This is a genomic window from Sphingobium sp. TomTYG75 (genome assembly GCF_054771635.1).
In genome coordinates, this window is sequence record NZ_BSRE01000001.1 from 2134389 (window position 1) to 2188803 (window position 54415).

At 63.5% G+C, this 54415-nt stretch carries 59 protein-coding genes (1 of these 59 running past the window's edge); 43 read left to right on the top strand and 16 right to left on the bottom strand.

The annotated features are described in order from the left end of the window. The first annotated feature begins 19 nt into the window (after positions 1-19). From ACYU81_RS10870 to gp17, 11 genes are all read left to right on the top strand, one after another. Positions 20-667 carry a glutathione S-transferase family protein gene (locus ACYU81_RS10870; RefSeq protein ID WP_460987629.1) on the top strand — a complete coding sequence of 216 codons (648 nt, stop codon included), beginning with the start codon at positions 20-22 and terminating at the stop codon, positions 665-667. Between the two features lie 152 nt (positions 668-819). Next, a complete protein-coding gene (locus ACYU81_RS10875) occupies positions 820-1395 on the top strand; it encodes a hypothetical protein (RefSeq protein WP_460987630.1) in 576 nt (191 codons plus the stop codon). Between the two features lie 161 nt (positions 1396-1556). Further along, entirely contained in the window at positions 1557-2912 is a 1356-nt protein-coding gene (locus ACYU81_RS10880) for a DNA-packaging protein (protein ID WP_460987631.1), read from the top strand. A gap of 61 nt (positions 2913-2973) precedes the next feature. Continuing rightward, positions 2974-3312, top strand: a complete 339-nt coding sequence (locus ACYU81_RS10885; protein ID WP_460987632.1) for a hypothetical protein — start codon at positions 2974-2976, stop codon at positions 3310-3312. A 110-nt stretch (positions 3313-3422) separates the two neighbouring features. Next, positions 3423-4550: a phage portal protein gene (locus ACYU81_RS10890; protein WP_460987633.1), complete on the top strand. Its 1128-nt coding sequence runs from the start codon at positions 3423-3425 to the stop codon at positions 4548-4550. A gap of 100 nt (positions 4551-4650) precedes the next feature. After that, positions 4651-4971, top strand: a complete 321-nt coding sequence (locus ACYU81_RS10895) for a DUF6127 family protein (protein WP_460987634.1) — start codon at positions 4651-4653, stop codon at positions 4969-4971. Between the two features lie 65 nt (positions 4972-5036). Further along, a complete protein-coding gene (locus tag ACYU81_RS10900) occupies positions 5037-5423 on the top strand; it encodes an HK97 family phage prohead protease (RefSeq protein ID WP_460987635.1) in 387 nt (128 codons plus the stop codon). A 127-nt stretch (positions 5424-5550) separates the two neighbouring features. After that, positions 5551-6666, top strand: coding sequence for a phage major capsid protein (locus ACYU81_RS10905; RefSeq protein ID WP_460987636.1), 1116 nt, complete (start codon positions 5551-5553; stop codon positions 6664-6666). 103 nt (positions 6667-6769) lie between these two features. Next, complete coding sequence (locus ACYU81_RS10910) at positions 6770-7306, top strand: head-tail connector protein (RefSeq protein WP_460987637.1); 537 nt, start codon at positions 6770-6772, stop codon at positions 7304-7306. Further along, positions 7273-7500: a hypothetical protein gene (locus ACYU81_RS10915; protein WP_460987638.1), complete on the top strand. Its 228-nt coding sequence runs from the start codon at positions 7273-7275 to the stop codon at positions 7498-7500. Before ACYU81_RS10910 ends, ACYU81_RS10915 begins: the two co-directional genes overlap by 34 nt. Continuing rightward, positions 7497-7895, top strand: coding sequence for a tail completion protein gp17 (gene gp17, locus ACYU81_RS10920; protein ID WP_460987639.1), 399 nt, complete (start codon positions 7497-7499; stop codon positions 7893-7895). The genes ACYU81_RS10915 and gp17 overlap by 4 nt, the downstream gene beginning before the upstream one ends. A 112-nt stretch (positions 7896-8007) precedes the next feature. Here the strand turns inward: gp17 and ACYU81_RS10925 are convergent, their stop codons facing one another. Beyond that, positions 8008-8337: a hypothetical protein gene (locus ACYU81_RS10925; protein ID WP_460987640.1), complete on the bottom strand. Its 330-nt coding sequence runs from the start codon at positions 8335-8337 to the stop codon at positions 8008-8010. Between the two features lie 54 nt (positions 8338-8391). On the opposite strand from ACYU81_RS10925, the gene ACYU81_RS10930 reads away from it, so the two are divergent. From ACYU81_RS10930 to ACYU81_RS10980, 11 genes are all read left to right on the top strand, one after another. Next, positions 8392-8799: a phage tail tube protein gene (locus ACYU81_RS10930; RefSeq protein WP_196225666.1), complete on the top strand. Its 408-nt coding sequence runs from the start codon at positions 8392-8394 to the stop codon at positions 8797-8799. After that, positions 8796-9119, top strand: a complete 324-nt coding sequence (locus ACYU81_RS10935; RefSeq protein ID WP_460987641.1) for a gene transfer agent family protein — start codon at positions 8796-8798, stop codon at positions 9117-9119. The genes ACYU81_RS10930 and ACYU81_RS10935 overlap by 4 nt, the downstream gene beginning before the upstream one ends. Continuing rightward, the gene (locus ACYU81_RS10940) at positions 9116-9310 is read left to right on the top strand and encodes a phage tail assembly chaperone (protein ID WP_460987642.1); all 195 of its coding nucleotides are present in this window, start codon (positions 9116-9118) and stop codon (positions 9308-9310) included. The genes ACYU81_RS10935 and ACYU81_RS10940 overlap by 4 nt, the downstream gene beginning before the upstream one ends. A gap of 77 nt (positions 9311-9387) precedes the next feature. Continuing rightward, positions 9388-9939 (top strand): tail tape measure protein, encoded by a 552-nt coding sequence (locus tag ACYU81_RS10945; RefSeq protein WP_460987643.1) that lies wholly within the window; start codon positions 9388-9390, stop codon positions 9937-9939. Next, the gene (locus ACYU81_RS10950) at positions 9936-12266 is read left to right on the top strand and encodes a DUF2460 domain-containing protein (protein ID WP_460987644.1); all 2331 of its coding nucleotides are present in this window, start codon (positions 9936-9938) and stop codon (positions 12264-12266) included. The genes ACYU81_RS10945 and ACYU81_RS10950 overlap by 4 nt, the downstream gene beginning before the upstream one ends. Next, the gene (locus tag ACYU81_RS10955; protein ID WP_460987645.1) at positions 12263-13078 is read left to right on the top strand and encodes a DUF2163 domain-containing protein; all 816 of its coding nucleotides are present in this window, start codon (positions 12263-12265) and stop codon (positions 13076-13078) included. Before ACYU81_RS10950 ends, ACYU81_RS10955 begins: the two co-directional genes overlap by 4 nt. Before the next feature lie 23 nt (positions 13079-13101). Continuing rightward, positions 13102-13476 (top strand): peptidoglycan endopeptidase, encoded by a 375-nt coding sequence (locus tag ACYU81_RS10960; protein WP_460988173.1) that lies wholly within the window; start codon positions 13102-13104, stop codon positions 13474-13476. A gap of 8 nt (positions 13477-13484) precedes the next feature. After that, positions 13485-15680 (top strand): phage tail protein, encoded by a 2196-nt coding sequence (locus ACYU81_RS10965; RefSeq protein ID WP_460987646.1) that lies wholly within the window; start codon positions 13485-13487, stop codon positions 15678-15680. A 31-nt stretch (positions 15681-15711) separates the two neighbouring features. Next, the gene (locus tag ACYU81_RS10970; protein WP_460987647.1) at positions 15712-16215 is read left to right on the top strand and encodes a DUF2793 domain-containing protein; all 504 of its coding nucleotides are present in this window, start codon (positions 15712-15714) and stop codon (positions 16213-16215) included. 178 nt (positions 16216-16393) lie between these two features. After that, positions 16394-17482 carry an OmpA family protein gene (locus ACYU81_RS10975; RefSeq protein WP_460987648.1) on the top strand — a complete coding sequence of 363 codons (1089 nt, stop codon included), beginning with the start codon at positions 16394-16396 and terminating at the stop codon, positions 17480-17482. 222 nt (positions 17483-17704) lie between these two features. Next, positions 17705-18253 carry a superoxide dismutase family protein gene (locus ACYU81_RS10980; protein ID WP_460987649.1) on the top strand — a complete coding sequence of 183 codons (549 nt, stop codon included), beginning with the start codon at positions 17705-17707 and terminating at the stop codon, positions 18251-18253. Positions 18254-18274: 21 nt separating this feature from the next. Here the strand turns inward: ACYU81_RS10980 and thpR are convergent, their stop codons facing one another. After that, complete coding sequence (gene thpR, locus ACYU81_RS10985; protein ID WP_460987650.1) at positions 18275-18820, bottom strand: RNA 2',3'-cyclic phosphodiesterase; 546 nt, start codon at positions 18818-18820, stop codon at positions 18275-18277. A 191-nt stretch (positions 18821-19011) separates the two neighbouring features. Between thpR and ACYU81_RS10990 the strand changes: the two genes are divergently transcribed. Beyond that, a complete protein-coding gene (locus ACYU81_RS10990; RefSeq protein WP_460987651.1) occupies positions 19012-19746 on the top strand; it encodes a Bax inhibitor-1/YccA family protein in 735 nt (244 codons plus the stop codon). Between the two features lie 63 nt (positions 19747-19809). On the opposite strand, the gene ACYU81_RS10995 is transcribed toward ACYU81_RS10990, so the two are convergent. The 3 genes from ACYU81_RS10995 to ACYU81_RS11005 all read right to left on the bottom strand — a co-directional run bounded on the left by ACYU81_RS10995 (position 19810) and on the right by ACYU81_RS11005 (position 23363). Then, positions 19810-20439 carry a glutathione S-transferase family protein gene (locus tag ACYU81_RS10995; RefSeq protein WP_460987652.1) on the bottom strand — a complete coding sequence of 210 codons (630 nt, stop codon included), beginning with the start codon at positions 20437-20439 and terminating at the stop codon, positions 19810-19812. A 251-nt stretch (positions 20440-20690) separates the two neighbouring features. Next, positions 20691-23009 (bottom strand): ATP-dependent Clp protease ATP-binding subunit ClpA, encoded by a 2319-nt coding sequence (clpA, locus tag ACYU81_RS11000; protein ID WP_449471478.1) that lies wholly within the window; start codon positions 23007-23009, stop codon positions 20691-20693. A gap of 156 nt (positions 23010-23165) precedes the next feature. Continuing rightward, positions 23166-23363, bottom strand: a complete 198-nt coding sequence (locus ACYU81_RS11005) for a DUF1192 domain-containing protein (protein WP_449471479.1) — start codon at positions 23361-23363, stop codon at positions 23166-23168. A gap of 101 nt (positions 23364-23464) precedes the next feature. Between ACYU81_RS11005 and ACYU81_RS11010 the strand changes: the two genes are divergently transcribed. From ACYU81_RS11010 to ACYU81_RS11040, 7 genes are all read left to right on the top strand, one after another. After that, entirely contained in the window at positions 23465-24469 is a 1005-nt protein-coding gene (locus tag ACYU81_RS11010) for an NAD(P)H-quinone oxidoreductase (RefSeq protein ID WP_460987653.1), read from the top strand. A gap of 319 nt (positions 24470-24788) precedes the next feature. After that, positions 24789-25649, top strand: a complete 861-nt coding sequence (locus tag ACYU81_RS11015; protein ID WP_460987654.1) for a UDP-2,3-diacylglucosamine diphosphatase — start codon at positions 24789-24791, stop codon at positions 25647-25649. Further along, complete coding sequence (locus tag ACYU81_RS11020; RefSeq protein WP_460987655.1) at positions 25649-26677, top strand: glycosyltransferase family 4 protein; 1029 nt, start codon at positions 25649-25651, stop codon at positions 26675-26677. The genes ACYU81_RS11015 and ACYU81_RS11020 overlap by 1 nt, the downstream gene beginning before the upstream one ends. 114 nt (positions 26678-26791) lie before the next feature. Next, positions 26792-27475 carry a DUF1013 domain-containing protein gene (locus ACYU81_RS11025; RefSeq protein ID WP_460988174.1) on the top strand — a complete coding sequence of 228 codons (684 nt, stop codon included), beginning with the start codon at positions 26792-26794 and terminating at the stop codon, positions 27473-27475. Between the two features lie 64 nt (positions 27476-27539). Next, positions 27540-29246 carry a long-chain-fatty-acid--CoA ligase gene (locus ACYU81_RS11030; protein ID WP_460987656.1) on the top strand — a complete coding sequence of 569 codons (1707 nt, stop codon included), beginning with the start codon at positions 27540-27542 and terminating at the stop codon, positions 29244-29246. Positions 29247-29288: 42 nt separating this feature from the next. Beyond that, positions 29289-29822: a peptide-methionine (S)-S-oxide reductase MsrA gene (msrA, locus tag ACYU81_RS11035; protein ID WP_460987657.1), complete on the top strand. Its 534-nt coding sequence runs from the start codon at positions 29289-29291 to the stop codon at positions 29820-29822. Positions 29823-30028: 206 nt separating this feature from the next. Beyond that, positions 30029-30295, top strand: coding sequence for a hypothetical protein (locus tag ACYU81_RS11040; RefSeq protein ID WP_460987658.1), 267 nt, complete (start codon positions 30029-30031; stop codon positions 30293-30295). A 285-nt stretch (positions 30296-30580) separates the two neighbouring features. On the opposite strand, the gene ACYU81_RS11045 is transcribed toward ACYU81_RS11040, so the two are convergent. Next, complete coding sequence (locus ACYU81_RS11045; RefSeq protein ID WP_460987659.1) at positions 30581-31537, bottom strand: L-threonylcarbamoyladenylate synthase; 957 nt, start codon at positions 31535-31537, stop codon at positions 30581-30583. Positions 31538-31645: 108 nt separating this feature from the next. Between ACYU81_RS11045 and ACYU81_RS11050 the strand changes: the two genes are divergently transcribed. Further along, complete coding sequence (locus tag ACYU81_RS11050; protein WP_460987660.1) at positions 31646-32464, top strand: ATP-binding protein; 819 nt, start codon at positions 31646-31648, stop codon at positions 32462-32464. 217 nt (positions 32465-32681) lie between these two features. On the opposite strand, the gene ACYU81_RS11055 is transcribed toward ACYU81_RS11050, so the two are convergent. Both ACYU81_RS11055 and ACYU81_RS11060 read right to left on the bottom strand, forming a co-directional pair. Continuing rightward, positions 32682-34010: a PQQ-dependent sugar dehydrogenase gene (locus tag ACYU81_RS11055; RefSeq protein WP_460987661.1), complete on the bottom strand. Its 1329-nt coding sequence runs from the start codon at positions 34008-34010 to the stop codon at positions 32682-32684. A gap of 44 nt (positions 34011-34054) precedes the next feature. Then, a complete protein-coding gene (locus ACYU81_RS11060) occupies positions 34055-34225 on the bottom strand; it encodes a hypothetical protein (protein ID WP_449471494.1) in 171 nt (56 codons plus the stop codon). Between the two features lie 241 nt (positions 34226-34466). Between ACYU81_RS11060 and ACYU81_RS11065 the strand changes: the two genes are divergently transcribed. Next, positions 34467-34676 carry a hypothetical protein gene (locus tag ACYU81_RS11065; protein WP_196225688.1) on the top strand — a complete coding sequence of 70 codons (210 nt, stop codon included), beginning with the start codon at positions 34467-34469 and terminating at the stop codon, positions 34674-34676. A gap of 173 nt (positions 34677-34849) precedes the next feature. Here ACYU81_RS11065 and argC read toward each other — a convergent pair whose 3' ends face one another. Genes argC through ACYU81_RS11085 form a run of 4 tightly spaced genes read right to left on the bottom strand, consistent with a single transcriptional unit; the run spans position 34850 to position 38524 of the window. Then, positions 34850-35794, bottom strand: coding sequence for an N-acetyl-gamma-glutamyl-phosphate reductase (gene argC, locus ACYU81_RS11070; protein ID WP_460987662.1), 945 nt, complete (start codon positions 35792-35794; stop codon positions 34850-34852). Further along, positions 35791-36699, bottom strand: a complete 909-nt coding sequence (locus ACYU81_RS11075) for a C40 family peptidase (RefSeq protein ID WP_460987663.1) — start codon at positions 36697-36699, stop codon at positions 35791-35793. The genes argC and ACYU81_RS11075 overlap by 4 nt, the downstream gene beginning before the upstream one ends. Then, positions 36659-37066 carry a MarR family winged helix-turn-helix transcriptional regulator gene (locus ACYU81_RS11080; protein WP_196225691.1) on the bottom strand — a complete coding sequence of 136 codons (408 nt, stop codon included), beginning with the start codon at positions 37064-37066 and terminating at the stop codon, positions 36659-36661. Before ACYU81_RS11080 ends, ACYU81_RS11075 begins: the two co-directional genes overlap by 41 nt. 54 nt (positions 37067-37120) lie before the next feature. Then, a complete protein-coding gene (locus ACYU81_RS11085) occupies positions 37121-38524 on the bottom strand; it encodes a leucyl aminopeptidase family protein (protein WP_460987664.1) in 1404 nt (467 codons plus the stop codon). A 141-nt stretch (positions 38525-38665) separates the two neighbouring features. Between ACYU81_RS11085 and ACYU81_RS11090 the strand changes: the two genes are divergently transcribed. Further along, positions 38666-38869, top strand: coding sequence for a hypothetical protein (locus ACYU81_RS11090; protein WP_460987665.1), 204 nt, complete (start codon positions 38666-38668; stop codon positions 38867-38869). Beyond that, entirely contained in the window at positions 38869-39717 is an 849-nt protein-coding gene (locus ACYU81_RS11095) for a DUF4163 domain-containing protein (RefSeq protein WP_460988175.1), read from the top strand. The genes ACYU81_RS11090 and ACYU81_RS11095 overlap by 1 nt, the downstream gene beginning before the upstream one ends. A gap of 172 nt (positions 39718-39889) precedes the next feature. Here ACYU81_RS11095 and rimO read toward each other — a convergent pair whose 3' ends face one another. The 3 genes from rimO to serS all read right to left on the bottom strand — a co-directional run bounded on the left by rimO (position 39890) and on the right by serS (position 43847). Further along, a complete protein-coding gene (gene rimO, locus ACYU81_RS11100) occupies positions 39890-41272 on the bottom strand; it encodes a 30S ribosomal protein S12 methylthiotransferase RimO (RefSeq protein ID WP_460987666.1) in 1383 nt (460 codons plus the stop codon). Between the two features lie 47 nt (positions 41273-41319). After that, positions 41320-42369 (bottom strand): potassium channel family protein, encoded by a 1050-nt coding sequence (locus ACYU81_RS11105; protein ID WP_460987667.1) that lies wholly within the window; start codon positions 42367-42369, stop codon positions 41320-41322. Positions 42370-42530: 161 nt separating this feature from the next. Then, a complete protein-coding gene (serS, locus tag ACYU81_RS11110; protein WP_460987668.1) occupies positions 42531-43847 on the bottom strand; it encodes a serine--tRNA ligase in 1317 nt (438 codons plus the stop codon). 90 nt (positions 43848-43937) lie between these two features. Here serS and ACYU81_RS11115 point away from each other — a divergent pair, with 90 nt between their 5' ends. From ACYU81_RS11115 to ACYU81_RS11130, 4 genes are all read left to right on the top strand, one after another. Next, a complete protein-coding gene (locus ACYU81_RS11115) occupies positions 43938-44375 on the top strand; it encodes a host attachment family protein (protein WP_460987669.1) in 438 nt (145 codons plus the stop codon). A 154-nt stretch (positions 44376-44529) separates the two neighbouring features. Further along, positions 44530-45162 carry a hypothetical protein gene (locus ACYU81_RS11120; protein WP_460987670.1) on the top strand — a complete coding sequence of 211 codons (633 nt, stop codon included), beginning with the start codon at positions 44530-44532 and terminating at the stop codon, positions 45160-45162. Positions 45163-45728: 566 nt separating this feature from the next. Next, entirely contained in the window at positions 45729-46193 is a 465-nt protein-coding gene (dksA, locus tag ACYU81_RS11125) for an RNA polymerase-binding protein DksA (RefSeq protein WP_449471508.1), read from the top strand. A gap of 68 nt (positions 46194-46261) precedes the next feature. Beyond that, a complete protein-coding gene (locus tag ACYU81_RS11130) occupies positions 46262-46624 on the top strand; it encodes a PilZ domain-containing protein (protein ID WP_449471509.1) in 363 nt (120 codons plus the stop codon). A 136-nt stretch (positions 46625-46760) separates the two neighbouring features. Here the strand turns inward: ACYU81_RS11130 and ACYU81_RS11135 are convergent, their stop codons facing one another. Continuing rightward, positions 46761-46916 carry a YdcH family protein gene (locus tag ACYU81_RS11135; protein ID WP_196225701.1) on the bottom strand — a complete coding sequence of 52 codons (156 nt, stop codon included), beginning with the start codon at positions 46914-46916 and terminating at the stop codon, positions 46761-46763. 189 nt (positions 46917-47105) lie between these two features. Between ACYU81_RS11135 and ACYU81_RS11140 the strand changes: the two genes are divergently transcribed. From ACYU81_RS11140 to ACYU81_RS11160, 5 genes are all read left to right on the top strand, one after another. Then, a complete protein-coding gene (locus ACYU81_RS11140) occupies positions 47106-47285 on the top strand; it encodes a YdcH family protein (RefSeq protein WP_449471510.1) in 180 nt (59 codons plus the stop codon). A gap of 112 nt (positions 47286-47397) precedes the next feature. Next, positions 47398-47877, top strand: coding sequence for a DUF1465 family protein (locus ACYU81_RS11145; protein ID WP_449471512.1), 480 nt, complete (start codon positions 47398-47400; stop codon positions 47875-47877). Positions 47878-48126: 249 nt separating this feature from the next. Next, positions 48127-50019, top strand: coding sequence for an autotransporter assembly complex protein TamA (locus ACYU81_RS11150; protein WP_460987671.1), 1893 nt, complete (start codon positions 48127-48129; stop codon positions 50017-50019). Beyond that, entirely contained in the window at positions 50019-54194 is a 4176-nt protein-coding gene (locus tag ACYU81_RS11155) for a translocation/assembly module TamB domain-containing protein (RefSeq protein ID WP_460987672.1), read from the top strand. Before ACYU81_RS11150 ends, ACYU81_RS11155 begins: the two co-directional genes overlap by 1 nt. A gap of 132 nt (positions 54195-54326) precedes the next feature. Next, positions 54327-54415 carry the 5' end (the start) of an outer membrane protein gene (locus tag ACYU81_RS11160; protein ID WP_460987673.1) on the top strand. Its footprint extends 565 nt past the window's final position, so 89 of the gene's 654 nt are visible here — the first part of the coding sequence; the start codon lies at positions 54327-54329; its stop codon lies off the right edge, out of view.

Consider the following 54415-nt stretch of genomic DNA (forward strand, 5'->3'; position numbering starts at 1 on the left):
GATTAGTAGGGAGACTCTCATGATCATTTATGGCGCGCGTCCATCGCCCTTTGTGCGCAAGGTTATCGTCTTTGCAGCCGAGAAGGGGCTGGCGGTGGAAGTGAGGCCCGGCGGCTTTGGCCAGGGCGGCGAGATTTTTGAGCGGGCATCGCCTTTCGGAAAGATGCCCGCGTTTCAGGATGGTGATTTCCTGATCAGCGACAGCAGCGCGATCATAACCTATATGGATGCCATCAAGCCCGATCCTGCGTTGATCCCGACAGAGCCGAAAGCGCGTGCGCGGACGATCTGGTATGAGGAGTTTGGCGATACCATCGTGCAATCCGCCGGGGCCGCGATCTTCTTCAATCGCATGGTTGCTCCGTTGCTGGGCATGCCGCAAGATCTGGCGGCGGCAGACCGGGCGGAGGCGGAGCAGCTTCCGAAGATTTACGATTATGTTGAGCGAATCCTTCCGGAAAGCGGCTTTCTGGTGGAGGATCGCTTTACCCTGGCCGATATTGCGGTTGCCTGTCCGCTGATCAACGTCGGCTATTGCAGTTCCAGCCTGAAGGACGGGCGCTGGCCCCGGCTGGAACAATGGTTAGAGAAAATCTGCGCGCGGCCGAGTTTTGCCGAGGCGCTGATGGCGGAAATGAGGGGCATTGAGGCTATGCGAGCATCCTAAACGAACCTATATGGAACATTATGCTTGACATCGTCACGATGTTCTGGCAGTTATGTCGATATTGGGAATTGTGAGTCGCCGGGACGGTGACGCGGCAAGGGCTGGTCCGGAAGGACTGGCCCTTTTTCGTTGAAAAGCGGAGGGGCGAGGAGATGGGGCAAGAGGGTGGCGCTAAGGCGATGCGGCGCTTTTCCGGCAAGGCCAGCGATGCGCCGGACAGGGAGTTGACCGTGCAGCGGAGCCAGCGCGGCGCGGCCGGTAGTGGGGCGCAGATGCGTGCGGTGCGCCGGGACGGCTGGACTGTCGAGCGGCGCAAGGTGTTCATGGAAACGCTGGCGGCGACTTGCAATGTCAGCGAGGCAGCGCGGGTGGCGGGGAAGAACCTGTCGAGCGCCTATTATCAGAAGCGGCGCGATCCCGGCTTTGCGCGGGAATGGGCGCAGGCGCTGGGCGTCGGCTATGCCGAACTGGAGGCGCTGCTGCTGCGGCAGGCGCTGTTCGGCACGGAAGAGGAAGAGGTGGTGCTGGACGGCGAAGGGATGGTGAAGAGCCGGAAGGTGAAGCGCGGGCATCCCAACGCGGTGGGGGTGCGATTGCTGGTGCAGCACCGGCGCGAGGCGGGGGAGAGGCTGGCGGCGGATGCGGTTGATAGGCCTGATGGGGAGGACGCGGTCGAGCGGTTGCGGGAGGCGTTGGAGAGGGTGCGAGAGAGGCGGGGGGATGGGTGATTTGGTTCATCTCCCCTCCGCCTGGCGGGTGGCGGGGGGGCTCGCGCCACATCTGATTTGTCTTGCAACGGCCAGATCAGAAGCTCGCTTTGCTCGCGCCCACCCCTAGCCCCTCCCGCCTGCGGGAGGGGAACGTGTTGGTTGGTGGGGCTGGTCCAAATATGACGCAAAAGGGGCAGCCGATGGGTGGCATGTCGGATTTCGAGAGGTTGGCGGCCCTGCCCGACGCGGCGCGGGAGCGGGTGCTGGCGGGGCTGAATGGCGCGGCGGCGCAGGCTTTGGAATATGATTGGGAATGGCTCGCCCGGCCGGAACAGCTGGCGCCGGTGGGAAACTGGCGTGTCTGGTTGATGATGGCCGGGCGCGGGTTCGGCAAGACGCGGGCCGGAGCGGAATGGGTGCGGCGGGTTGCGGAGAGTGACGGTCAGGCGCGGATTGCGCTGGTCGGCGCGACTTTGGGCGAGGCGCGGAGCGTGATGGTGGAGGGACCGTCCGGGCTGCTGTCGATTGCGCCCTGGTGGAACCGGCCGGTCTTTTCGCCTGCGCTGCGGCGGTTGGTGTGGCCCAATGGGGCGATGGCGCTGCTGTTTGGGGCGGCTGACCCGGAATCGCTGCGTGGGCCGCAGTTCAGCCATGGATGGGCCGACGAGATTGCGAAATGGCCGCAGGCGCAAGCGGCCTGGGACAATATGATGATGGGGATGCGGCTGGGGGGCGCGCCTCAAGTGATGGCGACGACGACGCCGCGCCCGGTTGCGCTGGTGCGCGGGCTGGTGGCGCGGGATGGCGCTGATGTCGCGGTGACGCGGGGGCGGACGGCGGACAATGTAGTGAACCTGGCCGATGGCTTCGTGGCGGCGATGGAGCAGAGCTATGGCGCGACGCGGCTGGGGCGGCAGGAATTGGACGGCGAGCTGATCGAGGAGGTTGAGGGCGCGCTGTGGAACCGGGCGCTGCTGGAGCGGTGCCGCGTGGCGCATGTGCCGGGCGGTGATGGCGGCGGGGCGCTGCTGTCGCGCGTGGTGATCGGGGTCGATCCTCCGGCGTCGGCGCATGGCGATGCCTGCGGGATCGTGGTGGCGGGGATCGGTAGTGATGGCCGGGCCTATGTCATTGCCGATGCGAGCGTGGAGAAAGCGAGCCCGGAAAGCTGGGCGCGGGCGGTTGCTGACGCGGCGGCGGTGCATGGCGCGGATCGGGTGATTGCCGAGGCGAATAATGGCGGGGCGATGGTGGAAAGCGTGCTGCGCGCGGCGGAAGCGGCGCTGCCGGTGCGGCTGGTGCATGCGAGCCGGGGGAAGGCTGCGCGGGCTGAGCCGGTTGCGGCTTTGTATGAAGCCGGGCGGGTGCGGCATCGTGGGGCATTCTGGGCGCTGGAGGATGAGATGTGCGGGCTGATCGCCGGGGGCGGCTATGTGGGGCCGGGGCGGTCGCCGGATCGGGCGGATGCGCTGGTCTGGGCTTTGACCGAGTTGATGCTGGGACGGCGGGGGGATGCGCGGGTGCGGGCGGTTTGAGGAACCGGCCGCCCAAGCGCGGCGTATTATCCTAAGTCAATTTTTAATGGGAGTGAGGCTGATGAAATTGGCCAGGATGATGATCGTAGCGGCTGGCGCGACCTTGGTTGCGACGCCGGTGATGGCGGCTTCGCTCAATGGCAAGGAGCGGGCGCGGGTGGCGCGGGCGGCTCCGCGTGATCGGGATGATGTGCGTTACTGCCTGTTGCAGGCGAAGAAGGGGCGTGATCGCGGGACGGTGATTGGCGCGGCTGGTGGTGCTGGCGTGGGTGCGCTGGCTGGCGGGAATTTGGGTGAGTCTCTGCTGGCGGGCGCGGCTGGGGCTGTGGCTGGGCGTGTTATTGGGAAGAGTGAGGGGACTAACGCGGAGTGCGATCGGGTTTTGCGGCGTAATCCTTGAGCTAGCGGGCGAGGGGGTTCCCCCTCTCCAGGTTACGGTAGGCGGCAGGCCGCCAACCTTCACCATCCTCTCCCCTGAAGGGGAGAGGATTTTTGTTTGTGGGGCTTTTCATGAAGTTTTTTGGGGCGAGGGCGGCGCGTGCGGGCGCGCGGCCGGTGTTGGCGCGTGCCTGGGGTTCGGGCGCGGTGGCTTTGGGTGAGTGGCCTGCTTCCTATGAGGCGCAGGTGCGCAGCGGCGTGATCGGCAATCCGGTGGCGCAGCGGGCCTTGCGGCTGGTGTCGGAGGGCGCGGGGGCTATGGCTTTGCTGGCGAGCGGGGTCGAGGAGGAGGAGCGTGGGCCGGTGCTGTCGCTGCTGACGCGCTGTTCGGGGGGGCAGGGGTTGGTCGAGACGCTGGCGAGCCATCTGCTGCTGCATGGCAATGGCTATGGGCAGGTGATGATGGGCGCGGATGGCAAGCCGGTCGAGCTATATGCGCTGCGGCCGGAGCGGGTCAGCGTGGAGGCGGATGCGCGGGGGTGGCCTGCGGCTTATCTCTATCGCGTGGGGGATAGCGTGACGCGGTTGCTGCCCGAGGATGCGGCGGGACGGGCTTCGATCCTGCATTTGAAGGCGCTGCATCCTTTGGATGATCATTATGGGCTGGGATGCGTGGGCGCGGCGGCGGGCGCGGTGGCGATCCACAATGCGGCGACGGTGTGGAACAAGGCGCTGCTGGACAATGCGGCGCGGCCTTCGGGGGCTATGGTTTATGATCCGGGCGACGGGTCGGTGATGAGCCCGGAGCAGTTCGAGCGGGTAAAGCGGGAGATGGAGGTCGCCTTTTCCGGTGCGGCCAACGCCGGGCGGCCGATGTTGCTGGAGGGCGGGCTTGACTGGAAGGCGATGAGCCTGACGCCTGCGGAGATGGACTTTGTGGGGCTGAAGGCGGCGGCGGCGCGGGAGATCTCGCTGGCTTTTGGGGTGCCGCCGATGCTGATGGGGCTGCCGGGGGACAATGCTTACGCCAATTATCGGGAGGCGAACAAGGCGCTGTGGCGGCAGACGATCCTGCCTCTGGTGGCGAAGATTTGCGGTGGGCTGGCGCAGGGGTTGCAGGGGTGGTGGCCGGGTTTGTCCTTGGCGGCGGATCTGGATGCGGTGCCTGCCTTGTCGGACGAGCGGGCGGCTTTGTGGGAGCGGGTGGCTGCGGCGGATTTTCTGACGGCGGATGAGAAGAGGGTGATGCTGGGGGTTTGAGGAGAGGGCAGTTCCCCTCTCCCGCTGCGACTAGGCGGCATCGCCGCCAAGTCTCGCTGCCCTCTCCCCTGAAGGGGAGAGGGAGAGGAGGGTAATTTTCATGAAATATGATGGCGAGATGCTGGCGCGGCTGGTGGCGCAGGCCGACGCGGTGCCGGGGCAGATGGACATGGTGATGATCCGCGCGCTGATCGAGGAGGCGAGTGAGCTGGGCGCGGGGCGGGCGCTGGAGCGGCTGGGGCTTAGTGATCGGAGCGCGGAAGGCGATGTGCGGGAGTTGCGCGAGCTGCTGTCCGCCTGGCGCGATGCGAAGAAGGCGGCGCGTGGGGCTGTGGTTAGCTGGGCGGTGCGGATCGTGATGGCGTTGGTGCTGCTGGGCGTGGCGGTGAAGGCTGGGCTAGTCGGCATGGTGCGGGGATGAGTGGGGCGGTGGTGCTTGACGCTTCTCGACTGCGCTCGAAGCGAACGGAGGTTGGAGAGTGCGACGTGCGGTTCGCTGGATACGCGGCGGTGTTCGATCGGGTGGATCACGGCGGCGACGTGGTGCGGCCGGGGGCCTTTGCGGGCGTGGCGGCGGGGGTGCCGCTGCTCTGGCAGCATCTGCCGGGCGAGGCGATCGGGACGGTCGAGCGGGTGGAGGAGGATGCGCGCGGGCTGCGGGTAATTGGGCGGGTGTCGGGTAGGACTTCTGCCGGGAGGGCAGCGGCGCGGGCGTTGAAGGACCGCGCGGTGGATGGGCTGTCCTTTGGTTATCGGGTGCGGGAGGCGCGGGGAGCTGGGCCGCGTGAGCTGCTGGCGCTGGAGCTGGTGGAGGTGAGCGTGGTGACGCACCCGATGCAGCCCTTGGCGCGGGTGATTGCGGTGGAGGGGTAGCGCTTCTCTCCCTTCATCCAACTTCGCCTAAGCGGCTCTGCCGCTAAGGCTTCGTATCCTTCTCCCCCGGGGGGAGAAGGTTTTGATGAGCGGTCCATCTGGGCCGCTTTTTTTGTGGGAGTGGTTGATGACGGATCAGTTGGAAGCGAGCTTTGATGCGGTGGTGCAGGGTGAGCGTATCGAGGCGCTGGAGGGTGAGGTTGCGGCGCTGAAAGGCGCGCTGGTGCAGCAGCAGCGGCCTGCGCTGGATGGGGTGAAGGGCGGGACGTTCGATCCCAAGCGGGCCGCTTTTGTCGAGCGCTATGTGCGGCAGGGGCTTGAAGCGGGTGTGGAGCTGAAGAGCTTTTCCGGGGCGAGTGGCGCTGCGGGCGGCTATGCGGTGCCGCGTGAGATCGACCAGATCATCGATGCGACGTTGAAGAGCATCTCGCCCATTCGTTCGATTGCGAATGTGGTGCGTACCGGCAGCGCTGGCTATCGCAAGCTGGTGACGTCGGGCGGCATCGTGTCGGGCTGGGCGAGTGAGACGGGTGCTCGAGCGGAGACGGCGACGCCTAGCTTCAACGAAATCGTGCCGCCTTATGGTGAGCTTTACGCCAATCCGGCGGCGTCTCAGGCGATGCTGGACGATGCGCAGTTCGATGTCGAAGGTTGGCTGGCGGGCGAGATTGCGCGCGAGTTTGCGGCGGCGGAGGGTGCGGCCTTCGTCAATGGCAATGGCACGAACAAGCCCAAGGGGTTCCTGACCTATACGACGACCAATGAGGCGGACAGCGTGCGTGCCTTTGGCTCGCTGCAATATGTGGCCTCCGGCGGCGCGGGTGCTTTTGCTGCGACCAACCCCGAGAACAAGCTGATCGATCTGGTGCAGAGCCTGCGGGCACCCTATCGGCAGGGTGCTTGCTTCGTGATGAATTCGGCGACGTTGGCCGTTATTCGCAAGATGAAGACGAGCGACGGGGCGTTTATCTGGCAGCCTTCGCTGAGCGCTGGGCAGCCTGCGACGCTGCTGGGTTATCCGGTGGTGGAGGCCGAGGATATGCCGGACATCGCGGCGGGTTCGCTGTCGATCGCCTTTGGTAATTTCCAGGCGGGCTATGTGATTTCAGAGCGTAGCGAGACGAGCATCCTGCGCGATCCGTTCAGCAACAAGCCGTTCGTGCATTTCTATGCGGTGAAGCGGATTGGCGGCGCGGTTTCCAATTCGGAGGCGATCAAGCTGATGAAGTTCGCGGCTTCGTAACAACCCCCCTCATCCAACTTCGCCTAGGCCCGTTCGGGCCAAGGCTTCGTATCCTTCTCCCCCCTCAGGGGGAGAAGGGTCTTTTTTTAGGGAGGGGCGGTTGGTGCTGGTGCGGGAAGAGGCTGGGTTGGCGGGGGCGTCGCTGGCGGAATTGAAGGATTATCTGCGGATTAGCGGCAGTGGCGAGGATGGGTTGCTGGAGGCGTTGCTTAGAAGTGCGACGGCGTTGTGCGAGCAGTTTGTCGGGCAATGGCTGATCATTGGCGAGGCGCAGGAGACGGTGCGGGCTGATGGGGGATGGCAGCGGCTGTCCGCTACACCCGTGGTGGCGATCCTGGGCGTCGATGCGGTGGGGCCTGACGGCGTGGGGCAAGCGTTGGCTATCGATGCCTATTCGGTGGATATTGATGCGGCGGGGGATGGTTGGGTGCGGGCGCGGCATTTGGCTGGCCAGCGGGTGCTGGCGGTGCATTATCGGGCGGGGGTGGCCGACGATGCGGATGGGCTGCCCGAGCCGATCCGGCAGGGGATCGTGCGGCTGGCAGCGGAGCATTTTTCCGCGCGTGGCGGTGATGTGGCGACGCCGCCTGCGGTGGTGAGCGCGCTGTGGCGGCCGTGGCGGCGGATGCGGCTGGCATGAAGGTGGCGGCGCTGGCGCGGTTGGTCGAGGCGCGGGCGGCGCGGCGGCGTGGGCAAGTGGCTGAGGCGATGCTGGCGGCGGGCGTGGAGGATGCGCGGGTCGAGGGGGAGGCGGTGCTGTTGTCGGGGCGGGGGTTGCTGCGGCGGTGGCTGGGCGACCTTGATCTGCGCGAGAGGGTGAGGGGCGGGCGATGAGTGCGGAAGTTACGGTGCGGGCGGCGGTGATCGCGGCTTTGGGCGGTGATGCGGCGTTGATGGGCGGGCTGAATGGCCTGTTCGATGGTCAACCTGTGCGAGCGAGCGTGCCCTATGCGGTGGTGGGTGAATGTATCGCCAGCGAGTGGGGCGCGAAGGATGTGGACGGGCGGGAGCTGCGGCTGACGATCGGGCTGCATGATGCGGGGGAGACGCCGGGGCGGCTTTCGGTGCTGTTGGAGCGGGTTGATGGCGTGATGGACGTTTTGGAGTTTGCCGAGGGGTGGCGGATCGTCGGGGTGCGGTTGATCCGGTCGCGCGTCGTGAAGGGGCGCGAGAAGGACGCTTGGCAGGCGGTGGTGGATTATCGGGTGCGGGTGGTTCGGGCTGAGTAGGGCGAAGAAGAAGGGAAGCCCTTCGACAAGCTCAGGGCGAACGGTGTTTTTTGGGTGGTGTCAACTCACCCATATGCGTTCGGCATCATAGCGCTAGTCGTGGTGCCACGCTTCAACCGCCCGGTTTGGAATAATCCTCGAACTCGCCGGTGATCTTGTCGACATATTCGGCGATCTGGTCGTCGGCGTCGGCTTGGGCGTCCTTGTCGGACATGCCGGTGGATTTGTCGTCGGCGACGATGGCGGCGCGGAAGGCGGCTTCCTTGGCGCTGCATTTTGATTTCAGCGTGGACTGGAAGTCGCCGAGCGACAGCTTTTTGTCGAGCGCGGGGCTGATCTCTTTCGACAGGCACTCGGAATAAGCCTTGCGGCCAGCGCCGACGGCATCGCCGTTTTGCGCCGAGGCGGCCAGCATCATCATGAGGGGAGCAGCGAACAGCATTCGAACCTCTCCAATCGCAATTCAGGCACGGTTTATCTTACAGGAGAATGCTCCATGGCAGTGGAAAAAGGAAGCGCGTTTCTATTGAAAGTGGGCGATGGCGGGTCGCCTGTGGCGTACGCGACGGTGGCGGGAATGCGGACGACGCAGCTGTCGGTGAACGGCGAGGGCGTCAACGTGACGTCCAAGGATTCCGGTGGTTGGCGCGAGTTGCTGTCGGGCGCGGGCGTGCGGTCTGTCAGCGTGTCGGCGGCTGGGATCTTTACCGGGTCGGCGGCGGAAGTGCGCATTCGCAATCATGCGCTGGCCGGGACGATCGAGCAGTTTGAGCTGAGCTTTGAAAGTGGCGAGCGGATGCGCGGGCGCTTCCTGGTCACGCGGCTCGATTACGCGGGCGATTATAATGGTGAGCGTAATTATGCGCTTAGCCTGGAAAGCTCCGGCCCGGTGGTGTCGGAATGAGCGCGGTGAATGAGGCGCCCAATAGCGCAAGGGGCGAGGCTGCATTGGAAGTGGCTGGCGAGGCTTTGCGGCTGCGGCCGAGCTTTGCGGCTCTGGTGGCGGCGGAGCAGGAGTTGGGGCCGCTGTTCGAGCTGGTCGATAGGGCGGCTGCGGGCAAGTTGTCGCTTGCTGATATGGCGGCGCTGTTTTGGCATTGCCTTGCTGATGCCCCCGAGGGGCTGACGCGCGAGAGGTTGGGCGAGGCGATCGTTGAGGCGGGGCTGGCGAAGCTGTCGCCGGTGCTGAGTGGAATCATCAGGCAGATTTTGGGGGGACGATGAGCTTCTTCAAAGCGGCGGCGCGGCTGGCTGGCGTCGCGGGATGGTTGCTGGGGTGGCGGCCGGATGAGTTTTGGCGCGCGACGCCGGTGGAGTTGGAGGCGGTGTTGCGGGCTGCGAGGGGTGAGGAGGAGCCGGAGGTTGGGGTGGATAAGGGGGAGTTGGAGCGGTTGCTGGGGGTGATGCCGGATTGACGCTTTGCGGTGGGGCACGCCCCCACCCCAACCCCTCCCCTGAAGGGGAGGGGCTTTTACATGTTTGGGAGCGGGGCATGGACGAGGACATCGAGACGCTGGTGGTGCGGGTTCGGGCGGATACGCAGGGGCTTTCGCGGGATGTGGAAGCGATGCGGGGGGCGTTGGAAGGGCCGTTGGCTTCGGGCGCGGAGCGGGCGGGGCGGCGGATTGAGCAGGGGTTGCTGCGCGCGGTGCGGAGCGGGCGCTTTGGGTTTGAGGAGCTGAAGCAGGTTGCGCTGTCGGTGTTGGAAGAGATTGCGGCGGGGGCGGTGCGATCTGGCGCGGCTAGTGTTGGGGGCGTGGGTGGTTCCTTGCTGACGTTGGCGGGGGCGGCGCTGGGCTTGCCGGGGCGGGCTACTGGCGGGCCGGTGTCGCCGGGGCGGGCCTATGTCGTGGGTGAGCGGGGGCCGGAACTGTTTGTGCCTACGGCTAGCGGACAGGTGATGGCGAATGGTGGCGCGGGTGGGCGCGATGTGCGGGTGAACATCGCCGTGCAGGGGCGTGGCGAAGGGTTCGACAATGCGCGGATGCTGGCGCGGAGCGCGCGGCAGGTGGCGCGGGCGGTCAGGGGAGCGCTGAACGGATGAGTAGGCTTGGCTATTGGCTGGCGGACGCGCGGCGGGGGCAGGAGGAGCGGTTTATCAAGCGTTTTGCGCCAACGCATTGGACGGTGAACTTTCCGCGGCCGATGATGGCGAGCGTCGTCACGACGGCGCCTGATGCTTTGCGGGTGGATGCGGTCTTTTATGGGTCCGGCGATCTGGCGGGGTTGATCTGGGAGGCGGAGGACAAATGGAGCCATCCGCTGCTTGCCTATGAGACGGCGCGGGATTTTCGGGATTGCGTGCTGCGGTTCCGCTGGAGGAGCGGCGGCCTCAAGCGGCTGGATGAGGTGCATGGGCCGACGCTGACGATCGAGGGGCGGGACGCGGGAGGCAGTCCGCGCTCCTGGTATGTGCGGTTGTGGAACTATGCGAGCGGATCGGCGGAAGATGCTGAGGTCGTTCTGAATTTTGCTGATCTGGATGGGGGCTTCCTGCTGCCGGGCGAGGCTGATCCCGTTTGGGCCGGTGATGTGGATCGGATGTTCATTTCCCTTGCGCCGCCGGGCTATGATGCTGGGGCTACGGCTTTCGCGGCGGGGGTTGAGGGCTGGGCCGAGCTGTCGGCCATGCGCTGCGATGGCGCGGGGTCGGTGCTGAGTGTTGGCGATGTGATGGTGCCGGAACATGGGCTGTCGATGGCGACAGGCTATGATGATTGTTTCAACCAGACGCCTGAGCGGATTGTCGAGGCGATCCATGCGCTGGGCTATCGCGGCGACATCAATCATTATGTGGGGATGAGCCATTATTTCCGGCTCGAACCGCTGGGTGGTGGCTTTTATGTGAGCCTGGCGGGAGGCGTGTTGAACGCGCCTTGCGCGGCTTGGCATGCTGACTTTGCGGGGCGGGCAAAGGCTCTGGGGCTAGGGGTGATCTGGTCGCTTTCCTACGAGTTGCTGGACGCGCATTGCTGGAATGACTGGAAGCAGCGGGCGGAGAATGGTGATCCGGCGCTGACGGGGTGGTCGCCGCCCTCGACTTTGCTGTCGCCCGCGCATGATGGGGCGATGAGCTATTTGCGGCTAGTGGCGGGAGCCTTTGTTTCCATTGGGTTGGCTGCTGGGATTCCGATCAAGTTTCAGGTGGGCGAGCCATGGTGGTGGGTGATGCCTGCCGATGGGCGGATCTGCATCTATGATACGGCGGCGCGGGCGGCCTTTGGTGGGAGCCCGGTTTCTATCAGCGATGTGCGGGGGACGTTGAGTGGGCCGCAAAAGGCTCTGCTGGATCAGGCGGGGGCGGTGCTGGCGGCCTCTACGGCGGCGCTGTGTGCCTGGGTTAAGGGGGTGGCGCCGGGGGCGGTGACGCATTTGCTCGCCTATCTGCCGACGGTGCTCGACCCGCTCGCGCCGGAGGCCAAGCGGGCGAACATGCCGGTGGGATGGGCTGCGCCTGCCTTCGATGTGTTGCAGCTGGAAGATTATGATTGGGTGACGGAGGGGCGGCCCACGCGCACGTCTCGGGGGGTCGAGGTGGCGACGGCTAGGCTCGGCTATCCGGTGGATGAGCAGCATTATTTTTCGGGCTTCGTGTTGCTTGGCGAACAGGCGGCGCAGTGGCGGCAGATAGCTGACGCGGCGGAGGCGGCGGTGCGGCGGGGGACGGCGGCGACCTTTGTCTGGGCGCTGCCGCAGGTGGCGCGCGATGGCTTCACCTGCTTCAGACTTCAGGGGGATGATGAGATGCAAGCCTTTGACGATGTGGCGTTTCCGATCGCCATTGGGCGGGACGCGAGCCTGTCGCCTGCTTTTTCGACACAGGTGGTGGAGAGCCCGTCCGGGCATGAGCGGCGAAGCAGCGACTGGGCGGATGCGCGGCTGTCCTTCGATGCGGGGCCGGGGTTGCGATCGGAGGCCGATATTGTCGAGCTGATCGCATTCTTCCGGGCGCGACGTGGGGCGGCGCGGGGGTTCCGTTTTACCGATCCTTATGATGATCGCAGCTGTGCGCCGGGGATGGCGCCGGGCACGCTGGACCAGCGTCTGGGGACGGGGGACGGCGTGCGGACGGAGTTTCCGTTGCAGCGCTATTATGGCGACGGTGAGGAGGCGCAGGTGCGGCGGATCACCCGGCCGGTGGCGGGCAGCATTCGCGTGGCGGTGGATGGCGTCGAGCTGAGCAGCGGGTGGAGCCATGCGGGACTGGGCGTCATCGCGTTCGACGAGGCTCCGGCGGTGGGCGCGTTGCTGACGGCGGGGTTCCGTTTCGACGTGCCGGTGCGCTTTGCCGAGGACAGGCTGGACGTTAACCGCGCGACCTTTGCAGCGGGCGAGGCGCCTTCGGTGCCGCTGGTGGAGATACGGGAATGAGCGGGTTGGAGGCTTTGGATAGGCCGCTGGCCACGCTCGCTTTTTGCTGGCGGCTGGAGCGGCGGGATGGGGTGACGATCGGGCTGACGAGCCATGACCGTGATCTGGAGATCGGGCATGTGCGCTATCGCGCCGCGCCGGGGATGACGCCTTCGGCCGTTCGCAGCGGGATCAGTGCGGAGGCGGGCGATACCGACTTGCAGGGCGCCTTGATTGCGGATGCGATCAATGAGGCGGATTTGATGGCGGGTCGCTGGGACGGCGCTGCGCTGGAGTTGCGGCTGACCGAGTGGGACGCGCCGGGCGAGATGTGGCTGATGCTCGCGAACGGCGAGATTGGGAGCGTGGCGCGAAAGGGCGGGGCTTTCACGGCGGAGCTGGTGGGGGCGATGGCGGCGCTGAAGGCTCCGGTCGCGCCCTCTACCTCGCCCGATTGCCGGGCTCGGTTGGGCGATCGGCAGTGCCGGGTCGATCTGGCGGGGCGGCGGAAGGTCATAGCGGTGTCGGCTGTTGATGATGTCGAGGTGAGTGCGGCAGCGTTGGCTGTGGGTGTCTATGCCTTTGGCACTTTGCGGTGGCTGACGGGCGCCAATGCGGGGGCGGTGCAGGCCGTCGTGGACAATGGGGCTAGTGGGGTGACACTGGCCGATCCGCCATGTTTTGCGGTGGCGGCGGGGACGCTGGCGCTGCTGACGGAAGGTTGTGACCGGCAGTTGGATACGTGCGGGACGCGCTTCGCCAATGTCGTGAACTTCAGGGGGGAGCCTTATTTGCCGGGGACGGACCTTCTGACGCGCTATCCGGGCGCGTGAGCGGCGCAATGGGGGACCGGATCGTGGCGGCGGCGCGCGATCTGGTGGGGGTGCCTTTCCGGCTGCAAGGGCGCAGCAGGACGAGCGGCATCGATTGCGTCGGGCTGGCGGCTTTGGCGCTGGCGGAGGCGGGGCACAAGGGTACACCGCCGCGAGGCTATGGGCTGCGGTCGGGCGATGCGGCTCTGGCGCGCGACTGGCTGGAGCGGGCGGGCTTGCGGGCGGTGGAGCAGGCTGAGGCAGGTGATCTGGCGCTGGTGCGGCCGGGGCCGTTGCAATTGCATCTGATGATTTTGGTCCCCGGCGGGCATGTGCATGCTCATGCGGGACTGGGGCGCGTGGTCGAGACGCCGGGGCCTTCGCCCTGGCCCGTCATCGGTCATTGGCGGGCGATATAGGAGCAGACATGGCGACTTTAGTGCTGACGGCGCTGGGCACGGCGATCGGTGGGCCGCTGGGCGGTGCGATCGGCGGATTGATCGGCAGCAGCCTGGATCAGGCGGTGCTGTTCAAGCCCAAGGGGCGCGAGGGCAGGCGGCTGACCGAATTGCAGTTGCAGACATCGAGCTATGGCGCGCAGCTCCCGAAGCTGTTCGGCACGATGCGTGCCGCCGGATCGGTGATCTGGGCGACCGACCTTAAGGAAAAGCGCAACAAGAGTGGCGGTGGCAAGGGGCGGCCGAGCGTCACCAGCTACAGCTATTCCGCGAGTTTCGCGGTTGCGTTGTCGGCGCGGCGGGTGCGGGCGGTGCGGCGCATATGGGCGGACGGCAATCTGCTGCGCGGGGCTGCGGGGGATTTCAAGTCGGGGTTGAGCGCGTTCCGCCTGCATTTGGGGGGCGAAGATCAGGCTGCCGATCCGCTCATCGCTTCTGCGGAGGGCGTTGATCGGACACCGGGGCACCGGGGCGTCGCCTATGCGGTGTTCGAGGATCTTCAGCTTGCCGATTTTGGCAACCGCATTCCGTCGCTGACCTTCGAGGTGGACGCGGATGAGGGGGTGGTAACCATCGCGACGGTGGCCGTGGACCTGAGTGGTGGCGCGCTTGCTGCTGCCGCAGACGGGGCCGTCGATGGCTTTGCGGCGGGCGGAGCTGATGTGATCGATGCGATTGGTCCGCTGGTGGAGGCATGGGACCTTGCCTTTGTTGCTGGTGAAGATGGACTACGGCTGACCGGCACAGAGGGCGATGAGACGGGGCATGAGATTGGCGCGGGCGCTTTGTGCAAGCGTATCAATGGGCGGGCCATCGATGCCGTCGAACAGTCGGGGGAAAGCGCCGATGCGGTGCCGCTGGCCCTGTCGCTGCGCCATTATGATGCGGCGCGTGACTATCAGGCGGGGGTGCAGCGCGTCAGTCGGCCGGGGGCGGGGCGGGTCGAGCGCGGGATCGATCTGCCGGTCACCATGTCGGGCGATGCCGCGCGCCGTCTGGCGGCCCGTCATCTTGGTCATGACTGGACGGGCCGATCCGCCATGACGCTGCGGTGCGGGTGGGATGCCCTGCGCCATGAGCCCGGTGATCTGGTGACGGTCGAGGCCATGCCGGGCCGCTGGCGGGTGGAGGAACGGGAATGGGAAGCCATGGCCGTTCGGTTGGCGCTGCGGCGGGTGCCGGGGGCGGGAGGCGTCTTGCCTGATGGAGCATCCTCCGGCGCGATCGTGCGGCAGGCGGATGCGCCGCATGGACCTACTATATTGATGCTGACCGACCTTCCGCCGCTGCGGGAGGCGGCGGCCACAGCGCCCTTGATCGCTGCGGCGGCCAGTGGCGGGGAAGGGTGGAGGAACGCGGCCCTGTTCGTGATGAGCGATACGGGGGAAGCCAATCCGGTCGGCCGCACTGCGCCGCGCGCCGTGATGGGGGAGGCTGACGACGCGTTGGGGCAGGGGAGTTGTGCGCTGATCGATCTGGTCAACAGCCTGCATGTGACGCTGCTGGCGGCGGACATGGAGCTTGGCGACGCGGATGAGGCGGCTTTGGCGCAGGGACGCAATCTTTGCATGGTTGGACGGGAGCTTCTGCAATTTTCCCGCGCGGTGCAGACGGGCGCGGCGAGCTTCCGGCTGGAAGGGCTGCGGCGGGGATTGTTCGGGACCGAATGGGCTATGGATGCGCATGTCGCTGGCGAGCCGTTTCTGCTGATCGAGGAGGAGCGGCTTGCCGAACCTTTTGCAGGCTTGGGCAATGGCGAGATCGGCAGCACGTTGCGGCTTTCGGCGGTGGGGATTGGCGATGCGGAGCCGGTGGAGGCAGAGCTGACCCTCAGCGGGGAAGCGGTGACGCCGGTGGCGCCCGTTCACCTTCGCGCCGTTGCCGACGGGGCGGGCGGATGGAATCTGAGCTGGGTCCGGCGGAGCAGGAATGGCTGGCGCTGGATCAGCGGGGCGGATGTGCCGCTGGGCGAGGAAAGTGAGCGTTACGAACTGCGCGTGCTGGCGGATGGCACCCTGATGCGCCGGATCGAAACCACATCGCCGTCATGGGCATATGACGCGGACGCATTCGACGCGGATGGCGGCGGCGCATTGACGATCGAGGTGCGGCAGATCGGCTCTTTCGCCCTGGGACGGGCAGCGCGGATCGTCTTGCCGCTTTGATAACCGACAATTGGAAAAAGGAAGTTCGATCATGACGAGCGATGCGACGCCCCGCTGGGCATTGCCCCAGCTTTTCGCCGGGCAGGCGCAGAAGGAAGTCTTTCACAACGAGGCGCTGGCGCGGATCGACATGCTGCTGCATGGCGCGGTGGAAAGCGCTGACGAGGATGTGCCGCCAACTTCGCCCGATGAGGGCCAGTGTTGGATCGTGGCGGAAGGCGCTTCAGGAAGCTGGTCGGGGCAGGATGGGTCGGTCGCCTGTTGGACTGGAGGCGGATGGCGGTTTGTCGGGCCGCGTGCGGGCTTGAGGCTGCGGGTCGTGGATCGGGGGCACTCGATGTATTTCGACGGCAGCGATTGGCAGGATGCAGCGGCTCGCAGCGACGGCTTCTATGTCGAGGGCGAGCGGATTGCGGGGGCGCGGCAACCGGCCATAGCCAACCCCGTGGGGGGGAGCTCCATCGACAGTGAGGCGAGAAGTTCCCTGGTCGCGATTTTAAATGCGATGCGCAGTCACGGACTGATCGAACCATGACTTGAGGGGTGTCCATCTTTTACAATAGAGGCGTGCGGAAATGCTTATGCTACGGGGCTTCTGGAGCCGTGTGATGTATTTGAGCAACAGTTTCACCAATTGTGGACTTGCCATGAAACTTTCTTGCCGATACATGGTTTCAGCAGTCCTTCGTGACACTTTTGAAAGGGGAATTCAAATGCGGAAGCTTGCCCTCGCGGCTGTGCTTGCCTCCTCCGCCCTGGCCACCCCGGCCCTGGCGCGTGATAACAGCTGGTATATCGGAATCGATTCCGGTGTTACCATTGTTGAAGATCAGGACATCACCTTCACGCCCGGTATCGATCCCACGACTGGTCTTGGCACTGCCAGCACCACGCTGGAAAATGTCGATTACCACAAGGGTTGGGACGGTGATGCGGTCATCGGTTACGACTTCGGCGGTTTCCGTCTTGAAGCCGAAGCTGGTTACAAGCGTGCCAAGGTTGACCTGGACAACAGCGGTTTCGGCGGTTCCGCGTCGGCCCTTTCGTTCATGCTGAACGGTCTGCTTGACTTCGGTTCGGACGACGGCCTGCAGGGCTTCGTCGGTGGCGGCGTTGGCGTTTCGCGCGCCAAGCTGGCCAATGATCTGGTCAACGACAGCGACACCGGCTTCGCCTGGCAGGCGATTGCGGGCGTTCGCTATCCGCTGACCAACAATGTTGACGTGTCGCTGAAGTATCGCTTCTTCAACCAGGACAACATTGATCTGGTTCCGGCCTACACCACTGCGGTGGGCGTTGCCGGTGGCGATGTCAGCACCAAGCTGCGCACGCACAGCCTTCTGCTGGGTCTGGCGTATAACTTCGGTGAGCCGGCTGCGCCTCCGCCGCCTCCGCCGCCCCCGCCTCCGCCGCCCCCGCCGCCTCCGCCGCCGCCTCCGCCGGTCGCTGAGTGCAGCCCTGGGCCGTACATCGTGTTCTTCGAATGGGACAAGTCGGACGTCACGCCTGACGCTGCGACCATTCTGGACAACGCGGTTTCGGCCTACAGCAACTGCGGCAGCGCCCAGGTCATGCTGGCAGGTTATGCGGATCGTTCGGGTTCGGCATCGTACAACGTCGGCCTGTCGCAGCGCCGTGCTGATGCAGTCAAGGCCTACATCTCGTCGAAGGGTATCCCTGACGGCGTGATCACGACCCAGGCGTTCGGTGAATCGAACCCCCGCGTCGAAACCGCCGACGGTGTTCGCGAACTGCAGAACCGTCGCGTGGAAATCACTTACGGTCCGGGTTCGGGTCAGTAAGCAAGATTTCCATCTTCGCGGATGGAACAAGGTTGAGGGGCTGGTCGAAAGACCGGCCCCTTTTCCTTTGCGGTGATCAGGCGCATCGACCAGCGAGTGGTTTCATAGCCACCGTCTGGCCGTCAGCGTTGGGGAGATCGCTTGGCATTGTGGACTATATGCGCAACAAATGGCGACTTGTTGCGTTCGCCAGCTATTGCTTCACCGGGAGTGCATTTGATCATGAAAAACGCCCTAATCGTCTTTGCGCCCCTCGCACTTTGCCTGACTGCCTGCGCGAGCGGGGATGGCGGGGCTTTGAATTCCGGGTCGGCCGGGATGCTAAATGCACGCGCTGTCTTGTTGGCTGCGGACGGGTCGGCTCGGGGCGAAGCCAAGGTGACGGAAGCGACGGACGGCCTGCATGTCGATGTGCGGGCAAGCGGGCTCACGCCTGGTGTTCATGCGGTCCATATCCACATGACCGGAACATGCACGCCGCCCGACTTCACCAGCGCGGGCGGCCATTGGAATCCAACCGCGCGCCAACATGGCCGGGATAACCCGGCGGGCATGCATATGGGAGACATGCCAAACCTGACCACTGGACCGGATGGGACTGGGCGAATGGAGTTCGTGGTCCCCGGCGCGACCTTGCGCAGTGGGGCCAATGCGGTCCTGGACGCAGATGGCGCCGCCATCGTGATCCATGCTCAGGCGGATGACAACAAGACCGATCCTGCGGGTAACGCAGGCGGGCGCATTGCCTGTGGTATATTGTCCGCCGGTTGAAGACGCCCGCGGGCACGTATTTTAGAGAGCGGACGGGTCGGCAGGATATACCGCCGCCATCTCATAATGCGCTCCATTCTGCGTGAGGTGGCTTTCGAAAAGGGCAAATTCGTCCACCAGAAAAGGAGGACTGGAAAGTCCGGCGTTATAGGCCAGGAACCCGTCGGTACTGCCTCCGTCGCGGCCGAAGCGGGCGAGAGTGATGTGGGGCAGATAGGCGCGTTGCTCAGCCGGAAAGCCCGCCGCAACACAGGAGCGGTCGATCTTCCGATGAAGCTGGTCGAGCGCATCGCGAGGTTGAACGGCTGCCCACAAGGTGTCGGTTCGCCCTTTGCGCTCAAACTGTCCGAGGCCGGACAGGGAGATTGCGAAAGGAGCGAAGCGCACGGCTGCCAGCGCCTCGGCCAGATCGTTGGCCTGGTGCCGGTCGGCGTTTCCTACAAAGCGTAAGGTCAGGTGCAGTTGATCCTCGCTCTGCCATCGCGCGCCAGCGATGCCGCTCATCAATGACAATAAGCGCGCCCGGATTGGCTCCGGCGGGCGAATGGCGACGAAGAGGCGGTGCATGAGGCTATTATAGCGAGCCTGGGGAATTGTGTCAGCGGAAGCGGAGGAAGGGTGGAGTGGGTGCGCTGGAAGAGAGCCAGGAAACCATCCTATGTCGTTAGAGCGTTCCAGTCGCTCTTCCCTTGAATTAGCGGCCAGATGTCGCGATAATAGCAATGTCGGCGGAGTGCGCCGGTGAAGGAGATTATCTCATGGCCAATTGGTCTGACCCCCGCTCGAACATTGCCGGTTTCGGCGGGACGACGGTTGCGCGCGGCGAGGCTTTCGACGCTGGCCTGCGCAGCTATATGCTGTCGGTTTACAATTATATGGCGAGCGGCGTGCTACTGACGGGCGTCGTTGCCATGCTGTTTGCGTCGAGCGGGCTGGCTTATCAGATTCTGGCTGGCCCCGGCATTCTCAAATATGTGATCATGCTCGCGCCGCTGGCGTTCGTGATGATCATGAGCTTTGGCATCAATCGTCTGTCGACGGTCGCGATGCAGGCGATGTTCTGGGCCTATGCCGCAATGATGGGGCTGTCGCTTTCCTCGGTCCTGCTGGTTTATACCGGCACGTCGGTGGCGCAGACCTTCTTCGCGACGGCAGCGGCTTTCGCGGGCCTTAGCCTGTGGGGTTACACGACGAAGAAGGATCTTTCGGGCTTTGGCACCTTCTTGATCATGGGCGTGGTCGGCTTGCTGGTCGCGTCGCTCATCAACCTGTTCTTGCGGTCGAGCGCGATGGACATGGTGGTCAGCTTTATCGGCGTGCTGCTGTTCGCGGGCCTGACCGCTTATGACACGCAGAAGATCAAGAGCATCTACGCCCACGTTGCTGGCACGGACATGATGGGCAAGTCGGTGGTGATGGGGGCGCTGAACCTCTATCTCGACTTCATCAACATGTTTCTGTTCCTGCTGCGCTTCATGGGCGATCGCCGCTGATCTTCCGGCGGCGGTACCGAACATGAAAAAGGCCCGATGGCATGCGCCACCGGGCCTTTTTTCTTATGCCGGCTTCTGCATCTGCGCGATGAGGGCGCCGTCGAGTGCCTTCTGCCGCTTGTAGGCTGGGCGCTCGCGCAGGCGGGCGGCGTAAGTTTCGAAAGCAGGACGAACCGGCATAGTGCCGAAACTCATCCCCCAATCGATCTGGGAGCCAACATAGACATCGGCTGCGGTGAACTGGTCGCCGCAGATCCATTGATCGCCCGACACGGCCTGTTCCAGCGTTGCGAGTGTCTGATCATAGTTGCCGTAGCCCATGGAGCGTTCGCGGTCTTCAGGAACGGAGAGGCCCATCGCCTTGTTGGAAACGGCGGCCTCCACCGGGCCTGCCGCGAAGAACAGCCAGCGATAATAATCTGCCCGCTGCTCTGACGGAGGCGCGAGGGCTGCGGCGGGGAAAGCGTCGGCCAGATACGCGCAGATCGCGGCGGCTTCGGTCACGACCTTCCCCTGATGGACGATGGCGGGAACCTTGCCCATCGGATTGATGGCGAGATAGTCAGCCGCCTTCATGGTGGTGCCATAGTCCAGGATGATCATGTCATAGGGCTGGCCAACTTCTTCCAGCATCCAGCGGGCGATCTGCCCGCGCGACATGGGGTTGGTGTAGAAGGTGATGTCTGTGGCCATGTGACTCTTCCCTCGTGAAGACGTGGTTGGAATTCGCGGGCGCCAGATTGGCAAATGCTGGTGGCGCCGACCAATGGAATTTTGACTGTAGGGTGGCCGTTTCAGATCGCCTTTGATGTTGCGCTTGCCCACCCCCTAACCCCTCCCGCTTACGGGAGGGGGGATGCGATCCTCCTGACGCTCGCAGGCTTTGCCCAAAAACAAAGGGCGGCTGTGGGAGCCGCCCTTTCATATCTCGTGCCTCGGCCTGCTTACTTGGCCGATTCCGCAGGCTTCGCCTTGCCACCCTTCTTGCCCTTTTTCGGAGCGGCCGGGGTGATTTCGAAAGCGAGTGCGTCGTCCTTCAGCCGGACATGCACCTCTCCGCCATGGACGAGTTTTCCGAACAGTAGTTCCTCGGCCAGCGGCTGCTTGATCTTTTCCTGCATCAGTCGGCCCATCGGGCGGGCACCGTAGAGCTTGTCGTAGCCCTTCTTGGTGAGCCAGCCCTTGGCATCGTCGTCCAGCGTGATGTGGACGTCGCGGTCGGCCAGTTGCAGTTCGAGCTGGAGCACGAACTTGTCGATGACCCGCGCCACGATCTCCGGCGGCAGATAGCCGAAGGGGACGATGGCATCGAGACGGTTACGGAATTCGGGGGTGAAGAGCTTCTTCACCGCATCCTCCTGCACATCGTCGCGCGTCAGTTCGCCAAAGCCGATGCTTTCCTTCGCCATGTCCGACGCACCGGCATTGGTGGTCATGATGAGGATGGTATTGCGGAAATCCACCGTCTTGCCGTGGTGATCGGTCAGGCGGCCATTATCCATGACCTGCAACAGGATGTTGAACAGGTCGGGATGCGCCTTCTCAATCTCGTCCAGCAGCAGGACGCTGTGCGGATTCTGATCGACCGCATCGGTCAACAGACCGCCCTGGTCATAGCCGACATAGCCCGGAGGCGCACCGATCAGGCGGCTGACCGAGTGCCGCTCCATATATTCCGACATGTCGAACCGCTGGAGCGGGATGCCGAGCAGGTTCGCCAACTGGCGCGCAACCTCCGTCTTGCCGACGCCCGTGGGGCCGGAGAAGAGATAGCTGCCGATCGGCTTTTCCGGATCGCGCAGGCCCGCCCGCGAAAGCTTGATCGCGGAGGACAATATCTCGATCGCCCGGTTCTGGCCGAAGACGACGCGCTTGAGATCGGTGTCGAGCGAACCCAGCACCGACTTGTCGTCGGCCGAGACGGTCTTGGGAGGAATGCGCGCCATGGTCGCGATGACCTGCTCGATCTCCTTGGGCGTGATCGTCTTCTTCCGCTTGCTGGGCACCACCAGCATCTGCATCGCGCCGACCTCATCGATCACGTCGATCGCCTTGTCCGGCAGCTTGCGGTCGTTGATGTAGCGCGCCGAAAGCTCCACCGCCGCCTTGATTGCGTCGGGAGTATATTTGACGTTGTGATGCTCCTCAAAGGCGCTGCGCAGCCCAGCGAGAATCTTGATCGTGTCTTCGATGGTGGGTTCGTTGACGTCGATCTTCTGGAACCGGCGCAGCAGGGCGCGGTCCTTCTCGAAATGGTTGCGGAACTCCTTGTAGGTGGTCGAACCGATGCAGCGGATCGTGCCGCCTGACAGAGCAGGCTTGAGCAGATTGGACGCATCCATCGCCCCGCCGCTGGTTGCGCCAGCGCCGATCACGGTGTGGATTTCGTCGATGAAGAGAACCGCATGCGGCATCTTCTCCAGCTCGGTGACGACCGCCTTCAGCCGTTCTTCGAAATCGCCGCGATAACGGGTGCCAGCCAGCAGCGCGCCCATGTCGAGCGAGTAGATCACCGCTTCCTTGAGTACGTCTGGAACATCGCCCTCGACGATCTTGCGCGCGAGGCCTTCCGCAATCGCGGTCTTGCCCACGCCCGGATCGCCCACATAGAGCGGGTTGTTCTTCGACCTGCGGCACAGGATCTGGATCGTCCGGTCGACTTCGGCGCTGCGGCCGATCAGCGGGTCAACCTTGCCCCGCATCGCCTTCTCATTGAGGTTGACCGTGAACTGCTCCAAGGCACTGTCCTTCTTGCCCTTGCTGTCCTGCGCCTTTTTTTCCTCTTCCGGAGCGCCCTTTGCGGCGCCTTGCTCCGGAACGGCAGTACCCTTGCCGACGCCGTGGCTGATGTAGCTTACGGCATCCAGTCGGCTCATATCCTGTTGCTGTAGGAAATAGACGGCGTAGCTCTCCCGCTCGGAAAAAAGCGCGACGAGCACATTGGCTCCCGTCACTTCATCCTTGCCGGAAGATTGCACGTGCAGGATGGCGCGTTGGACGACGCGCTGGAAGCCGCTGGTTGGCGAGGGGTCGCTGGACCCTTCCACCTTCAGGCTGTCGAGTTCACTGTCGAGATATTGGGTGACGGCGTCGCCCAGCTCGCCAAGCTCTACGCCGCACGCCTGCATCACCTTCGAAGCATGCTCGTCATCGATCAGCGCGAGGAGCAGATGCTCCAGCGTCGCATATTCATGGCGGCGTTCCGACGCATGGGTCAGCGCGTTGTGCAACGTGGTTTCAAGGGCGGGTGCGAAAGATGGCATTTCTATTCTACTCCTGAGCCCGCAATGGGGCTGACTTGAACCATATGTCGGCATTGCTCGACGGCGGATCAAGGAGGGGTCCCTGATCGCCGGAATTGCCAGACTGCCCGTACCCGGTGAAGCCCATGTCAGGGCCGCAGGGGGCGTGGCGCGGGTTCATCGCTTGAATAACGCCTCAGCACTTGATTTGTGGTTAACGGCGCTTTCAATCTTTGATCTGGTTCGGGCGATTTCACCCTCCAGCGCGCTGATGCGCTCTTCCAGATCGGCAAGGGATAAGGGACCCAAATCCTGTCGAAGCAGTTGGGCCAGCGGATCATCAATCTTGCGAGGCAGATCGTCGTCCATGTCCATGAATGCCAATGTTGACCGCCGGGGCGCCTCTGTCAATAAGGCCCTTAAGCCGCTTGTGATTTTCAGCTGCGGTGCCAGATTATTGCGGGGGGTTGGCCATCATGGGGTTTGAAGCGGCACTGCCTGATGAAATGATGGCGATTGCCATTCCATCGCCCGGCGGTCCCGAAGCTCTGGTGGCTGAGCGTCGTCCGGTTCCTGCCCCCGCAGCGGATGAAGTGTTGATCCGGGTCGCCGCCGCAGGCGTGAACCGGCCCGATGTGTTGCAGCGGCAGGGCAAATATCCGCCGCCCCCTGGAGCGTCCGACATTCCGGGGCTGGAGGTTTCCGGCACGATCGTCGCGGCTGGTGGCAGCGCGGAACAACTGATCGGGCAGCGCGTATGCGCCTTGCTCACCGGCGGCGGCTATGCCGAATATGCGGTTGCGCCAGCGGGGCAATGCCTTCCCGTGCCGGACAGCTATGACATTGTCGAGGCGGCGGCATTGCCCGAAACGCTCTTCACCGTCTGGACCAACCTGTTCGAGCGTGCCTATGTCGTCGGAGGCGACACGGTGCTGGTGCATGGTGGGACCAGCGGCATCGGTACTATGGCGATTTCGCTCTGTCGCCTCTTTGATATCACCATCATCGTCACCTGCGGCAGCGATGCGAAATGCGAGCAGGCGAAGGCTTGGGGCGCGCATCATGCCATCAATTATCGCAGCCAGGATTATGTCGAAGAGGTGAAGCGCATTACCACTGGCCAAGGCGTACAGGCGGTTCTGGATATGGTCGGCGGCGACTATGTGCCCCGAAACTTGCAGTGCCTTGCCGAAGATGGCCGCCATGTGTCGATCGCGGTACTGGGTGGCGCGAAGGCGGAAATCTTCTTGCCCACGGTGATGACACGGCGGCTGACGCTGACCGGATCGACGCTGCGGCCCCGCTCATCTGCTTTCAAGAGTCTGGTGGCCGACGAAATCATCCGTGAGGTCTGGAGCTTCGTGGAGGAAGGCAGGCTCCGTCCGGCGATGGACCAGCGCTTCCCCTTGGCAGAGGCGGCGCGAGCACATGCGCGCATGGATTCGGGGGAGCATTTCGGGAAGATCGTTCTGACGGTTTGAGGGCCTGTTGGGTGGGTTGCAGACATCCCAATCCTCCCTGCGCGAAGCGGGGGGAGGGGGACCAGCCGCAGGCTGGTGGAGGGGAAATGGGCGGAGGTCGCGCATTTTCCCCTCCGTCAGCGCTACGCGCTGCCACCTCCCCATCTGCCGATGGGGAGGATTAAAACCCCTCTCCTAGCTATAATACAGTCGCTCACCCTCATCCCGCGATGCCGTAAAACCCCGTAAACCGTAGCATTTCCGTCACATTCGCTGCGGGATTGTAACATTGCGCCGCTAAGGATTCGGTCCCGAGGACAATAGCTCCAGGGGTTGCATCATGAATGCCATCACACGCCTGCCTTTCCTGGCGGACATGAACGAAGGCGCTCAACATTTCGACACGCCGGAACAGGGCGGCAAGCGTCGCCGTTACCGCACGGTCTGGATTTCGGACATCCATCTCGGCACGCGCGGCTGCAATGCGAAGCTGCTGATCGATTTTCTCGACAGCGTCGATAGCGAGACCATGTATCTGGTCGGCGACATCATTGACGGCTGGCGGCTCAAAAGGCGCTTCTACTGGCCCGCCGCGCATAATGACGTGGTCTGGCGCATCATGAAGCGTGCCAAGCGCGGCACTCGCGTCGTCTATATCCCCGGCAATCATGACGAGATGTTCCGCCAGTTCACCGGTCTCAGCTTCGGCGGGGTCGAGATCAGGCGCAAGGCGATCCATGAGACTGCCGATGGCCGCAAACTGCTCGTCCTGCACGGCGATGAGTTCGACACGATCATGCTGGCCCATCGCTGGCTCGCCTTTGTGGGGGACGCCGCCTATGGCTTGCTGATGCGGCTCAATGTCGTGGTGAACGCGGTGCGCCAGCGCATGGGCCTGCCCTATTGGTCGCTCAGCAAAATGGCCAAGCACAAGGTCAAGAACGCCGTCGAGTTCATCTCCCGCTTTGAAGAAGTGGTTTCGCACGAGGCGGGCGCACGCGGCGTCGATGGCGTGGTCTGCGGGCACATCCACAATGCCGAAATGCGTGAGATCGGCGGCATCCAATATTATAATGACGGCGATTGGGTCGAGGGATGCACCGCGCTTGTCGAACATTTCGACGGCCGTATGGAGGTGCTGCATTGGGCTGATGAAGTCGCGGCACGCGCCGCCGCCGATCAGGTGAGGATCGCCGCCTGATGCGCATCGTGATCGTGACCGACGCCTGGTCCCCACAGGTCAACGGCGTCGTCCGAACGCTCCAGACCATCCAGGCGGAGCTGGAGGCGCGGGGGCACGCCGTCAAGGTCATCTCGCCCGATCTCTATGGCTCCTTCCCCTGTCCGACCTATCCCGAAATCCGCCTGGCCTTCGTGCGATCCGGCGTGGTGGGTGATGCGATCGCGGCCTTTGAGCCGGACGCCGTCCATCTCGCAACCGAAGGGCCGCTCTGTCTTGCCGCGCGCCGCTGGTGCCTGCGCGGAGGGGTGCCGTTCACCACCGCCTATCACACCCACTTCCCCGACTATGTGTCACGCCGAACCGGACTGCCTGCCCGCTGGTTCTGGTCCTACATTCGCTGGTTTCATGGCCCGGCGCGGGCCGTGCTGGTCTCCACCCGATCGGTGCGGCAGCAACTGCGCGCCCATGGATTGGCGCAGGTGCGGCCATGGGGCAGGGGAGTGGACCTCTCCGCCTTCACAGCCGAGGCAACGCCGCCAGCGATATTCGCCAATCTCCCGCGCCCGATCCAGCTCTATGTCGGCCGGGTCGCTATCGAGAAGAATCTCGAGGCATTCCTTGCCAATGATCACCCCGGCAGCAAGGTGGTCGTCGGCGATGGCCCGGCGCGGACCCAGTTGGAACGCGACTATCCCGACGCGCATTTCCTAGGCCCGCTTTTCGGTCAGGAACTGGCGGGTGCCTATGTCGGCGCCGATGTGTTTGTCTTCCCCAGTCGCACCGACACATTCGGCCTCGTCATGATCGAAGCACTGGCTTGCGGCACTCCTGTCGCGGCTTATCCGGTCAGCGGGCCGGTGGACATCGTGACGCCCGAAACCGGCGCCCTGTCCGAAAATCTGGAGGACGCCGTCGCCGCCGCCCTGCGCTGCGATCGCACCGCCTGCGCCGCCCATGGCCGCAGCTTCAGCTGGGAACGCAGCGCCGACGAATTCCTGACCGGCCTCCACTGCATCGATCCCGTCGTCAGAGACAGCGCGGCCTGACGCTTTTCCTTGCTCCACCGGGTTTCTTGCACTATCTCAGGACGGGCGTGGCCGCCCTGCTTGGGCGGCCCTTGTTGTTTTTAGTGCCGGAGAATCCTCGTGTCCCAGCCTCTCATGCCCCATGCAACCGCCAGCTGGCTGGTCGACAATACCGCGCTCAGCTTTGACCAGATCGCGGAATTTTGCGGGCTGCATATCCTGGAAGTGCAGGCGATCGCCGATGACACGGCGGGCACCAAATATACCGGCCGCGACCCCGTCCGCGCGCATGAAATCACGATGGAGGAAATCCACAAGGGTGAATCCAACCCCGACTATCGCCTGAAGATGCTGAAAGGCCCTGAACCCGTCCGCCGTACCAAAGGCCCGCGCTACACGCCGGTGTCCAAGCGTCAGGACAAGCCCGATGGCATCGCGTGGATCCTGCGCAATCACCCCGAAATTTCGGACGGCGCGATCGGCAAGCTGATCGGCACCACCCGCACCACCATCGCCGCCATCCGTGACCGCACGCACTGGAACATCTCCAACATCGTGCCCAAGGATCCGGTGACGCTGGGCCTCTGCTCGCAGCGGGAACTGGACGCGCTGGTGACGAAGGCTGCGAAGAAGCTCGGCATCGAAGCCCCGACGGACTCCCGCCTGGACGGCGATCGCGAAGCACTGATCGAGGAATTGCGCCGCGAGCGCGACGACGCTGCCCGCCGGGCCGAGCAAGCGTTGAAGAGCGAGGCGGAGCTGATCTCGGGCGTTGCCACGATCCTCGACCCGTTCAGCAACAATCAGGGCCAGGTCTGATTCTGCCCTGACGCGCCCTGCTTTACGCTTGCGTAAAGCAGGGGCCTGACATACATCTCCGTTAATGGAGAGCATCGAGACGGTCTGGAAAGACCATTATAATCATCCTTTCCCCTGGGATCAGTCCTTCCCTCCCATGTCGATGGTGGACATGGTCGTGGACAGCGCGACGGCCAATCCCGATGCCGTGATGATCGACTTCCTCGGCCGCAAGACGACCTATGGCGACATGCTCCATGTCATCCGCCGGGTCGCGAAGGGGCTGCAGGACCTGGGCGTGCGCAAGGGTGACCGGGTAGGCCTCTACCTCCCCAACGTCCCCCATTATGTCGCGGCCTATTATGGAGCGATGATGGCGGGTGCGACCGTCGTCAATTTCTCCCCCCTCTACACCGCCGCCGAACTGGAACATCAGGTCGAGGACAGCGGCACCAAAATCCTCTTCACCCTGTCGGCCAAAGCGTTGCTGCCCACCGCGCAGGAAGTGCTGGACAATAGCAGCCTCGAACGGCTGATCGTCGGCTGCGTCGCGGAGGTGCTGCCACCCGCGAAATCGCTGCTGTTCCGCCTCTTCAAGCGCAAGGAAACCGCGCCGATCCCCCATGATCCGCGCATCACAAACTATGCCGACCTGCTGCGCCACGGCGAGGACCCCGCGCCAGTTGCCATCGATCCGGTCAAAGATGTCGCCCTGCTGCAATATACCGGCGGCACCACCGGCCGACCCAAGGGCGCGATGCTCACCCACCAGAATCTGACCGCCAATGCGCGGCAGATCCGGCTCATCGACCCGCATCCCGAGGCGATCGACCGAATCCTCGCGGTCCTGCCTTTCTTCCATGTCTTCGCCAACACCTGCGTCCTCAACCGCACGGTGCTGAACGGCGGTGAGATGGTGATGCTGCCCCGGTTCGAAGCCGTGCAGGTGCTCGCCACTATTCAGCGGACCAGCCCCACGTCAATGCCCGGCGTCCCTACCATGTTTCAGGCGCTGCTCGATCATCCGGCGACGCCGAACATCGATTTCTCTTCACTACGCCTGTGCATTTCGGGCGGCGCGCCCCTGCCGCTGGAACTCAAGAAACGGTTCGAAGCCGCCACCGGCGCCAAGCTGTGCGAAGGCTATGGCCTGACCGAAAGCAGCCCGGTCGTCTGCTCCAATCCCTATGAGGGGTTGAACAAGCCTGGCACCGTGGGTCAACCCGTCCCGGGAACCCACGTAAAGCTCGTGGATCGGGAGGACCCGACGCGGCCTCCGCCACCCGGCGAACCGGGCGAGCTCGTCTTTGCCGGTCCGCAGATCATGAAGGGCTATTGGCAACGTCCCGATGCTGACAAGGAAGTCTTCGTCGACGGCTGGCTGCGCACCGGCGACGTGGGCCTGATTGACGCCGATGGCTATGTGAAGATCGTCGACCGGCTGAAGGACATGATCGCGGTCGGCGGCTTCAAAGTCTTCCCCAGCCAGGTGGAAGAGGTTCTCTACCATCACCCCGACGTGAAAGAGGCGCTCGTTATCGGCATCCCCGACCCCTATCGCGGCGAGTCCCCCAAAGCGTTCGTCACGCTTCAGGAAGGCGCGAAGACGGACGGCGAGTCGCTGAAGGCATGGCTTAATCCCCAACTCGGAAAGCATGAAAAAGTCTGTGAGGTCGAGGTTCGTTTGAACCTTCCCAAGACGCTGGTCGGCAAACTGTCGCGCAAGGAACTGGTCGCCGAAGAACGCGCCAAGGCGGAGGCAGCCGTGGGGCAGGCTGGAACGGCCGCCTGAACATAACTATCTTGTGCCCCACATAGGATAAGGAACAGGCGAATGGCCGAACAAATCGCGACGCTGGCAGGTGGCTGCTTCTGGTGCACCGAGGCGGTGTATCAAAATCTGAAAGGCGTTCGGTCGGTCGAAAGCGGCTATCTCGGCGGTCAGTTGCCCAATCCCAGCTATGAGCAGGTCTGCTCCGGCGCGACCGGCCATGCCGAGGCGATCCGCATCGCCTATGATCCGGAAGTCATTTCCTATGGCGCCCTGCTCGACATCTTCTTCGCGACGCATGATCCGACGACGCTCAACCGGCAGGGCAACGACATCGGCACCCAATATCGCTCCGCCGTCTTCCCCCATTCGCCGGAGCAGGAAGCGGAAGCCAAAGCCGCCATCGCCCGCGCGCAACTGGATCATGGCAACCCGATCGTCACCACGATCGAACCGGACGCCCCCTGGTATCCCGCCGAGGATTACCACCAGAAATATTGGGACCGCGTCGGCGACCGTAACCCCTATTGCATGGCGGTCATTCCGCCCAAGCTCGCCAAGCTGCGCAAGGGATTTGCGGAACGGATCGAGGGCTGATCTGGGCCTGACTCATGTCCATTCCCCAACTTCCTACCTCTCCCCGTTCGCCCTGAGCCTGTCGAAGGGCTTTCCTTCCCTTAGAAAGAGAGAGGCTTCGACAGGCTCAGCCCGAACGGGAATAAAGTGGATTCCCCGCAAAATCGCTTAGGCTAAGGTTAATCCCATCCATGCCAAGCACGGCCGCAGTTCACAGGGGAATATCAATGCGCCCATTCGCGACAATTGCCGCCGCCGGAATAATGCTGATCCTCCCGGGCTGCATCGCAAAGACGGCGCTGGACGTAGCCACCCTGCCGGTGCGCGCCGGGTCGCAGGCCGCAGATTGGGCCACCACCAGCCAGGAAGAATCCGACCGCAACTATGGCCGCCGCATGCGCAAGCAGGAGGCCAGGGAAGCGCGCGACCGCAAGAAAGCGGAAGAACAACGCCGCCGCGAATGCAAACGCGCTGGCTATCGGGATTGTAATTGAGGATGCGCGGTACTCCGCTGCCCTTGTATCAATACCCTAAGTTCCGTTCGCCCTGAGCTTGTCGAAGGGCTTCTCTTCTTTCTTTAAGAAGTAAGGGGCTTCGACAAGCTCAGCCCGAACGGGTTGAGTGATTCAGATTAAAGGCACTCGGCTCTAGATACTCAGCCATAATGATTTCGCGCAGAGGCGCACAATTCGCAGAGATTGGAGAACGGGCCAAATGGCCCCAGAAAAATCTCTGCGCTCTCTGCGCCTCTGCGCGAACCCAAATTCCAGCTTCGCGAACTAAGCCGCCGCCCGCCGCAACCGGTCGTTGATCGCCGCCCCAATCCCCACATCCGGAATAGGAGCCACCGCAATATGCGTCGCCGCGCTCGCATCGGCGACATGCAGCGCCGCAAACAGATTGGCTGCGGCCTCCTGCACATCGGCATCCGGACTCAAATTGATATTGCACGGCATCAGGCCAAAGCCGATCAGATATTCGTCCTTCTCCGCCCGCAGCGCGTTCAGTCGCACCGGCTTGGATGGCGCATAATGGCTTTCCAACTGACCCGGCGCCTCGATCTTCGCATCGGCCGCGCCCGTCACAACCGGAAGGCCCGTCGCCTGCTCCAGCATCGCCGCCGTTACCGGACCCGGTCGCAACAGTCGAATACGGCCATCCTCAGGCGCGACGATCGTTGACTCCAGCCCCTCGCTCGTCGGCCCCTCATCCAGGATCAGCCGCACCTTGCCATTCAGGCTGGCCAGCACATGCTCCGCCCGTGTAGGGCTGATCGCGCCGCTGCGATTGGCCGATGGCGCGGCGAGTGGTCGCCCGCTTTCCCGGATCAGTGCGCGCATCGCCGGGTGGGCGGGCAGGCGCAGGGCGACCGTGGGCAAGCCCGCCGTCACCAGTGATGACAGGCCGCTTCCCTCCCGTACCGGCAGCACCATGGTCAGCGCGCCCGGCCAAAATCGCGCCGCCAGCTTGTCCGCCACGGGCGAAAAGATCGCCAGCCGCTCCGCCATCTCCTTGTCCGAAACATGCACGATCAGCGGGTTGAAGCTCGGTCGTCCCTTGGCGCTGTAGATCGCCGCGACCGCGCTCTCGTCCGTCGCGTCGGCGGCCAGCCCATAGACCGTTTCTGTCGGCACCGCGACCGGCTCGCCCGCGCGGATCAGCAGCGCGGCCTCGCGCAGGGCTTCGGCGCCATAGCGGCTGATCCGGGTGGAATAGGCAGGATTTGGGATGGTCACGGCCCCGCGATATAAGCTCCAGCGCCGCAGAGTAAAAGTCCATTACGACAGAAGAATGACAGGGCCACGCGGCTTGCCGGGGCGGGGGAGGCGGATTAAGCCCGGCGCATGAACAAGGAAACTCTCAGCCGCATCGCGCAAGCGCTGGAACGGATCGCGCCGCCACCGGCCATTTCCGCCGACCTCGCCGCCGCGCCCGCCTATGTCTGGGACGGCACCGCGATTCAGGCGGTGGATGCCTTTATCCCTGTAGATTACGACCTTCTGACCGGCATCGACGCGCAAAAGGCGACGTTGCTCGAAAACACCCGCCGCCATGCCGCTGGCCACGCCGCACATGACGCGCTGCTCTGGGGCGCGCGGGGAACGGGCAAGTCCGCGGTCGTCGCCGCCGTCATCGACCGGCTCCAACGGGAGGGCGCTGACATCGCCTTGCTCCAATGCGCGATCGATGAACTGAACAGCTTGCCGCGTCTCTTCTCCCTCCTGCGCACCACGCAGCGCCCCTTCATCCTTTTCCTCGACGATCTCGGTTTCGACGAAAACGGCGTCGGTGACGCGCGCGCGCTGCGCTCATTGCTTCAGGGCGGCACGGCGGCCCGACCCGCCAACGTCCGCCTCTATGTCACCTCTAACCGCCGCCACATCGTCCCGCGCCATCTGTCGGAGCAGGATGACCCGGTCAATCCGCGCGACGTGATCGATGACAAGATGGCGCTGTCCGACCGCTTCGGCCTCAGCCTCGGCTTCCACGCCATCGACCAGCAGGCCTATGTCGACATCGTCACCGGCTATGCGGACAGCCTCGGCCTCAGCTTCGACCCGCTAGAGGCCATCCAGTGGGCAACCCAGCGCGGCAGCCGTTCAGGCCGCGTCGCCTGGCAATATGTGGTTGAACTGGCGGGCCGCAACGGCCGTTCGCTCTGATCCTTTGTTTGCCGCGATTTCGACCAGCACTCGGTTCCGAGCGCTTGGAAATCGCTCATGAGCATGATCATGTTAGAGTTGTCGTCACCCCGGACTTGATCCGGGGTCCCGCTTTTTATCTTACGCCGCCCAGCCAGCGGGACCCCGGGTCAAGCCCGGGGTGACGGAAAAGGAGCCTTGATGCGGATGCGCCCGCGTAATGCGATCACGCTCTCAATCACTTCGCGCCAGTCACCCGCCAGATCACGCCGCCGACATCGTCGCTGACCAGCAGCGCGCCCTTTGCGTCGCCCGCGACATCCACAGGCCGCCCCCGCGCATGGCCATCGGCATCCAGAAAGCCGGTCAGCACATCGACAGGCTTGGCCCTGCCCACCTCGCCATTCGCCTCGAAGGGCACGAACACCACCTTGTAACCGGCGGCAGGCTTGCGGTTCCAGCTGCCATGCAGTCCGACAAAGGCGCCGTTCGTAAACGCCCCGCCAATCTTCACCTTGTCCGCAAAGGCCAGCCCCAGCGGCGCGACATGATTGCCCAGCGCATAGTCCGGCCGCTTGGTATATTCGCGCACTTCGGGCCGTTGCGGCTGCACGCGGCGGTCCTCATAACCGCCCCAATAGTTCCACGGCCAGCCATAGAAGCCGCCAAACTCCACCCGCGTCAGATAATCAGGCACCAGATCGCTGCCCAGCATGTCGCGCTCATTCACCACGCCCCACAGCGCGCCGCTATTGGGCTCGAAAGCCAGCCCCACCGGATTGCGCAGCCCCGAAGCGTAAATGCGATAATCGCCGGTCCTGGGATTGACCTCCAGCACCGCCGCGCGGTTCGCCTCCCCATCCAGGCCGTCTTCGGCGATATTGCTGTTCGACCCGACACCCACATAGAGCAGCCCCGTGGGGCCAGCCACCAGGCTCTTGGTCCAGTGCATGTTGGGCGCGTTCGCGGGCAGGTTCAGGATCTTGCGCCCCTTGGCGGTGATCCGCGTCTCGCCCTCCTTATAGGGGAAAGCCATCAGCGCGTCGGTATTGGCGACGTAGAGCGTGCCATCGATCAGCGCCATGCCATAGGGCGAGTTAAGCCCGGTCAGGAATGCCGTCTTCACCTCCGCGCGCCCGTCGCCATCCGCATCGCGCAGCAAGGTGATGCGATTGGCCGAAGGCACCCCCGCGCCAGCCTTGTCCATCAAATAGGTCATCACCCGATCGACGATCCCACCGGAGGGGCGGGGCGGGCTGTTCGTCTCAGCCACCAATATGTCGCCATTGGGCAGAACCAGCATCGATCGCGGATGTGCCAGCCCCTCGGCAAAGCGCGCGACGGCAAGGCCCTTCGCCGCCACCGGCTTCTCGCCCGCCGTCCAGACCTTCACTTCGGCCACGTTGATGGTAGGGATCAGCTCGCTACGGGGCGCAGTGAAAACCGGCTCTTTCCCCACATCCTCACCCGCCGCCAACTGCGCCGTATTCCCTTGCGCCAGATAGAAAATGACGCCCCCGGCGATCAGCAGGAGGATAAGGGTGATGGCGATCAGATGCTTCTTCATGTCGCCTGTCTATGCTGCGAATTCTCGCGCGGCAAGGCGCCCCGTCAGCCCCGTTCGCGCAACCACAGCAGCAGCGCGATTATGCCCCCCAGCGCCGCGCCGGTCAGCAGGCCCGCGCTCGGCTGCCCCATCATGCCGCCGATGATCGCGCCGCCCAGGATTAGCAGCGCGATGATGGCGCCCGCGCCGGTCGGATTCTTCTTGCCATTGGTCATCGGCACCGCCCTTGCCACGGCCCGCCCGCCAAGGCCAGAGCCTTTGCGGATCGCCCCGTCGCGGGACGGCGCAGTCCCGTCGGGAGACAGCCCAGTCCCGTTGCAGGACGACTGTACCGCAACGGGACTTGCCTAACGCGCCATTCACCCTCGAAAGCCGCCGCTACCCGTGGAAGCGGGAAACTGGCACGGCAATTGAACCCTTGGTTTCCATCGCGGCGAGAAATTTTCGGGGGTTCACATGCAGTTGCCATATCTTTCCGACCGCAAAAGCTATGACGACGCGGCGGAGCTGATGGCGGCCTTCGGTGACAATGCGGGCTATGAAGCCGCCGCGCGCGCCGACCGCAGCCGCGACCTCGGCAACTATATCCATTTCTGCCACTGGCGTCAGATCGAGCGGCTGATCGTGCTGCTTACCTACGACGCGCCACTCGGCACGGTTCATTAGAGCCTGATCATCCTAGAATGATCGTCACCCCGGACTTGATCCGGGGTCCCGCTTCTTATCTGAAACCGCCCAGGCAGCGGGTCCCCCGGGTCAAGCCCGGGGTGACGGAAAAGGAGCCTAGATGCGGATGCTTGGGTGCAAGACGATGCGCTTAAACCATCAGCGAGCGCGCCCTAAAGCCGCAGCCCCGCCGTCTCGGGCAACCCGGCCAATATGTTGAGGTTCTGCACTGCGGCCCCGGCCGCGCCCTTGCCCAGATTGTCGAGCGCCGCCACCAGCCGCACCTGACCCGCATCCTCATTGCCGAACACGAACAGCGCCAGCCGATCCGTCGCGCCGACATGCTCGATCGCGACCTGACCCATCGCCGCGCTGTCCTCCAGCGAAGCAACGCTCACGATCGGCGATCCCGCATAGGCATCAGCCAGCGCCGCATGAATGTCCGCAACCTTGGGCGCATCCGCCATCGCGCGCAACTGCAACGGCACTTCGACGATCATGCCGCGATAGGCATTGGCCACCGCAGGCGCAAAGATCGGCGGATGCGACAGCCCCGAATAGCGCAGCATCTCCGGGATATGCTTGTGCGTCATGCTGAGCCCATAGGGCCGGAAAGCGCTCGGCGCGCCGCCTTCGCCCTCAAACTCGGCGATCATCGCCTTGCCGCCGCCGGAATAGCCCGACGCACCCGACACCGTCACCGGCCAGTCGGCAGGCAGCAACCCGCCCAGCACCAATGGCCGCACCAGCGCCAGGAAGCCGGTCGGCCAGCACCCCGGATTGGACACGAACCGCGCGTTCGCCAGCTTTTCCCGGTGCCCCGGTTCCAGCTCGGCAAAGCCATAGGTCCAACCGTCCGCAACCCGATGCGCGGTCGACGCATCGATCACGCGCGTCCGGTCATTGTCGATCAACGCCACCGCTTCCCGCGCGGCATCGTCGGGCAGGCACAGGATGACGATATCGGCGGCGTTCAACGCCTCCCGCCGCGCCGCCGCATCCTTCCGCTTGTCCTCGTCCAGCGTGATGAAGGACAGCTCGGGCCTTCCGGCCAACCGCTCGACAATCTCAAGCCCGGTGGTGCCGACGCCGCCGTCGATGAAAATCTTGTGGGTCACGCGCCGATCCTCCGCCGCGAAATTATCGGTTCCGCATGGTCCGCCGTCAGCCGGGCGACCACATCCGCCAATGGTTCAACAACCACGGCCATCCAATGCGCATTGGCATGCAGCAGATTTTCGCTGTCCGTCATGATGCCGACATGGCCGGGAAAAAAGACGAAGTCGCCGCGCTTCAACGGCTCGTCGGAGGGCAAGGGGTTGCCAATGCCTTCCCGCTGCAAATCCGTATCGCGCGGCGCCTTGATCCCGCACTGACCCAGCGCGACCTGCACAAGTCCCGAACAGTCGATACCGCGATGGCCCCGTCCGCCCCACACATAGGGCTGGCCAAGGTAGCGCAGCGCCACGGCGACCCAATCGCTTTCCAGCACATCGGCGCTGACGGCATGCCGCTCATGGACATATCCTTCGGCACAAGCGACGAATCCGTCCGCCGCCTGTCCGGTGAACAGCGCGCCGCCCGGCCAGTAATCGCGAATGGGCGACCTGATGTCGGCCGCGCTGAATAGTGGCGCGGTGCCAGCAAAAATCCGGTGGTTCGTCTCTTCATGCGTGTCCAGCGCCTCGCGCCGCACATAGCCGACATAGCCGTCATGCCCGCAAAAGCCCCAGGCCCAATCCGTGGTCATGTCCAGCGCATGGAAGCTTTCGCCGCGCAGCAATTCGCTGACGGCCGTAGATGTGACGGCGGGCGAGGACAGCAGCGGCGTGCCCGCCGCAACGCAGGTCAGTTCAATCGAGCGGGCATAATGCGCGGAAAACAGCACGCCTGCCAGCGACAGGTCAGCCAGGTCGCCGCGCGCGGCATGGATGCGGCTGTCCAGCTTGACGGAGCGGCCGTCTAGTTTGAACCGGATACGTTCAGGCGGTGCGTTCCGCGGAGTTGAAGTCGTGGCGTTCATCGCGGCCGGTTCCTGCGATGAAATGGTGAAACGCGTCAAGGAATTCCGCCCCTTTGGGGGTCCTGGTGATGAAAATATTACGCCGATCGGCCGCATCCCGCTCCCGGCGAAGATATCCGAGCGCCGAAAGCTTGTTCAGCGCGCGGGTAATAACCGGCTTTGACACATGCAGCGCCTCGGCGAGTCCCCGCACCGTATGCGGCCCCGCGCTGATGTAAACGGTCATCATCAACGCCATTTGCCGGTTGGTAAGGTCGGGCCTGCCAGATCGCACATAATCGACCAGCGTGCGCATCCATTGGGCAAGTTGTTTCAGACCTGGGCGGTTCAGCTCAGTAGTCTGTTCCTGTGCAGAAGCGGCATCCATGCCCCCGTAACGCACGATGCACGATCCGGTTGCGTAACGGCCCCGTACCAAAGGTCATTTCTGCCCTGATTTTTCATAACGTTGTTCCAGCATGCGGAAAACGGCGCGGAGGCCCAATGCCTCACCACCCTTCGGCCGCCCCGGCTTTGGCGACGGCCGCCAGGCGAAGGTGTCGAGATGCAGCCACTTCGCCTTGTCCGGCACGAACCGTTTCAGAAACAGCGCGGCGGTGATCGCGCCGGCAAAGCCGCCTTCGCCCGCGTTATTGATATCGGCGATGTCCGACTTCAGCATGTCGGCATAGCCATCCCATAATGGCAGGCGCCAACTCGGGTCGTCCACTTCGCTGCCCGCTAAGTCCATCTGAGCTGCCAATGCGTCATCATTGGTGAAGAGGGCAGGGAGGTCGGGGCCGACCGCCACTCGCGCCGCGCCGGTCAACGTCGCATAGTCGATGACGAGTTCGGGCTCATCCTCGCCCGCCAGCGCCAAGGCATCGGCCAGCACCAGCCGCCCTTCCGCATCGGTATTGCCAATCTCCACCGTCAGCCCCTTGCGGCTGCGCAATATGTCGCCGGGGCGGAAGGCATTGCCCCCCACCGCATTTTCCGCCGCCGGGATCAGCACATGCAACTGCACCGGCAGGCGCGCGCCCATGATCAACCGCGCTAGTGCGATCGCATGGGCCGCGCCGCCCATATCCTTCTTCATCAGGCGCATGGCCGACGATGGCTTGATGTCCAGCCCGCCGCTGTCGAAACAAATGCCCTTGCCGATGATGGCGACGCGCGGATGCTTGGCATCGCCCCACCGCAATTCGATCAGGCGCGGGGCAAAGTCCTTGCCCGCTGCCCGGCCCACGGCATGGATCATCGGGAAACCCTGCTCCAGCGGGTCGCCCTTCGTCACCGTGAAGCGCGCGCCAAAGGCTTCGGCGACCTTCGCCGCTTCCTCCTCCAACTGTTGAGGCCCCATGTCGCCAGCGGGAATGTTGACGAGGTCGCGCACTAGCGCCACCGCCTCCGCCAGCCTGACCGCCGGGTCGATTTGCGCAACCTCGCTGGTCAGCAGCACGCGCGGCCCTGCGCTATTTTCATCGCGGCGATAGCGGTCGAACCGATATTGCGCCGTCAGCCAGCCGAGCATGGCTGGCCCGGCCGTCCCCTCCGCCAGCCGATATTGACCCTCGGGCAATGTTTCGCCCAGCTTGGCGAGGCACCAGCTGCTGAACTTCGCTTTGTTCGCGACCCCCGCGACCACCGACCAGTCCGAAGGATCATCTCCCGGAATGATCGCATGCTCATATCCCTTGCCCGCGAACTTCTGCGCCGCGACGATCGTCCGGACGCGCTGCGGCTGCGCGGAAAGCCAGTTTTCGAAGCTTTCCGCGTCGACGATCTGGATCATATGAGCGGGCTGATTGTTGTCTGCTTTCAGCAGGTCGGAATAATCGGTCATGGGCAGGATTCTGGACAAGGATGATGGGGTTGGAAAGCCCCATTTTTGCGATGTCGCCCCCTCGACCCGGCCATCCCGCATTTGCCCCTGACCGGCAAAGGGTCTAGATTGATGTCAACGCAAACTGGCAAGGAGAGAGACATGGTAATGCATGGCGACAATGCGCGGCAGCAGGCGCTCCGCGCGCGTGCCTATCAACTCGCCGAAACCGGGCGGTTCGATGGCGCGCATCAGGTTGAACAAGCCCTGATCGCGGAAGGCTGGCCCAACGCCGCCGCCGTTCTTCAGAGCAGCTATGCCCGCAAGGCGATCAGCGAGCGTTGTCTGGCGGCCAAGCCGCACTGATGCAGCGCTTACCGATGCGAATGAAGGCAGGGCCGGTCGCAGGACTGGCCCTCTTTCTCTGTGCCTGTTCTCCCTCGGCTGGTGATCAGGCGACGGATAATGTCGCTGACACCGGCAATGATGTCGCCACGGCCAATTTCGTCAACCGGATGGCGGGCGCGGAACAGCCAAAGCCGCCGTCCCAGCCTTTCCAACAGGCTGAAAAGACCGACCTGCTGGAATTCCTCTACGCTTGGCCTGCGCAAGCCTCCGCCGTGCCGCAGATCGCCGAAAAATTGCGCAAGGACATGGAAAGCGGAAAGGCCGACGCGCTCAAGATGGCGGCGGACGACCGTAAATCGGCGCAGCAGTCCGGCTTCCCCTTCCACGCCCACAGTCTCGAAACCCGCTGGACCGTCGCCGCCGACACGCCGCGCTTCCTGTCGCTTCGCTCGAGCCGCTACACCTACACCGGCGGCGCGCATGGCATGACCGGCTATGACGTGCTGCTCTGGGACAAGCCGCGCAAGCGCGAAACCAGCGTCCAGGCGCTCATGACCTCCCCCGCCGCCTTCGCCGCCGCGATCCACGATTCCTTCTGCGATGGTCTGGACAAGGCCCGCGCGAAAAAGCGGGGCGGGCCGATCATGCGCGGCGACGATCCCTTCACCCAATGCATCGACCCGATGAAGGAAGTCCTCATCCCCACCTCACGCGGCGGCAAGCTGATCGACCGGATCGTCGTCGTCATCGGCCCGTACAGCGCGGGTCCCTATTCCGAAGGAACCTATGAAGTCCCGTTGCCCGTCGATGCCGCCATGCTGAAAACGATCAAGACCGAATATCAGGACGCGTTTGCGGGAGGCTGACCGGCCATAGGTAGTGCATAGAATACAAACCCTCCTTCGTTCGCCCTGAGCTTGTCGAAGGGTTCTACTTCCTCAAGAAGGGAAGGGCTTCGACAGGCTCAGCCCGAACGGGTCAGGAGATTTAGATTAGAGCATTCTCTTCCACGCGTAATGCTTCCTGGGCTGATTCACATTACGCCACCGGCGCGCCATAAAGATCATGCTCGTCGGCATCCTCGATCACCACGTCGAGGATGTCGCCAGCCTTCCGCCCTTCGCCCACGTCACGCAGGAACACATTCCCGTCGATCTCCGGCGCATCAGCCTGACTCCGCGCCGTGGCGCCGACCGATCCGTCCTCGTCGGGTTCGCCCACCTCATCGATGATCACCGGCAGCACGCGCCCGACTTTCGCCTGCAACTTGGCAGCGCTGATCGCGGCGGTCTTCTCCATGATCCGCTGGTAGCGTTCTTCCTTGACCTCTTCCGGCACTGCGTCCGGCAGCTCATTCGCCGCCGCGCCCTCGACCGGCTCGAACCGGAACGCCCCCACGCGATCGAGCTGCGCCTCGTCCAGCCAATCCAGCAGATATTGGAAGTCCGCCTCCGTCTCGCCGGGGAAGCCCACCACAAAGCTCGAGCGGATCGCGATGTCCGGGCAGATGCTCCGCCACTTGCGGATGCGGTCCAGCACCTTCGCTTCATTGGCGGGCCGCTTCATCGCCTTCAGCACAGTGGGCGAAGCATGCTGGAAAGGAATGTCGAGATAGGGCGTCAGCAGCCCCTCCGCCATCAGCGGAATGACATGATCGACATGCGGATAGGGATAGACATAGTGCAGCCGCACCCAGGGCGCCACGCCCTCGCTGGTCCGCAACTGCCCCAGCTCACGCGCAAGGTCAGTCATATGCGCCCGCACCTCGCGGCCCTTCCAGGCGCGCGGTTCATGCCGGGTATCGACGCCATAGGCCGACGTATCCTGGCTGATCACCAGCAGCTCCTTCGTCCCGGCATGGACGAGCTTTTCCGCCTCGCGCAGCACCGCGTCGATCCTGCGCGACACCAGATCGCCCCGGATCGACGGAATGATGCAGAAGGAGCAGCGATGGTTGCACCCTTCCGAAATCTTCAAATAGCTATAATGCCGCGGCGTCAGCTTGAGGCCACCCTCAGGCACCAGGTCAACGAACGCATTGGGCACCGGCGGCGAAGCATCATGCACCGCATTCACCACCTGCTCATATTGATGCGCACCCGTAACGGCCAGCACCTGCGGAAACTTGGCGCGGATCACGTCCGCCTCGTCGCCCATGCAGCCCGTAACGATGACCCGGCCATTTTCCGCGATCGCCTCGCCGATCGCCTCCAGCGATTCCTCCTTCGCCGAATCGAGGAAGCCGCAGGTATTCACCAGCACCACGTCCGCGCCAGCATAGTCGGCGGACATCAGATAGCCGTCGGAGCGCAGCTTGGTCAGGATGCGTTCGCTGTCGACCAGGTTCTTGGGACAGCCGAGCGACACCATGCCGACCTTCGGCGCTTCAGGAATTTTGGTTGCCATGATCGGCGCGCACATAGGGATTTTCGCGCCAAATGTCACGCCCGCGCGAAAGAACGGCCGGATTAGCGCGTCTCGCCCTCGCCATCCCCCTGAACAATCTCGATGATAAGGTCGCCCGGCTCTAGCTTCTGCGCGCCTTCTTCCCAAAAGCCGATGACCCGCTCGCCCCGATAGATGCGTACGCCAAGTCCCGTCCCGATCGCCGACAAAGGCCCGCCAATCTCTTCAGCCAGCGCCCGCCGCTCATGCAGCTTCACTCGCCCGCCCGAAGCGGCAAGGTCCGCCATATAATCGGCGATATGCCGCCCGCTCGTGCTCCCCGCCAGCAGCAGCCCGGCGAAGCTCACCGGATTGATCACCGTCGTCGCCCCCGCCTGCCGCGCGGGCAACTCATTATCCTCATTGCGCACAACAATGCTGATCGGCAGGCGAGGGGCCAGATGCCGCGCCGTCAGCGTTATCAAAATCGACGTATCGTCCCGCCCCGCCGACACGATCATCGCTCGCGCGCGGCTGATCGCGACATCCTTCAGCGTCTTGTCCCGCGTCGAATCGCCGCACATCACGTTGCAGCCCAGATCCTCCGCCGCCACCAGCGGCTTGTCCTGCGGATCGACCACCACGATCTCGCGCGGGTCGACACCCCGCGCCAGCAGCTCCCGCACAGCCTCGCCCCCGCTGGTGCCAAAGCCGGTCACGATGATATGATTGTGCAGATCGGCCTGAATGCGTGCCATGCGCCACCTGTAGAAGATGTTGCGGAAAAACAGATTATAGGCCGTCCCCAGAAAGATCAGCCATACGAACAGCCGGATCGGCGTCACCAGCAGCGCCTCGAACAGCCGCGCTTCCGGGCTGACCGGCACAATATCGCCATAGCCGACCGTCGTTACCGTGACGGTCGTGAAATACAGCACGTCGACGAAACTGATCTGGTCGTCCAGATTGTCCTTCAGCCCATCGCGCCCGACCCAGTGAATCAGCAGCACCAGCGCGATCAGCCCAAAAACCAGCCCCACCCGCCAGACCAGATCGGCCCAAATCGGCATGGACGATCGCCGCCGCAGAAATCCGGTTTGCGCCAGGGGAAGGCGGGCAGGATTGATCCTCATGGGGTGCGCGTTTAGCCCTCCAAATCCCAACCCATCACCGTCATCCCAGCGACCCGTAGGGCGGCGTCCGCCAACGCTGGGATCTCAGGAGATGTCGCACAACCTCGCCCGAGACCCCAGCGTTCGCTGGGGTGACGAGATACAAGGCTAGCGCTCGACAATCACCGAGGCTCCAACCGCGTCACCCCACCCATATAAGGCGCCAACGCCTCAGGCACGATCACGCTGCCATCCTCCTGCTGGTAATTTTCCAGCACCGCGACCAGCGTCCGTCCCACGGCCAGCCCCGACCCGTTCAGCGTATGCAGAAATTCAGTCTTAGACCCAATATGGCCCTGCCCTTGAAAGCCTTGACCATGATGGCTCGCAGCCCGCTTGAACCGCGCATTCATCCGCCGCGCCTGGAAATCGCCGCAGTTGGAAATGGAGCTGATCTCGCGATAGGTCTGCTGGCTCGGCAACCACACTTCCAGGTCGAATGTCTTCGCCGCCGCAAAGCCCATGTCGCCGGTACACAGCAGCACCTTGCGATAGGGCAGCCCCAGCGCCTGCAACACGCCCTCGGCCGCCGCGCACATGCGCTCATGCTCGGCCTCCGATTCTTCCGGCTTGCAGATCGCGATCAGCTCCACTTTCTCGAACTGATGCTGGCGAATGAAGCCGCGCGTGTCGCGCCCCGCCGATCCCGCTTCCGACCGGAAGCACGGAGTCAGCGCCGTCAACCGCATCGGCAGGCTCGCCACGTCGACAATCTGCTCGCGCACCAGATTGGTGAGGGAGACTTCGGCGGTGGGGATCAGCCAGCGCCCGTCCGTGGTTCGGAACAGGTCTTCGGCGAATTTCGGCAATTGCCCGGTCCCGAACAGCGCCTCGTCCCGCACCAGCAGCGGTGGGTTCACTTCCTCATAGCCATTTTCGCCCGACTGGCGATTCAGCATGAACTGCGCCAGTGCCCGGTGCAGCCGCGCCATCTGCCCACGCAGTGCCGTAAAGCGCGCGCCCGACAAAGCCGCGCCGCCCTCAAAATCCAGCCCCAGCGCCGGGCCGAAATCGGCATGATCCTGCGGCGCGAAGCCAAATTCGCGGGGCTCGCCCCACCGGCTCACCTCGACATTGTCCGCTTCGTCGGCACCCTCGGGCACATCGGCGGCGGGCAGGTTGGGAATGGCCGACAGCAGGACGTGCAGCTTCTCGCTCACCTCCCGGTCTTCCTCCTCCCGCGCGGGCATGCTTTCCTTGAGCGCCGCGACTTCGGCCTTCAGCGTCTCGGCCTTTTCCATGTCCTTGGCCGCCATGGCCGCGCCGATCGCCTTGCTCGCTTCATTGCGGCGGGCCTGACCCTGCTGCAACTCCGTCTTGATCGCCCGGCTTCGCTCATCCAGCGCCAATATGTCCGCGCTCGAGGACGCAAAGCCCCTGCGGGCAAGGCCAGCGTCGAAAGCTGCGGGATTTTCGCGGATAAAACGGATATCATGCATGGGTCCGCCCTATGCCGTTCCGCGACCAGCCGCGCAACCCTATGCGCCCCTGTCCGTTAGGGACTGCAAGTCACAGGAAAGGAGCCGGGAATGTGGATCGATCATGACGCGATGGTGCTGGTTGCCGACGGTCGCAAGATGCTGTTCTTCCGAAACAAGGGCGACCGCATGGCGCCCAATCTGGAAGCAGAAACGGTGAAGGTGCAGGAAAATCCCGCCGATCGGGATCAATCCACCGACCTATCGGGCCGTGCGCCCTATATAATGGGCGCGCAGGCCACCATGGGCAACACCGATTATCATGAACAGGAAGAGGCGCGCTTCGCCGTGGAGGCAGCCGACCTGCTCAGGCGGCGCGCCCTCGCCAACGACTTTGAAAAGCTGATCGTCGTCGCCCCGCCGACCGCTCTCGGCCACATGCGCAAACATTATCACAAGGAAGTGCAAAGCCGCCTGGTGGGCGAGATTGCCAAGGATCTCGCCAATCACCCCGTGCCGGAGATAGAGAAGATCATCGCGCAGGCCTGACGCGATCGACCGCAAAAAGGGGCGGCTCCCCCACGAGCCGCCCCTTCTCACGCCCCCGCGTGAAAGGCTGCATCGGCCCGTCGGTCTATCGGGCCACCTGATGCGCCATCATTCAGGCCGGGCCAAATCCCAGCCCTAAAGCCTTCAAGCCACCTTGGCCTTGCGCTCCGCAAAACGCCGCCGCGCCATCAGCGCCACCGCTCCCGCGCCGAACAGCAGGACCATCGGCGGCGCGGGCACATCATGGCCGCCACTGCTGGTGGAACCGCCCGAGCTGCTCGACGACGTCGACGAGGAAGTGCTCGATGACGTCGAACTGGACGAGGACGTGCTGGACGATGTGGAAGAGGAGGTTGAGCTGGACGTCGATGATGACGAGCTGCTCGTCACGTTGCCGCTCGACGTCGATACATTCCCGCTGGACGTGGACACGCCGCCCGTGGAGGTCGATACCCCGCCGGTCGAAGTCGAAACGCCGCCCGTCGTGGAGCTGGTCGAGCTGCTGATGCCCCCGGTTGAGCTGCTGGTCGATGAGATGACCACCGAGCCGCCGCTGCTGCCACCACCGCTGCCGCCGAAGAAGCCGCCGATGAACCCGCCGCCGCCAAAGCCGCCGCCGCCCGCCATCACCACAGGAACGCCGCCACCGCCCGACATGATCGGCATTTCAGCGGCAGCCAGCGGCGCGGGCAGGGGGATGGGCGCCGCATGCGTCGTCACCGACACGGTCTGCGGCGCGCAGGATACCGTCTTCACCACCTTGCGCTTGACCGGGCGAACGGCATAGCGCTTGGGGGCGGCCTTCACGCTCTTGTTGCTGTGGACCCCTGCCGGCCGGGCGGTCTCGGCGACATGGACGGCGCCTCCGCCGATGATCGCGCCACCGCATGTGCAGGCGCATAATTTGGCCAGTGCCATCCGTACCGACATAGCTATCCACTCTTGTTCGTCTTCAAGCTTCTGGCCGCGTCAGTTGCCTTCTGAGACCCGGAAGCTGTTTCCTGCCCTGTAACAAGACAAGATAACCGCTAAACTTCAACGCCATTAACCTTGAATATAGGCTATAAGTTGGTGACGGATATAGAACAGCGCCAATCTTCATGGTTAACGTCTCGTTTTGATACAAAGGGAGTTAACGGCGGGGCTTGAGTTATTCTTTGTGGTCGATGCCGTCGATCGCGCGCGCAAATCGTCGGGACGTGGCACTGTCAGCCGTTGCAAATTCTCGCCGCCCGGCTCGCTCTCTTGAATGCGCGCTTGTGTCGCCCCGCGCTGCTCGTTATTAGGCGCCGTCAATCATAAGTCACGGGCTACCGGACCTTTTGAACCGGAGCCCTCGAGTCGGAGAGCCAGATGGCATCGGTCCTGAATTCCGATAAAGACGGCCATAATCCGCCGAAATCGGCTGTTACACTTCCCCCCGACTATCGTCCTTCGCCCGACGAAGAGTTCATGAATCCCCTCCAGCTTGAATATTTCCGCCAGCGGCTCTGGGACTGGAAAAAGCAGATCCTGACGGAGGCGGAAGGCACGTTGGCCGTGCTGCAAAATGAACCCTTGCGCGAACCCGATCTCAACGACCGCGCGTCGAGCGAGACGGACTGGTCGATCGAACTGCGCACCCGCGACCGCCAGCGCAAGCTCATTTCCAAGATCGACGCCGCGCTCCGCCGCATCGACGATGGCGAATATGGCTATTGCGAAGTGACGGGCGAACCTATTTCGCTCGGCCGCCTCGAAGCCCGCCCGATCGCGACCATGACTGTCGAGGCGCAGGAGCGTCATGAGCGGCAGGAAAAGGTATCGCGAGACGATTGATTAACGCTTTATCCACTGGTCGCTGGCAATGTCCCGCCAAATAAACGGGTCATTGCAAGGGATTGGGCATGGATAGCGATCAGGAAATGGCGGAACGGGGACCTGCTCGGTCAGGCCCGCGGGACAGCCTGTTCCTGCTTACCAACCTGACTTGCATTGAAGGCACGCCCCTCGGCCGTGCCCGCGTGCGCAACCTGTCGGCTACCGGCCTCATGGCCGACTGCGAACGGCCGGTGCCTGCCGATGCCGCGATCGTCCTTGAACTGCGCGGAGTCGGGCGGGTCAGCGGCCGGGTCGTCTGGGCCAAGGATGGCAAGATCGGTATTGCATTCGATCATGAGATCGATCCCCAGCTCGCCCGCAAACCCATAGCCTCCGGAGCCGCTCACCGCGCCCCCTCCTATCTGCGCCTCCACCAGATAGGCCGCTGACCAAAACGCGTTCTTCTCGCCATTTCCTTCACGAAAAACGCGCCGCCTCCCAGCGCCGCGCCAATCCCGATCCTCCGGGAAGTAAGGGCGGAGCCGCGTTTCCCCGCGGCCCCGTGCCCTCAATCTCAATGCCGGATCAATTTCGCGACATTTCCTCTTTTACGCGCAACTTCTGCTTCTTGAGCGAGGCAACCAGGATCGCGTCGGGCATGGGCCGACTCGTCTCTGCCTTGATCCGTGCCTCAAGCCCGGCATGTTTGGCTGAAAGAGCTGAAACGTGGCTGTTTTCCATGACATTCTCCTGATGAGGGTGATGGACGAACGAGTAGATCATGATTCGCCCCGCCTGTCTTTCCGGAATCGGCGCTTTGCGATGGGGCGCGTGCAAATTTGCGATGGTCCGATAGTGTCCGGGGAGTTATCAGGAGCCTGTCCGCAACATGGCCGAGAAAGTGGGTAGTGGGTGAGCCGGGAAGACATCATGCGACGGCTGGAACTGCTGCGAATCGAACATCGTGATCTTGACGGCGCCATCGAGGCGCTCGTGGACGCGGGAGGGCGCGACCAGATGCAGATCGCCCGCCTCAAGAAACGCAAGCTCCGACTCCGCGACGAGATCGCGCTTTTGGAGGATGCGTTGGTGCCGGACATCATCGCCTGACCGCCCGTGCGTGGCGATTGTTGGTTAACAACGGCCCTGAATGGTACAATCTGCCCTCCGATGCCTGCATCGGGACTGACAAGCAGCCGCTTTTATGTCAGTGATTCGGCCTATGTCTCCTGCTGTCACTTTGGACCGTGGCTTGCATCGACGTCTTGTCGATGGCCTCTATCTTGAAGCCATGGTTATGGCCGATGAGGCGCGCGCCTATTTCGACCGCCGCGATATGACGGAAGCTGAGATCGAAGATCCCCTCCGGCGCGTCTCGTTCGCCTGCGAATCCCTCAAGGTGACGACCCGGCTCATGCACATCATCGCCTGGCTATTGAGCCAGCGGGCGTGGCAGCGGGGCGAGTTATCAGATGCCGATCTTATGGACGAGAAATACCGGCTGGGTCGCGCGACGGAAACTGACCCGGATATTGCCGCAGCCTTCCCCTTCGCGGCCCGCGCTTTGATCGAGGCCAGTCAGGAACTGTACGGGCGCGTCGCACGGCTGCAAGACAGGATGGATCATATGGCTCGTCCGCACGGCCGTGTGGACAGCAGCCCCGCTCGCGCCTTGATGGATCGCCTGAACACCGCCTTCTGACGTCGGCTTGCGAAAGGCGTTTCGTCGCCTCTTCCTGCGGAGGATCATCGTACGGGCTGGCGTTTCCTTTCCCAAATGGGCTAGACCGTTGATATGAACACGGGCTTGCGGACTTTTCGCCGCGTATCAGCCATGTCGCAAGCCTCCCGGCTTTTGATCCTGCCTCTGCTTTTGGCGGCTCCTGCCGTGCATGCACAAATCGTGGAACCGCCAGCGGATGTGGTTGACCAGGAGCTTCCCCTGGACCCCATGCCTGACCTGGGCGTGGCATGGCCTGACCTGGGGCAGCCCGACGCGGTTGCGTCACTGCCTCCCGATCCGGCCGATACCCCGGACCTTGCTGATGATGCCACAAGCCCCGCGCTTCAGGATCCCGATGTCGATTTGCCTGATGAAGCTGCAGCCTTCGCGGATTCGGGCGAGGAAAAGCGTTATTCCGTTCAGCTCAATGGTTTGGACGGGATAGCGGACACACAGTTCGACAGCCGCTTCAAACAATTATCCGTGTTGCGTGAAGGAGAAGGGAAGCCCGCAAATCTCGCGCAGATAAACCGACGGATCAAGGAAGATAGCGAGCTGCTCGACCGGCTGCTGCGTGCCAAGGGCTATTATGCGGCCCGCGTTCGTAGCGCCATTTCCGTTTCGCCTGAAAAGGAAGGCAGGCTGGCCGTGCGGTTCGAGATAGTGCCGGGGACGCGCTATCTGCTTTCCTCGGTCGATCTGCAAGGCTTGGCCGAAGCGGGCGAACAGCAGACGACGCTGCGTGAAGCTTTCCCTCTCCATGCGGGCGATCCCATCGATGCTGACGCGATTCTGGCGGGGCAGGCTTCTCTTTCGCTTGCCATGAGTGAAAATGGCTTCCCGTTCGCAAGGGTTGGCGAGCCGGAGGTGCGGATCGACCATGAAGAACGCAAGGGCGATCTGGATATCATCGTGACGCCGGGTGCCTACCGCACCTTTGGATCGGTCATCCTTAAGGACAACAAGCTGTTCAATGCGCGCCATGTTGAGAGCATCGCCCGCTTCGAGCGTGACGATCCTTACAAGGCGTCGGATGTCGAGGATCTACGAAGCGCGATCGTTGCCACCGGTCTGGTATCGTCGGTCACGCTGACGCCCAAGGATGCTGGTGACGGGAAGCATGTCGATCTGGCCGTCGATGTCCGGCCCGCGCCACTGCGGACCATTGCTGGCGAGCTGGGCTATGGCACTGGCGAAGGCTATCGCGCCGCCGTAAGCTGGCAGCATCGTAACCTGTTTCCGCCAGAAGGCGCCGTCACATTGCGCGGGGTGCTTGGGACGCAGGAACAGACCGCGTCCTTCACCTACCGGCGCAACAATTTCCGGGAGCGTGATCATGTGCTGACCGGGCTCGTGTCGATCAGCAATATCAAGCGGGATGCCTACGACGCGCGCACGATTACCCTGTCGGGAGCGCTGGAACGGCAAACCAATATCTTGTTTCAGAAGAAATGGGTCTGGCGCGTTGGGGCGGAACTGATCGCGTCGGATGAAAAAGATGCTTTCAGCGGCGGTAACAGGCGCACATTCCTGATTGGGGCCGTGCCGCTCACTCTCACCTATGATGGCAGCGACGATCTTTTGAACCCCAGCCGGGGTTTCCGTCTGGGCGGCCGGTTCAGCCCTGAACTGTCCTTCCAGAATGGGACCTTCGGCTATTCCCGCGTGCAGTTGGATGGCAGCGTTTATCAACCGGTGACCGACCGGATCGTGCTGGCGGCGCGCGCCCGCTTCGGCACGATCCTGGGGTCCACGGTCGATCAGATCGCGCCGTCGCGGCGCTTCTATGCCGGTGGCGGCGCTTCGGTCAGGGGCTATGGCTATCAGGATATTGGTCCGCGCGACGCGAACAATGATCCGATCGGCGGCAAAAGCCTTGCTGAATTCTCACTGGAAAGCCGCGTTCGTTTCGGGAATTTCGGCATCGTGCCATTTGTGGATGCGGGCAATATCTCCACCAGCTTCCTGCCACGTTTTAAAGACATGCGCATCGGCGCGGGCATGGGGCTGCGCTACTATAGCAGCTTCGGCCCGATCCGGATCGACGTTGGCACGCCACTGAACCCGCAGAAGGGTGATCCGCGGGTTGCCGTATATGTCTCCCTCGGACAGGCCTTCTGATGGCCGAGGATGAGGTACAGCGGCCGCAGCGGCGTCATCGGGCCTGGGATGGGCGATGGCAGCGGTGGATAGTGGGCATGCTTGCCCTTCTCCTGGTTGCGGCGGCGGCGGCGCTGGTGTGGCTCGACACTTCGGCCGGGCACCGCTTCCTGGTTGCGCGTGTTGAAAAGATCAGCCCCCCCTCTGGCCTGCGTATTCATGTCGACCGGATCGAAGGCAGCATTTACCGCCGCGCCATCCTTCATGGCGTGACGCTGTCCGATCCCAAGGGCGCCTTTCTAACGGCTCCGCGCATAGAACTGGACTGGTGGCCGCTGGCCTGGCTTTCAAACCGTCTGGACATCGACCGGCTGAACATTCCCGTGGCGACGCTGCACAAGCTGCCACGCCTTAACCCCGGCAAGCAGAAGGGGCCGATTCTTCCCGGCTTTGACATCCGCTTGATGCAGTTTTCGGTAGGCCGACTGGTCATAGCCAAAAATATCAGCGGACGTGTGCAGCAGGCGACGATTTCCGGTGACGCCGACATACGTGACCGAAGAGCAGTCATCGACCTTTCCGCACGGGTTCTGGGGCAGGAGGATGCAATCAACCTCGCGCTCGACAGTCGCCCGGATGACGATCAGTTCGACCTGGATGTAACCGTCAATGCGCCCGCTGGCGGCGTCCTGGCGACCATGGTGGGGTTGCGGCAGGACGGCAACCTGCGGATTCGGGGGGAGGGCAGCTGGACACGCTGGGACGGCAGGCTGGCTGGTACGCTGGACAGTGATCCTGCGATCGACTTGGCGCTTGCAGCCCGCAGTGGCACCTATTCCGCGACCGGATCGGTCGAAGCATCGGCCATAGCAGGAAAAGGGCTGGTACAGCGTCTAGCTTCGCCGCGCCTTTCGCTGGAAGCGCACGGAGAGCTGAAGGACCGCGTGCTGGACGGCAAACTGTCCCTGCGTTCGGAAGCCATCGCGCTGAGTGCTGATGGCGCCCTCGATCTGCGTAACTCCGCATTTGATAATCTGCTGATCGATGTGAAGCTTGCGCGGCCGCAAGCCTTGCTCAAGTCGATGCGAGGACGCGACGTCACCGCGCGGGTGCGGCTGGATGGTGCCTTTTCCAGCGTCGGCTACGAATATTTGCTGAGAGCCAGGCAGCTTGCGTTCGACCGTACCGTGATCAGCGATGTGCGCGCAGAGGGTAAAGGACGCAAGGTCGGTAATGGGCCGTTGCTGATCCCCCTGCGCCTGCGTGCGCGGCGGTTGGATGGGCAGGGCGACCTTGTCGAGGGCATCATCCGCAATTTCGTGCTGGATGGCGTGTTGCAGATCAAGGGACAGCAGCTCCTTACCAATCCCATGCCGATCCGGTCGGACAAGCTCAGCGGCAAGCTGGTCATGCTCGCCGATCTCAGGACCGGTCGTTATGATTTCGGTCTGGATGGACAGATACGCGGCCTTGCCATTCCTGGTCTCGGCATCGTGGATCTGACGTCCAAGTTGCGGGCAGTGCCGGGAAAAAGCGGCGCGTTCAGCCTCAGCGGCACGGCAATGGCGCGCATGCGCCGGTTGGATAATAGTTTCCTGCGGGGGTTGGGCGGTGGCCTGCCGGTGGTGAAGAGCAATCTTTCGCTTGGCGCCGACAAACGCCTCATGCTCACGGGCCTGCGCCTTGAAGCGCCGCTGCTCAGTCTTTCCGCTGATGGGTATCGTCGGCCCGACCGAAGTTTCCATTTTGAAGGCAGCGGCACGCATAAGCGATATGGACCGGTACGCCTGACGCTTGACGGCAAGATTGAACAGCCGACGATTGACCTGTTGCTTCAGCGACCCCTTGACGCATTGGGCGTCGCCGACATGCGTGTGCATCTGGTCCCGGACGACGCCGGGTATCAATTCACAGCTCTAGGCGGATCGACGCTGGGCGCCTTCAATGGCGAGGGCCAAATCCTGTTGCCGCGCGGCGCTCAGGCGGTGGTGAGGGTGGCGAAGCTCGCCGTGTCAGGAATAACCGCCAGCGGTGATCTGCGTCCTGTGATCGGCGGCCTTGAAGGGCAGCTGGATGTCGCTGGCCCCGTCAATGGAAGCATCGTCTTTGTCCCCGTGAATGACATTCAGCAACTGCTCCTGAAGCTCGACGCTACAGACGCCAGCTTCGATGGCCCCACGGCAATCGCGGTGCGTCGCGGCAAGCTGGATGCGACGGTTCTGCTCGATCCCGCCGGGACGTCGATCAATGCCGTGACGCAGGCCAGAGGCTTGCGGGTAGGGGGCATCCTGATCGGCAGACTGGCGGCCAATGCTGATCTGACGGGCGGTCGCGGAACGGTGAAGGCCAGTCTTTCGGGCCAGCGCGGTCGTCTTTTCGACTTGCAAGGTGAGGCGCAAGTCGAACCCGATCGCATCCGCGTCGCAGCGCGAGGTACGCTGGACAAGCGAGCGATCCGGCTGACGCGGCCTGCGCTTTTCACCCGCAGTGCTGACGGTTGGCGACTGTCCCCGGCGACCATCAGCTATGCTGGCGGCTCCCTGCAATTGGGTGGAGAGCTAAGCGGCCAGACGACGCGAATCGAAGGTCGTGTGCAGAAGCTGCCGCTTTCCCTTCTGGATATCGCTTATGATAATCTGGGCCTGGGCGGCACCGCCACAGGATCGCTCAGCTACGTGCATAGTCGGGGCGGCATGCCCACCGGGAAGGCGGAACTACGCGTGCGCGGCCTGTCGCGTTCGGGATTATCGCTTAGTTCCCGGCCCGTCGATGCCGGGGTGAACGCGGTTCTCACCAATGACCGGCTTGCTTCGCGCATGCTATTCGCCGCCGATGGCCAGACTATTGGGCGGGCGCAGGTCTTGCTGACGCCGCTTGGCACGCAAGGGAGCCTGATCGAGCGGCTGAACCGGGCGCCTCTATTCGGTCAGCTGCGATTCCGAGGGACTGCGGATACGCTCTGGCGCCTGACCGGGGTGGAGATAATCGACATTTCCGGCCCCGTGAGTGTCTCCGCTGACGCGCGCGGTACGCTTGGTAATCCCGTGATTTCCGGCGCGCTCGCGACTGACACGGCCGTGATCAACAGTGCGGTGACCGGTATGCGGCTACATAATGTGAAGGCGCGTGGACGGTTTTCCGGCGCACAATTGGTCATGTCGAGTTTCACCGCCAATGCAAAGAATGGCGGAACGGTCAGCGGGACGGGCAGCTTCACCTTCGCCGGAATTGCCGGGGTGGGCATAGACTTGCGTTTGCAGGCAGATGACGCTGCCCTGCTGGACCGCGACGACATAGCCGCTACGGTCACCGGCCCGATCACCTTGCTTTCGGACGGCGTCAACGGAACCATTGGTGGCGACCTGCTGCTCAATCGCAGCCGTTTCACCTTGGGTCGTGCAGCCGCAATCGCCCAGATTCCGGAGCTTCGCGTCACAGAGGTCAACCGTAACGGCGAAGAGATCGAACGGCCCCGCACAAATAGGCCGTGGGCTCTCGCTATCAAGACGCGGGCGCGTAATCGCCTGACGGTCACAGGTTTGGGCCTTGATAGTGAGTGGCGTGCCAATCTGGATATCGCTGGCACCGTGACCAGTCCTGCAATCTCCGGAACGGCAGAGCTCGTTCGTGGAGGCTACACCTTCGCCGGGCGCCGTTTCGAACTGCGTGAGGGCAAGATTCAGTTTGATGGCCGAACTCCTGTAAATCCCACGCTCGACATCGATGCGGAAGCCAACGTCAACGACCTCACCGCGATGATCCATGTGGGTGGTACAGGTCTCAGGCCCGACATCAGCTTCACCAGCGTGCCCGCCCTGCCGCAGGACGAACTGCTTTCCCGCATATTGTTCGGCACATCGATAACCAATCTTTCCGCGCCCGAGGCGTTGCAACTCGCCTCGGCCGTCGGATCGCTCCAGGGTGGCGGAGGGCTTGATCCGATCAACGCCGTGCGCAAGGCTGCCGGACTTGACCGGCTGCGCATTATCGCTGCCGATCCTACGCAGGGGCAGGGAACCTCAGTTGCGGCCGGAAAATATCTGACGCGCAAGACCTATGTTGAACTCATAACCGATGGCCAAGGCTATTCCGCGACGCGCATGGAATATCAGATCACCCGTTGGCTTTCTCTGCTGGCGTCGATTTCCACTCTCGGTCGGGAAAGCGCAAACGTCCGCATATCCAAAGATTACTGACCTTGCCTGCGTTCCTGTTCGTTGCCGAAATACCACAATTTCAGCTGTTTATCTCAGGTTCATGAAACCATTGCCTGCCGTGGGACTTCCACCACTTCCTCCTCAAGGAGGTGAGTGACAATGGAGTATCCTATGCGGAAAATAATGGTCGCAACCCTGCTGGCTGGATCGGCCGTCGCCTCTCCCGCACTGGCACAGGATGCCGGCGCCACTTTCACCGG

What these genes read in the sequence shown, in the direction of transcription:
- ACYU81_RS10870 (WP_460987629.1), top strand. Translation starts at nt 20, where the DNA reads ATGATCATTTATGGCGCGCGTCCATCGCCCTTTGTGCGCAAGGTTATC.
- ACYU81_RS10875 (WP_460987630.1), top strand. Translation starts at nt 820, where the DNA reads ATGGGGCAAGAGGGTGGCGCTAAGGCGATGCGGCGCTTTTCCGGCAAG.
- ACYU81_RS10880 (WP_460987631.1), top strand. Translation starts at nt 1,557, where the DNA reads ATGACGCAAAAGGGGCAGCCGATGGGTGGCATGTCGGATTTCGAGAGG.
- ACYU81_RS10885 (WP_460987632.1), top strand. Translation starts at nt 2,974, where the DNA reads ATGAAATTGGCCAGGATGATGATCGTAGCGGCTGGCGCGACCTTGGTT.
- ACYU81_RS10890 (WP_460987633.1), top strand. Translation starts at nt 3,423, where the DNA reads ATGAAGTTTTTTGGGGCGAGGGCGGCGCGTGCGGGCGCGCGGCCGGTG.
- ACYU81_RS10895 (WP_460987634.1), top strand. Translation starts at nt 4,651, where the DNA reads ATGAAATATGATGGCGAGATGCTGGCGCGGCTGGTGGCGCAGGCCGAC.
- ACYU81_RS10905 (WP_460987636.1), top strand. Translation starts at nt 5,551, where the DNA reads ATGACGGATCAGTTGGAAGCGAGCTTTGATGCGGTGGTGCAGGGTGAG.
- gp17 (WP_460987639.1), top strand. Translation starts at nt 7,497, where the DNA reads ATGAGTGCGGAAGTTACGGTGCGGGCGGCGGTGATCGCGGCTTTGGGC.
- ACYU81_RS10925 (WP_460987640.1), bottom strand. Translation starts at nt 8,337, where the DNA reads ATGCTGTTCGCTGCTCCCCTCATGATGATGCTGGCCGCCTCGGCGCAA.
- ACYU81_RS10930 (WP_196225666.1), top strand. Translation starts at nt 8,392, where the DNA reads ATGGCAGTGGAAAAAGGAAGCGCGTTTCTATTGAAAGTGGGCGATGGC.
- ACYU81_RS10935 (WP_460987641.1), top strand. Translation starts at nt 8,796, where the DNA reads ATGAGCGCGGTGAATGAGGCGCCCAATAGCGCAAGGGGCGAGGCTGCA.
- ACYU81_RS10940 (WP_460987642.1), top strand. Translation starts at nt 9,116, where the DNA reads ATGAGCTTCTTCAAAGCGGCGGCGCGGCTGGCTGGCGTCGCGGGATGG.
- ACYU81_RS10945 (WP_460987643.1), top strand. Translation starts at nt 9,388, where the DNA reads ATGGACGAGGACATCGAGACGCTGGTGGTGCGGGTTCGGGCGGATACG.
- ACYU81_RS10950 (WP_460987644.1), top strand. Translation starts at nt 9,936, where the DNA reads ATGAGTAGGCTTGGCTATTGGCTGGCGGACGCGCGGCGGGGGCAGGAG.
- ACYU81_RS10955 (WP_460987645.1), top strand. Translation starts at nt 12,263, where the DNA reads ATGAGCGGGTTGGAGGCTTTGGATAGGCCGCTGGCCACGCTCGCTTTT.
- ACYU81_RS10965 (WP_460987646.1), top strand. Translation starts at nt 13,485, where the DNA reads ATGGCGACTTTAGTGCTGACGGCGCTGGGCACGGCGATCGGTGGGCCG.
- ACYU81_RS10970 (WP_460987647.1), top strand. Translation starts at nt 15,712, where the DNA reads ATGACGAGCGATGCGACGCCCCGCTGGGCATTGCCCCAGCTTTTCGCC.
- ACYU81_RS10975 (WP_460987648.1), top strand. Translation starts at nt 16,394, where the DNA reads ATGCGGAAGCTTGCCCTCGCGGCTGTGCTTGCCTCCTCCGCCCTGGCC.
- ACYU81_RS10980 (WP_460987649.1), top strand. Translation starts at nt 17,705, where the DNA reads ATGAAAAACGCCCTAATCGTCTTTGCGCCCCTCGCACTTTGCCTGACT.
- thpR (WP_460987650.1), bottom strand. Translation starts at nt 18,820, where the DNA reads ATGCACCGCCTCTTCGTCGCCATTCGCCCGCCGGAGCCAATCCGGGCG.
- ACYU81_RS10990 (WP_460987651.1), top strand. Translation starts at nt 19,012, where the DNA reads ATGGCCAATTGGTCTGACCCCCGCTCGAACATTGCCGGTTTCGGCGGG.
- ACYU81_RS10995 (WP_460987652.1), bottom strand. Translation starts at nt 20,439, where the DNA reads ATGGCCACAGACATCACCTTCTACACCAACCCCATGTCGCGCGGGCAG.
- clpA (WP_449471478.1), bottom strand. Translation starts at nt 23,009, where the DNA reads ATGCCATCTTTCGCACCCGCCCTTGAAACCACGTTGCACAACGCGCTG.
- ACYU81_RS11005 (WP_449471479.1), bottom strand. Translation starts at nt 23,363, where the DNA reads ATGGACATGGACGACGATCTGCCTCGCAAGATTGATGATCCGCTGGCC.
- ACYU81_RS11010 (WP_460987653.1), top strand. Translation starts at nt 23,465, where the DNA reads ATGGGGTTTGAAGCGGCACTGCCTGATGAAATGATGGCGATTGCCATT.
- ACYU81_RS11015 (WP_460987654.1), top strand. Translation starts at nt 24,789, where the DNA reads ATGAATGCCATCACACGCCTGCCTTTCCTGGCGGACATGAACGAAGGC.
- ACYU81_RS11020 (WP_460987655.1), top strand. Translation starts at nt 25,649, where the DNA reads ATGCGCATCGTGATCGTGACCGACGCCTGGTCCCCACAGGTCAACGGC.
- ACYU81_RS11025 (WP_460988174.1), top strand. Translation starts at nt 26,792, where the DNA reads ATGCCCCATGCAACCGCCAGCTGGCTGGTCGACAATACCGCGCTCAGC.
- ACYU81_RS11030 (WP_460987656.1), top strand. Translation starts at nt 27,540, where the DNA reads ATGGAGAGCATCGAGACGGTCTGGAAAGACCATTATAATCATCCTTTC.
- msrA (WP_460987657.1), top strand. Translation starts at nt 29,289, where the DNA reads ATGGCCGAACAAATCGCGACGCTGGCAGGTGGCTGCTTCTGGTGCACC.
- ACYU81_RS11040 (WP_460987658.1), top strand. Translation starts at nt 30,029, where the DNA reads ATGCGCCCATTCGCGACAATTGCCGCCGCCGGAATAATGCTGATCCTC.
- ACYU81_RS11050 (WP_460987660.1), top strand. Translation starts at nt 31,646, where the DNA reads ATGAACAAGGAAACTCTCAGCCGCATCGCGCAAGCGCTGGAACGGATC.
- ACYU81_RS11055 (WP_460987661.1), bottom strand. Translation starts at nt 34,010, where the DNA reads ATGAAGAAGCATCTGATCGCCATCACCCTTATCCTCCTGCTGATCGCC.
- ACYU81_RS11060 (WP_449471494.1), bottom strand. Translation starts at nt 34,225, where the DNA reads ATGACCAATGGCAAGAAGAATCCGACCGGCGCGGGCGCCATCATCGCG.
- ACYU81_RS11065 (WP_196225688.1), top strand. Translation starts at nt 34,467, where the DNA reads ATGCAGTTGCCATATCTTTCCGACCGCAAAAGCTATGACGACGCGGCG.
- ACYU81_RS11075 (WP_460987663.1), bottom strand. Translation starts at nt 36,699, where the DNA reads ATGAACGCCACGACTTCAACTCCGCGGAACGCACCGCCTGAACGTATC.
- ACYU81_RS11080 (WP_196225691.1), bottom strand. Translation starts at nt 37,066, where the DNA reads ATGGATGCCGCTTCTGCACAGGAACAGACTACTGAGCTGAACCGCCCA.
- ACYU81_RS11085 (WP_460987664.1), bottom strand. Translation starts at nt 38,524, where the DNA reads ATGACCGATTATTCCGACCTGCTGAAAGCAGACAACAATCAGCCCGCT.
- ACYU81_RS11090 (WP_460987665.1), top strand. Translation starts at nt 38,666, where the DNA reads ATGGTAATGCATGGCGACAATGCGCGGCAGCAGGCGCTCCGCGCGCGT.
- ACYU81_RS11095 (WP_460988175.1), top strand. Translation starts at nt 38,869, where the DNA reads ATGCAGCGCTTACCGATGCGAATGAAGGCAGGGCCGGTCGCAGGACTG.
- rimO (WP_460987666.1), bottom strand. Translation starts at nt 41,272, where the DNA reads ATGTGCGCGCCGATCATGGCAACCAAAATTCCTGAAGCGCCGAAGGTC.
- ACYU81_RS11105 (WP_460987667.1), bottom strand. Translation starts at nt 42,369, where the DNA reads ATGAGGATCAATCCTGCCCGCCTTCCCCTGGCGCAAACCGGATTTCTG.
- serS (WP_460987668.1), bottom strand. Translation starts at nt 43,847, where the DNA reads ATGCATGATATCCGTTTTATCCGCGAAAATCCCGCAGCTTTCGACGCT.
- ACYU81_RS11115 (WP_460987669.1), top strand. Translation starts at nt 43,938, where the DNA reads ATGTGGATCGATCATGACGCGATGGTGCTGGTTGCCGACGGTCGCAAG.
- dksA (WP_449471508.1), top strand. Translation starts at nt 45,729, where the DNA reads ATGGCATCGGTCCTGAATTCCGATAAAGACGGCCATAATCCGCCGAAA.
- ACYU81_RS11130 (WP_449471509.1), top strand. Translation starts at nt 46,262, where the DNA reads ATGGATAGCGATCAGGAAATGGCGGAACGGGGACCTGCTCGGTCAGGC.
- ACYU81_RS11135 (WP_196225701.1), bottom strand. Translation starts at nt 46,916, where the DNA reads ATGGAAAACAGCCACGTTTCAGCTCTTTCAGCCAAACATGCCGGGCTT.
- ACYU81_RS11140 (WP_449471510.1), top strand. Translation starts at nt 47,106, where the DNA reads ATGCGACGGCTGGAACTGCTGCGAATCGAACATCGTGATCTTGACGGC.
- ACYU81_RS11145 (WP_449471512.1), top strand. Translation starts at nt 47,398, where the DNA reads ATGTCTCCTGCTGTCACTTTGGACCGTGGCTTGCATCGACGTCTTGTC.
- ACYU81_RS11150 (WP_460987671.1), top strand. Translation starts at nt 48,127, where the DNA reads ATGCCTGACCTGGGCGTGGCATGGCCTGACCTGGGGCAGCCCGACGCG.
- ACYU81_RS11155 (WP_460987672.1), top strand. Translation starts at nt 50,019, where the DNA reads ATGGCCGAGGATGAGGTACAGCGGCCGCAGCGGCGTCATCGGGCCTGG.